Source organism: Burkholderia sp. NFPP32, assembly GCF_900119325.1.
GTDB lineage: Bacteria > Pseudomonadota > Gammaproteobacteria > Burkholderiales > Burkholderiaceae > Burkholderia > Burkholderia pyrrocinia_C.
Window position 1 is genome coordinate 1 of sequence record NZ_FPJP01000028.1, and the last position, 55,734, is coordinate 55,734.

The window sequence follows — 55,734 nt, forward strand, 5'->3', positions numbered from 1 at the left end:
CGACATTCACGGGGCGTTCCTCAAACTCGGTTGCTGCCTGATTTGCTGGAATACCCTCCGGCGCGCCGAACAGCCTTTATGAAACCGTCTCTAAGGCCGAAGCAGAACAACTGCGGCCACAGCAATGGAAAGGAGGGGCGTAATGAGATACATGATCGCTGTAATCAGTCTGGTCGCCCTGCTGCAAGGATGCACAGCACAGACTTCGCGTCGGTCGACCTTTGGGCTTGGAGATTTCATGAGCTCAGCGCTCAAGGAATTGCCGTATGACTCCCTAGCCCAAGTCATCTACCAGATTGATGACCACCGCTTTGTGACGTTGGAACGTTATCGAGACTGTTACCACGGGGAATCGTACTACAACGATACCCGTTCCGGTATCAGAAAGTATTTAGGACGTGGGCATTTTGAAAATTTCCAGGGCCGTATCATTAACGCCGATCCGACTGGAATGAATATCGTTTTGCCCCTGGCTTATCCACCGAGAGCATTTTGCGGTAACGGTGAAAAAGGTTGCGTAGTGCCATTTTGGTACTCGACGGACGGCGGAAAAACCTTTGATACTAAGGTTTACATGGAGCGCAGTTTTGATGCCTTCGAGGATTCGAGGGGCTATGTGGTGGCAGTCACAAGCGACAAGCTGTTTGTGGCAAAGAAATATCAATACAGATTGGATCGCCCGGAATACGATTTAAGCGTGCGGCAATATCCTCTTGTCCGTGCTGTTGATCCTAGCAAGCCTCACCCACCAATCTTTGAATCAGACAGTGGTTGGGCATCCCAAAAAAAGCTGATGCCGGACGGGCTGCGCACGCCCTCAGGCCAGGATCGCGTCACTTGCGATACGTCGATCAAGCCGACTAACCCGGATGCACCATTGGTGCCTCAGTGAAGCGCAGGCTCTGATGAAAAATGCCACTTCCATAATCGCACTGGTCACCCTGATGCAAGGGTGTGCGGCGCCAGAGCCGAAGCATTCGGTTTTCAGTCTTAGCAACTTTAGGAGTTCGGCGCTCAAGGAGTTGCCGTATGACTCGCCACCCCAAGTCATCTATCGAATTGACGACCGCCGCTTTGTAACGCTGGAACGTTACCGGGACTGTTATCACGGGGAATCGTATTACAACGACACCCGTGCCGGGATTCGAAAGTTCTTAGGGCGGGGCCTGTTTGAAAATTTCCAGGGGCGCATCATTAACGCCGACCCGACTGGAAAGAATATTGTTTTGCCGCTGGCCTATCCGGATGGATTGATTTGCGGCAACGGTGAAAAAGGTTGTGTGGTGCCATTTTGGTATTCGACAGATGGTGGAATAATCTTTGCCGCGAAGGTCTACATGGATCACAGTTTCAATGCGTTTGAGGATTCGAAGGACTATTCGGTTTTTGTAACAAAAGATCGACTCTATGTCGCAAATAGGTCTGCGGACGGTGACGCGTACGTTGTCGAATATCCGATGATTCCAGGCATTGACTTAAGCGGCCCCTATCCGCCTGGCGTCAAGGGCGGGAGCTTTGCAGCATCAAAGCGACCAAGTGTTTTTTCAAAGCTTCGCACGCCCTCCGGTCAGGACCGCATTACCTGCGACGCATCGATCAAGCCAACGAACCCGGACGCGCCACTGGTGCCATGAGGCGCGCGAAACTTACAACAAAGACCCATGATGAAATCCCTCGGTTGCCTGAATAAGTTATATAGCATTTTGCTACCTGTAGCCTTGCTGTTGTCAGGAAACGCATTTGCTCAATTCGATAATAAATTATTTGAAACGACGCTAGACCAGAAAGTTTGGAAATATGCGGGCCGAAGTTTCGGCGGTGACGATGTCTACGTTGATGCAAAGCGAGCCAGACGCGGGGCGCATAATTCGAATGTCGTTTTGGCCGCGGTTCTGGTAAATAGAATGAATTGCTCTGATCATGACGCGGCACAGACTCGCGAGGAGGCAAGGGGCCGATGTATGCAATCGTTCGGCTATGCGTCCACCATTGAAGGCAAGAGCTACTGGTGTGGAGATGGTTATAAAAAGAACGAGGTTGCTACGTTTTTTACTCTCCGGTTTGATGAATACGACGGGAAAGGGAATATGGTGAGTGACTCAGGCCAACGCAAAGACATGAAGCCGCTCTCTATTGATTTGATCGAGCCGGATACGCCGTCTGTGCGGGCGAGAGCGTGGCTTTGTCGGAACATGGATAACCTTCAGTCTAGTTCAGCAGTTTCAGGCGAGGGCCAGCCATGACCCAGCTCCGACGTGGCGCGCAGCACTCACTATTACGAGGACCTTCCCCATGAAAACACCCGTATGCCTGGGCGATGCGACGACACATGGCGGTGCCGTCAAGACCGCATCATCGACATTCGACCTCGACGGCCGCAAGGTAGCGCTGCTTCATGACGTCGTCTCGTGCCCGGAGCACGGCGACAACCCGATCGTCGAGTGCGCCGAGGGTTACAGCGAAGGCGGCCGCAAATGGGCGGTGCATATGTGCCGAACGCGGTGCGGCAGCCAGGTGATCGCCAGCAGCACAGGGATGAAAATCGCATGAAGCGCACGTGGACGGTCCCGAACGTCGGGGAATATCAGTACGGCAAGCCACCGTCGATCTGGTGGTGCGTACTTGCGATCGTCGTCATCCAGATCGCGGGCATGCTCATTGCGGTACTCACGTGGGAGCAGGGCAAGCCGGTGATATCCGAACTCTTCTTCGTGCGCGCGTTGCTGTTGCCGTTGCTGGTGTCGGGTGCCGTGTGCGGCGTGATCTATTGCAGCTACGAGGAGTGGATCGAGCGGGTCGACTGGTGGAATTTCCTGTGCCGCAGCGAGCGGGCGACGTGGCGGCGATGGGCGCAAGCTCACGTGGTGATCGTCGATAGCGTTGCGTTGACGCCGGAGCCCGAGTTGGCTGAACGTCTGCTGGGCCTGGAGGGCAGTGCGCCGATGAATCCCGGCAAGATCCTGGCGTTGCCGGCATCGAACGGTTCGGCAGGCGTATCGCGGCTCGAACGGGTGCTGGAGCAACTGCTGACGCCGTTCGCGGCCAGCCTTGCGCGTCATGCGCGGAGCCGTGTCGTCGATGTGATCCTGCAATCGGCCGGCAAGGAGGATCTGACCGAACTCCGGGCCGTCTGGAAGAGGCTGAACCTGCCCGACCTCGTGCAGTTCGGATGGGTGCCGTTCGGTGCGAAGCAGACGAGCATCCAGACGTGGTTCGACGAAGGCCGCAAATCCGATTTCCGGCTGTTGCTGGCCTGTCAAATGCATGCGGAGGGCGCGGAGCCGGCATGGTCGGAGGCCGCCGTGGCGATGTTGCTCACCTCGCCGCGCGTGATCGAGGACTTCAACGGAAAACTCCGGCCTCAGGCGCGTTTATTCCGCCCGATTGCGATGCCATTCGATTCCGTGGTGGACGCGCTGGAAACGCTGTTGGCATCGGAGCAGACGCCGCGCGTGCGCATCAGGCACGCGTGGCTGAGTGATCTGCCGCCCCCGGGTCGGCATGCGACGCTCGGCGCCATCAAGGATGCAGGACTGGAACTGCCGGTGCACGATGTCGACCGCGCGATCGGCAAGCCGGGGCCGGTGAATGAGCTATTGCTTCAAGTGCTCGCGGCGCAGATGGTGGCACATGGCCAGGGCGCACAACTGGTTGCTTCGCCGAACGCTCAACAGATGCGGCTGAATTTGGTCGGAGCGCAGAGCGCACCGGTGCCTCGCGTCGAGGCGGGCTATATGCGTCGGCTTAGCTTGTCGGTAAGCGTGGGCGGGAGTTGTTGCCTGATCCTGATCATGGTCGCGCTTAATGCTCTCAATGCATCCACAGGATGGTTCCGGGCCTGCCTGGCCGGATTCGTATTGCTGTTCCTCATCCAGCTTGGCGGTTCGTTCCTGAGGCGTCGCCTGCTGGAAGACGATTTTTACCGGCAACTGCGGCGCATGGGTGCTTGGATATGAGGCCGCGTGATGTGTGGCACGGCACCAAGCGCGCGACGATCGAATAAAAATTAGAGCAAACGCTCGAATCCGGACGCGCGAAGCAGGCGCGATCCGGCGACATCCGAGACCTTCGGCAAGCCCGCTGTCAGCCGATTGCGCCCGACGCGAAGCGCGTCGCATGCGTCAGCTGCGCGCCTCGACATCCACGAAATTCCTCCTTGACTCTCGCCGTTCAGCAGATATCCTTCAACCCATAACCAACGGGTTATGAATCAGGACATGCAGAACGCTCACGACATGCTTTTCCGTACGCTTGCCGATCCGACGCGCCGCGCGCTGTTCGAGCGGCTGTGCGAGGAGGGCGAGCTGACGGTTGCCGCGCTGACGGCCCATGCGGGCGTCTCGCAGCCGGCCGTGTCGAAGCATCTCGGCGTACTGAAGCAGGCCGGGCTCGTGAATGACCGTCACGAAGGCCGGCAGACGCACTACAGCGCACAGCCGCAAGCGCTGGCCCCGCTGATCGACTGGACGAGCCAGATGGCAGGCTTCTGGCAGAACCGGTTCGACGCCCTCGAAGATCTGCTCAAAAGGATGGATCAGTAATGAACCAAGCCACCACCGAAACGCGCTCCGTCGTCGTCGAACGGGAGCTGCCTCATCCGCCGGAGAAGATCTGGCGCGCGCTCACGCAACCGCACCTGATCGAGGCGTGGCTGATGAAGAGCGACTTCGAGCCCGTCGCGGGCCGCGCCTTCAGCTTTCGCGCGGACTGGGGCTCGGTCGCCTGCACGGTCCTGACGATCGAGCCGCAGCGCGCGCTGTCCTACACGTGGGCCGCTTACGGCCTCGAAAGCGTCGTCACGTGGACGCTCACGCCGACGCCGGCCGGCACGCACCTGCGCATGGAACAGGTCGGCTTCCGCGCGGATCAGGAGCAGGCGTACCGCGGGGCGCAGCACGGCTGGGTGCGGTTCTTCGAGTCGCTGGAACAGGTGCTGGCGCGCCCCGACGAAGGCACGGAGGCCCGCGCATGAGTACAACGAACCTTCAACCGTCGGAGCGCATCGACGCGCTGATCGCCGGCATCGCCGACTGGCGCGGCCCGCTCTTCGCCGACCTCCGCCAGACGATTCTCGCGGCCGACGACGGCATCGTTGAGGAATGGAAATGGATGGGCAGCCCCGTGTGGTCGTGCGACGGGATGATCGCGGTCGCGAATGCGCACAAGGGCAAGGTGAAGCTGACGTTCATGCACGGCGCGCATCTGCCCGATCCTGGCGGGCTGTTCAATGATGGCCTCGAAGGCAATGCGCGGCGCGCGATCGATTTCTTCGAAGGCGACCGGATCGACAAGCGGGCGCTGAAGACCCTCGTGCGCGCGGCGATCGAATACAACCGCACGCATCTGAAGAAGAACGCGCGAGGAGCGGGCGCGAAGGCGCGCGGCGACAAGGCGGCGTGACGCGCCGGACGACCGGCAACATCGCGTAACGCGCGATGAACCAAAAAAAGCCCGACACGAGGTCGGGCATCCAAATCGGCCGCAACCGCCGCGAGCGGCTGCGGCACCTGCAAAAGCAGGGCGCTTACGCTGCGAGCAGTGAGCGCAGCACGAACGGCAGGATACCGCCGTGCTTGTAGTAGTCGACTTCGATCGGCGTATCGATGCGCAGCAGCACCTGCACGCGCTGCGTTTCGCCGTTCTTGCGGTTGATCACGAGCGTAACGTCCTGCTGCGGCTTGAAGTCGTCGCCGAGGCCTTCGATGTCGTACGTCTCGTCGCCGGTGATGCCGAGCGATTGGACGCTGTCCGAGCCCTTGAATTGCAGCGGCAGCACGCCCATGCCGACCAGGTTCGAGCGGTGGATCCGCTCGAAGCTGCGTGCGATCACGGCCTTCACGCCGAGCAGTTGCGTGCCCTTCGCGGCCCAGTCGCGCGACGAGCCCGTGCCGTACTCTTCGCCCGCGAACACGACGGTCGGCGTATCGGCGGCGATGTACTGCATCGCTGCATCATAGATCGACTGCTGTTCGCCGCTCGGCTGGTGGATCGTCAGGCCGCCTTCGACGCGCGTGCCGTCTGCCTTCACCGGGATCATCAGGTTCTTGATCCGGACGTTCGCGAACGTGCCGCGCATCATCACGTCGTGGTTGCCGCGGCGCGAGCCATAGCTGTTGAAGTCGGCCTTCTGCACGCCGTTTTCCTTCAGCCACTTGCCGGCCGGGGAATCTTCCTTGATCGAGCCTGCCGGGCTGATGTGGTCGGTCGTGACCGAGTCGCCGAAGATGCCCAGTGCGCGCGCGCCCTTGACCGACGGGATCGAAGCGGCCGGTTCCATCGAGAAGTCGTTGCCGAAGAACGGCGGCTCCGCGATGTACGTCGACTTCGGCCAGTCGTAGACCTGGCCCGATTCGCCCTCGATCTTGCTCCAGAGGTCGCCCTTCTTGGTCAGCTTCGAGTAGTTGTCCTCGAACTTCTTCGGATCCAGCGCGAACTTGAGCAGCGCGTTGATTTCGTCGCTCGTCGGCCAGATGTCGCCGAGGTAGATGTCGCGGCCGCCCTTGCCCTTGCCGACCGGCTCGGTCATCAGGTCGCGCGTGATGTTGCCGGCGATCGCGTACGCGACGACGAGCGGCGGCGACGCGAGGAAGTTCGCGCGGATGTTCGGGTGGATACGCGCTTCGAAGTTACGGTTGCCCGACAGCACGGCTGCCGCGACGATGTCGTTCTTCGTGATCGCTTCGTTCAGTTCCGGCGTCAGGTCGCCCGCGTTGCCGATACAGGTCGTGCAGCCGTAGGCGGCGACTTCGAAGCCGAGCTTCGACAGGTAGGGCAGCAGGCCCGTCTTCGTCAGGTACTCGGTGACGATGCGCGATCCCGGCGCGAGCGACGTCTTGATGTGCGGCGCGACGGTCAGGCCGGCTTCGACGGCCTTCTTCGCGAGCAGGCCGGCGGCCAGCAGCACGCTCGGGTTCGACGTGTTCGTGCACGACGTGATCGCGGCGATCAGCACGTCGCCGTTCTTCACGTCGACGCCGTTGCTCGTCGTGTACTGCGTGTTCAGGTCATCCGCCTTCTTCGCGAAGCCGTTCTCCGCGACCGGCTTCGAGAACAGGTCGGTGAACGTCGACTTGACGTTGCCGATCTCGATGCGGTCCTGCGGGCGCTTCGGGCCGGCCAGCGACGGTGCGACCGTCGCGAGGTCGAGCGTGACCGTCTTCGTGTAGTCGATGTCGCCGGCCTTCGGGATGCCGAACAGCTTCTGCGCCTTGAAGTAGTTTTCGAACGCGGCGATTTCCGCCTTCGTGCGGCCCGTGCCTTCGAAGTAGTCGATCGTCTTTTCGTCGACCGGGAAGAAGCCCATCGTCGCACCGTATTCCGGCGCCATGTTGCCGATCGTTGCGCGGTCCGGCAGCGACAGCGACTTCGTGCCTTCGCCGAAGAATTCGACGAACTTGCCGACGACCTTCTCCTTGCGCAGCATTTCGGTGATCGTCAGCACGAGGTCGGTGGCCGTCACGCCTTCGCGCAGCTTGCCCTTCAGCTCGACGCCGACGACGTCCGGCGTCAGGAAGTACACCGGCTGGCCGAGCATGCCGGCTTCGGCTTCGATGCCGCCCACGCCCCAGCCGACCACGCCGATGCCGTTGATCATCGTCGTGTGGCTGTCCGTGCCGACGAGGGTATCCGGGTAGTACACGGTGTCGCCGCCGTCCGCCTTCTTGTGGACGCCGCGCGCGAGGTATTCGAGGTTCACCTGGTGGACGATGCCGACGCCCGGCGGCACGACCTTGAACGTGTCGAAGGCCTGCATGCCCCACTTCATGAACTGGTAGCGCTCGTTGTTGCGCTGGAATTCCAGTTTCATGTTCAGGTCGAGCGCGTCCTTCTGGCGGAAGTAGTCGATCTGGACCGAGTGGTCGACGACGAGATCGACCGGGACCAGCGGCTCGATCTTCTTCGGGTTCTTGCCGGTGCGCTCGGCGACGCCGCGCATGGCCGCGATGTCGGCGAGCAGCGGCACGCCCGTGAAGTCCTGCAGCACGACGCGCGACACCACGAACGGAATCTCGTCGACGCGCTTCGCGGTCGGCTTCCAGTTCGCGAGCTGCTCGATGTGCTCTTCGGTGATTTTCTTGCCGTCGTAGTTGCGCAGCACGGACTCGAGCACGATACGGATCGACACCGGCAGGCGCTCGATCTTCGTCTTCAGCTCCTTGCCGAGTTGCGGCAGCGAGTAGAACTTGCCTTTGCCGGAACCGCTGTCGAATTCCTTGAGGGTCTTGTGGAGATTGTGGGCCATGGTGATTTTCCTGGGTTTAAGGCTAGGAAACAACGTGTCCTGTAGATGACGGCTATATCACATACAAGTCGACGTACTCATCGACCGGCATCGCTTCGAGCTTTGCCTGGTCCAGCGACACGTCGAGAATCGCTTGTTGCTGCTTTGCCGGGAAGCGGCGGGCGAGGTTGGTCCTGAACTTCTCGACCAGCAGCGGGATGCCGTCCGCGCGGCGTCGCTTGTGGCCGAGCGGGTATTCGACCGCCACCTCGGCAAGCTTCGATCCGTCCTTGAATTCGATCGTCAGCGCATTCGCGATCGATCGCTTGTCCGGATCGTGGTAATCCTTCGTGAACTGCGGATCCTCGACGCACACGGTTTTCGCGCGCAGCGCGTCGATGCGCGGGTCCGCCGCGGCCGCATCCTCGTAGTCGGCCGCGGTCAGCCGGCCGAACAGCAACGGCACGGCGACCATGTACTGGATGCAGTGGTCGCGGTCGGCCGGATTGGCGAGCGGGCCCTGCTTGTCGATGATGCGGATCGCGGCCGCATGCGTGCGGATCGTGATCCGGCCGATGTCGTCGATCGTACGGCCCGCCGCGGCGAGCTGCGCGTGCAGCTGCAGTGCGGCCTCGGCGGCCGTCTGCGCATGGAATTCGGCGGGGAACGCGATCTTGAACAGCACGTTCTCCATCACGTACGTGCCGTACGGGCGCTGGAAGCGGAACGGCTGCCCGTCGAACAGCACGTCGTAGAAGCCCCAGGTTTTTGCGGTGAGCACCGACGGGTAGCCCATTTCGCCGGTTTTCGCGATCAGCGCGAGGCGCACCGCGCGGGACGTGGCATCGCCGGCCGCCCACGACTTGCGCGAGCCCGTGTTCGGTGCGTGGCGGTAGGTGCGCAGCGCGTGGCCGTCGACGAACGCGTTGGATACCGCGTTGATCAGCTCGTCGCGTGTGAGCCCGAGCAGCCGGCCGACGACGGCCGTCGACGCGACCTTCACGAGCAGCACGTGGTCGAGCCCGACCGCATTGAATGAATTCTCGAGTGCGAGGCAGCCCTGGATCTCGTGGGCCTGGATCATCGCGACCAGCACGTCGCGCATGAGCAGAGGCTTCCGGCCGGCCGCGACGGCCGTGCGGGAGAGCCAGTCGGCCGTCGCCAGGATTCCACCGAGATTGTCGGACGGATGGCCCCATTCGGCGGCGAGCCAGGTGTCGTTGAAGTCCAGCCAGCGGATCATCGCGCCGATGTCGAACGCGGCCTGGACGGGATCGAGCTGGAAGGACGTGCCGGGCACCTTCGCGCCGTTCGGCACGATCGTGCCGGGCACGACGGGGCCGAGCAGCTTGGTGCAGGCAGGGTAGGACAGCGCCTCGAGTCCGCATCCGAGCGTGTCGATCAGGCAATGACACGCCGTCTCCAGCGCGAGCGCGCTGTCGATGCCGGTGTCCAGCACGTAGTCGACGATATCGACGAGTACCGTATCCGGAGCAGGGCGGACGTTGGAGACCGGGGCGGACATCGAGGGGCCGGGGAGGAACGCGCTTAGTTCGTTGCCGGCTTCAGCTCGTTCGACTGCGTCGGTGCCGGCGTGCCTTGCGCCATTTCCGGCGTCACGCACTCGTCCGCGAGGCGCTCGCCGCCGTTCGCGTCGGAGAACAGCATCGCCTTGGACGGGATCACGACCAGCTTGAAGCCTGCTGCCGGATCGTAGAACGTGTCGGCGCCCGTCGTCGTGGCTTGACGCGGCAGCTTGTAGTTCTTCTTCGCCCAGTGAACCGTGACGACCTGGTCGCGCTTCATGTCGCCGGCGAGGTCGAACGACAGGCCATCCTTACAGGCCCACTTGACCGCGCCGTCCGGTACCGGATCGACCTTGGCAGCGGCGCGCGCCTGCGCCTTCTTGCTGCGCGGGATGATGCGCTTGGCCGGCGCCGGGCGCTTGGCCGCGGCCTTCTTCGCGGTCGTGGTGGCCGTACCCTGGGCAAACGCGCTCGGAGCCGAGACCAGCATCGTGGCGGACAAGGCGCCGATGGCGGTAGCGATCAGGAGTTTCTTCATGGAGTCAGAACCTTTCGATAATCAGTTGACAAGGGCCGGCAATCGAAGCTGCCGGCCGGTTTGAAACTGCACGCGCCCCGAAAGCGCGCAGCGGCCGCTATTTTCACCTATTTGGCCGCGCATATTTCAGGTTTTCGGGCTCCGTTACGTTTTTTGTCGTTTCGCAAACCTCTGTCCGGTTCGCTCCTCGGCGAATGCATGAAATTCGTGTATCGGCGCGGCGGCGCGCGCTCACTGCGCGTCGCCCGCGGCGGCCGGGCCGAACAGCGGCGCGGCCTCGGCCGGTACGGGCTGGCCGGTGGCCCGCGCGCGGCGCAGCACCGACCAGTAATAGCGATAGCTCGCGCGATCGTGCAGCGTATCACCGTGGCGCGTCGGGCCCCAGTCGGCGGCCTGCGCGGCGAGCAGGATCTCGGCGGCCAGCACGACCTCGTCGGTGCGCGGCGCGAATGCGTCGACGATCGGGCGGATCTGCGCGGGGTGGATGCTCCACATCCGCGTGAACGCGAATTCGTCGCGCGCGCGGCGCGCATCGGCGGCGACGACGCCCATGTCGCGCACCTCGGTCGTCACGTTGTGCGACGGCGTCTTGCCGTGCGCGTGGCAGGCCGCGGCGATTTCCAGCTTCGCGCGGCGCACGAGCGGGTGTTCGAACTGGCCGGGCGAGCGCATCGCGGCATCGGGAATCGCGCCGTGGTGCGCGGAGACGAAATCCATCAGCCCGAAGCTCAGCGTGCCGACCATCGGCAGCGCGGCGAGGGCGGCCGCCTGTGCGAGCGCGCCGTGCGTCTCGACCAGCACGTCGACCGGGATCGGCTGCGCGATGCCGAGCTCGCGGCACGCGCCTTCGATGAACGCGGCCATTTCGGCCGCGTCGGCGGCGTTCGCGATCTTCGGCAGCGTGATGTAGGCGGGCGCACGGGCGGCGCGCAGCACGATGCGGACATCGTCGCGCCAGTGCGGGTGGGAAAAGTCGTGGATCCGTACGCCGACGCGCCCGAAGCGGTTCTCGGCGCTGCCGAGCAGCTCGGCGACGAGTTCCGCGTGTGCGGCTTCCTGGCCGACGGCCGCGCCGTCCTCGCAGTCGAGCGTGATGTCGAATACGGGGCCCGTTTCGGCCTGCAGCGCGAGCGACTTGCGCATCAGCTTCTCGCTGCCCGCGTAGTGATCGCAGCATGGCAGGATCGCGGGCGGGGACGCCCCGTCGTACAGCACTTGTGCAGGAGTGAGCGCGGCCATCTCTTCTACGTCAGGGAAGCGGGTCAACGTGGAGAAAATCGGATTCGGGCGCGTTCTGGGCCGATGCGCGGGGCGCACGAGGCGGCAAAACGTGCCCGGATCGGATCGGGCGGCAGGGCCGGCGGCTTGCCGGCCCTGCGATGACGGGCTGCCCGGAGGCTGCCCGTCACGGTACTGAAATTAGTTCTTCAGCAGGTGGGCGACGCCATCGCGCTCTTCGAGCAGCTCGGCCAGCGTGCCGTCCATCTTCTCGCGCGAGAACGCGTCGATTTCCAGGCCTTCGACGCGCTTGTACTCGCCGTTTTCGCAAACGACCGGCACGCCGTAGATGATGTCTTCGGGGATGCCGTACGAGCCGTCCGACGGGATGCCCATCGTGACCCACTTGCCGTTCGTGCCGAGCACCCAGTCACGGACGTGGTCGATCGCCGCGTTGGCTGCCGATGCGGCCGACGACAGGCCGCGCGCTTCGATGATCGCCGCGCCGCGCTTGCCGACGGTCGGGATGAACGTGTCGCGGTTCCACACGTCGTCGTTGATCAGCTTCAGCATCGATTCGCCTTCGGCGGTCGCGAAGCGGAAGTCCGGGTACATCGTCGGCGAGTGGTTGCCCCACACGGCGAGCTTCTCGATCGATGCGACCGGCTTGCCCGACTTGGCGGCGAGCTGCGACAGCGCGCGGTTGTGGTCGAGGCGCAGCATGGCCGTGAAGTTCTTCTTCGGCAGGTCCGGTGCCGACTTCATCGCGATGTACGCGTTCGTGTTCGCCGGGTTGCCGACGACCAGCACCTTCACGTCGCGGCTCGCGACTTCGTTCAGCGCGGCGCCCTGAACCGTGAAGATCTCGGCGTTCGCCGACAGCAGGTCCTTGCGCTCCATGCCCTTCGAGCGCGGACGCGCACCGACCAGCAGCGCGACGTCGGCGTCCTTGAATGCAACCTTCGGATCGTCGGTGATCACGACGCCCGCGAGCAGCGGGAACGCGCAATCGTCGAGTTCCATCACGACGCCTTTGACGGCGGCTTGGGCTTGCGGGAGGTCGAGCAGTTGCAGGATGACCGGCTGGTCCTTGCCGAGCAGGTCGCCGTTCGCGATGCGGAACAGCAGGGAGTAAGCGATTTGACCTGCGGCGCCGGTGACGGCAACGCGCTTTGCGGGCTTAGCCATTGAAAATCTCCAGGACGGGTGAAGCGTTGGACGCTAGCGAAAACGCCATTCTATGCGCGTTGTGCGTAACGTTGCATTGAAGCAGGGCGGAGGACTCGCGATGGCAGACGCGGTGAACCTGGAGACGGCCGTGGCACGTAGCCTGGGACGCGCTTTTGCACCCGCGAACCCTTGCTCGACCGGGAGTGTAGGAGCCGTCACGCGCAAAGTCAAACGGTATCATATGTCTTATATAAGACAGATGTTTTGCCGAAATTGAGTGGACGAAAAAGTGCGGTTTGTGATGAAATGCGCGCCATGACATCGAACCAGGCGAATACCGCGAATCAGACCGGCGCAGGCGGCCCAGGGCAGCCGGGCGCGGGCGATTCCGCGCCTTCGCCCGCGGTATCCGCGTCACCGACGTTCAGCCCTTTATACCAGCAGATCAAGTCATTGATCACGCAAAGTCTCGAAACCGGCGAATGGAAGCCGGGCGAGATCATTCCGAGCGAAGTGGAGCTCGCGGCCCGTTACAAGGTCAGCCAGGGCACCGTTCGCAAGGCGATCGACGAACTGGCCGCCGAAAACCTCGTGGTCCGGCGGCAGGGCAAGGGTACTTTTGTTGCAACGCACAACGAGGATCGCGCGCAATTCCGCTTCCTGCGTCTGCTTGCCGACGACGGTGCCGAGCACCCGCACGTGAGCCGCCTGCTCGAATGCCGGCGCCTGCGTGCGCCGGCCGAGATCGCGCGGCAGCTCGACCTGAAGCCGGCCGATCCCGTCGTGCAGGTGCGCCGCCTGCTGGAGTTCGACAGCGAGGTGACGGTGCTCGACGAGATCTGGCTGCCGGGCGCGATGTTTCGCGGGCTCACGTTCGAGCGGCTGAGCGAGTACAAGGGGCCGCTCTACGCGATGTTCGAGACGGAGTTCGGCACGCGGATGATCCGCGCGACGGAGAAGATCCGCGCGGTCGCGGCGGATCCGGCGGTGGCCGACCTGCTGCATGTGCCCGCGGGTTTTCCGTTGCTGTCGGTCGAGCGCGTGTCCTATACGTACGGGGATCGGCCGGTGGAAGTGCGGCGCGGCTGGTATGTCACAACCGGGTACTACTATCAGAATGACTTGAGCTGACGACGGTTCGGCTCAAGCCGAGTGCATTCGCGATTCCCACGCTCGCGAAGCACGTTTCGGGCCGCCTTTGTTCTCGTTCGCGCAACTATCCAGAGCAGACTTTCGCTGCAGCGCGATATAAAAAGGCGCTAAAATCGCGGATTAGTGTGACAACATAGTAGGGGTCTAGCATGACTGACGCAGTAAGAAAACCGAGGCCGGAATACCGGAACATCGGATTCGGCGATATCACGATGAAATATCGCATGCCGCTGGCAGCGACTTTGTCGATCCTCCATCGAATCAGCGGTGCGCTGCTGTTCTTGTTCCTGCCGTTCCTGCTGTTCCTCTTCGACCAGAGCCTGACGTCCGAGCTCAGCTTCGAAGTCTTCAAGGCCTTCCTCTCCAACATCGTCGTCAAGCTGATCGTCCTCGCGTTGTCCTGGGCCTTCTTCCACCATTTCTGCGCCGGCATTCGCCACCTGCTGATGGACGTCAACCACGACGCCGTCACGAAGGAAAGCGGCAAGCGGACGGCAGTCGTCGTCTTTGTCGTCTCGATCGCGCTGACGATCGCCATGGCACTCAAACTGTTCGGAGCATTCTAAGAAAATGGCAGCCAATAACCGAATCGGCTCGAAGCGCCTCGTCGTCGGCGCGCACTACGGCCTGCGCGACTGGCTCGCGCAGCGTATCACCGCCACGATCATGGCGGTCTACACGGTCATCCTGCTCGTCCTGTTCTTCGGCGCGCACGATTTCTCGTACGAAGGCTGGGCGTCGATCTTCTCCGCGCAATGGATGAAGCTCGCGACCTTCGTGATGCTGCTTTCCCTCTTCTACCACGCATGGGTCGGCGTGCGCGACATCTGGATGGATTACGTGAAGCCCGTCGGTGTGCGCCTGCTGCTGCAATCGCTGACCATCGTCTGGCTGCTCGCATGTGCGGGCTACGCCGCGCAGATTCTCTGGAGAGTGTAAAGAATGGCTGCAATCAAAACTTCCCTCCCGCGTCGCAAGTTCGACGTAGTGATCGTCGGCGCGGGCGGCTCCGGCTTGCGCGCGGCGCTGCAACTGTCGCGCGCGGGCCTGTCGGTCGGCGTGCTGTCGAAGGTGTTCCCGACGCGTTCGCACACGGTGGCCGCGCAGGGCGGCATCGGCGCATCGCTCGGCAACATGAGCGAAGACAACTGGCACTTCCACTTCTACGACACGATCAAGGGCTCCGACTGGCTCGGCGACCAGGACGCGATCGAATTCATGTGCCGTGAAGCGCCGAACGTCGTGTACGAACTCGAGCACTTCGGCATGCCGTTCGACCGCAACGCGGACGGCACGATCTATCAGCGCCCGTTCGGCGGCCACACCGCGAACTACGGCGAGAAGCCGGTCCAGCGCGCATGCGCGGCCGCCGACCGTACCGGTCACGCGCTGCTGCACACGCTGTACCAGCAGAACGTCGAGGCGAAGACGCAGTTCTTCGTCGAATGGATGGCGCTCGACCTGATCCGCGACGCGGACGGCGACGTGCTCGGCGTGACGGCCCTCGAGATGGAGACTGGCGACGTCTACATCATGGAAGGCAAGACGACGCTGTTCGCGACGGGCGGCGCAGGCCGGATCTTCGCGGCATCGACCAACGCGTTCATCAACACCGGCGACGGCCTCGGCATGGCCGCGCGTTCGGGCATCGCGCTGCAGGACATGGAGTTCTGGCAGTTCCACCCGACCGGCGTGGCCGGCGCGGGCGTGCTGATCACCGAAGGCGTGCGCGGCGAAGGCGGCATCCTGCGCAACGCGAACGGCGAGCGCTTCATGGAGCGCTATGCGCCGACGCTGAAGGATCTGGCGCCGCGTGACTTCGTGTCGCGCTCGATGGACCAGGAAATCAAGGAAGGCCGCGGCGTGGGTCCGAACAAGGATCACGTGCTGCTCGACCTGTCGCACATCGGCGCCGAGACGATCATGAAGCGTCTGCCGTCGATCCGCGAAATCGCGCTGAAGTTCGCGAACGTCGATGCGATCAAGGAACCGATCCCGGTCGTCCCGACGATCCACTACCAGATGGGCGGCATCCCGACCAACATCCACGGTCAGGTCGTCGGCACGTCGCGCGATCACAAGGAACCGGTCAATGGCTTCTACGCAGTGGGCGAGTGCTCGTGCGTGTCCGTGCACGGCGCGAACCGCCTCGGCACGAACTCGCTGCTGGACCTCGTGGTGTTCGGCCGTGCGGCCGGCAACCACATCGTCGAGCACGTGAAGAACCAGAAGGAACACAAGCCGCTGCCGGCCGATGCAGGCGAATTCTCGCTGGCGCGCCTGAACAAGCTCGACAAGTCGACGTCGGGCGAATACACGCAGGACGTCGCGAACGACATCCGCGCGACGATGCAGAAGCATGCAGGCGTGTTCCGCACGTCGGCGCTGCTGAAGGAAGGCGTCGACCAGATGGCCGGCCTGGCGGCGCGCGTGGAAAGCATCCACCTGAAGGACAAGTCGAAGGTATTCAACACCGCGCGCGTCGAAGCGCTCGAGCTGGAGAACCTGATCGAAGTCGCCCGCGCGACGATGGTGTCGGCGGAAGCGCGCAAGGAAAGCCGTGGCGCGCACGCCCACAGCGACTACGAACACCGCGACGACGAGAACTGGCTGCGCCACACGCTGTGGTACAGCGAAGGCGATCGCCTCGACTACAAGCCGGTTCAAATGAAGCCGCTGACGGTCGAATCCGTGCCGCCGAAGCCGCGCACGTTCTAAGCCGAGTCAAAGGAATCCGAAATGGCAAAACGCATTTTTGAAGTCTACCGCTACGATCCGGACAAGGACGCAGCGCCGCGCATGCAGACGTACGAGCTCGAGATCCAGCACGAGCGCATGCTGCTCGACGCACTGGTCAAGCTGAAGGCAGTGGACGAGACGCTGTCGTTCCGCCGTTCGTGCCGTGAAGGCGTGTGCGGTTCGGACGCGATGAACATCAACGGCAAGAACGGTCTCGCGTGCCTGACGAACCTGAACGACCTGCCGCAGAAGATCGTGCTGCGTCCGCTGCCGGGCCTGCCCGTCGTGCGCGACCTGATCGTCGACATGACGCACTTCTTCAACCAGTATCACTCGATCAAGCCGTACCTGATCAACGACGCGCCGCCGCCGGAGAAGGAACGCCTCCAGTCGCCGGAAGAGCGCGACGAGCTCGACGGCGTGTACGAGTGCATTCTGTGCGCGAGCTGCTCGACGTCGTGCCCGAGCTTCTGGTGGAACCCGGACAAGTTCGTCGGCCCGGCCGGCCTGCTGCAGGCTTACCGCTTCATCGCGGACAGCCGCGACACGGCCACCGGCGAGCGTCTCGACAACCTGGAAGACCCGTACCGTCTGTTCCGTTGCCACACGATCATGAACTGCGTCGACGTTTGCCCGAAGGGCCTGAACCCGACGAAGGCGATCGGCAAGATCAAGGAACTGATGGTTCGCCGCGCGGTTTAAGGCCGGAGCAATGAGCGACGATTCGCATCAATCCGACCCGCACCGCCGCGCGCGCCTTCGCTGGCGCGCGCGGCGGGGTCTGCTGGAAAACGACATCATCTTCGAGCGTTTCTTCGGCAGATACGAGCATGACCTCACCGATGCAGACGTAGGCGCGTTGTCGCGCCTGCTCGATCTGAGCGACAACGACCTGATGGACTTGCTCCTCGCGCGCAAGGAACCAGAGGGCGACCTAGACAGCCCGGATATTCACCGGCTGTTGGAGATGCTGCGCAACGTGTAACGCGTTACGCCCGTTATCGAATCCCGTTTCTTTATTTCGATTGAGGATGTGCCATGACTCCGTCTGATGTTAAAGCCACGCTATCGTTCAGCGACAACTCGCCGAGCGTCGAACTGCCGATCTACAAGGGCACGATGGGCCCGGACGTAATCGACATCCGCAAGCTGTACGGCCAGACCGGCAAGTTCACGTACGACCCGGGCTTCATGTCGACGGCAGCTTGTAATTCGGCGATCACGTACATCGACGGCGACAAGGGCGAACTGCTGTACCGCGGCTACCCGATCGACAACCTCGCGCAAAACGCGGACTTCCTCGAAAGCTGCTACCTGCTGCTGAAGGGCGAACTGCCGAACGCAGCGCAGAAGAAGGAATTCGTCGACACCGTCACGAAGCACACGATGGTGCACGAGCAGATGCACTTCTTCTTCCGTGGCTTCCGCCGCGACGCGCACCCGATGGCGATCCTGGTCGCCGCGGTCGGCGCGCTGTCCGCGTTCTACCACGACTCGCTCGACATCAACGACCCGCGTCATCGTGAAGTATCGGCGATCCGCATGATCGCGAAGCTGCCGACGCTCGTCGCGATGGCGTACAAGTACAGCATCGGCCAGCCGTTCGTGTATCCGAAGAACTCGCTGTCGTACAGCGCGAACTTCATGCACATGATGTTCTCGAACCCGTGCGAAGAGTACAAGGTCAACGACGTGCTCGTCCGCGCACTCGACCGCATCCTGATCCTGCACGCCGACCACGAGCAGAACGCATCGACGTCGACGGTCCGCCTGGCCGGTTCGTCGGGCGCGAACCCGTTCGCGTGTATCGCGGCCGGTATCGCCTGTCTGTGGGGCCCGGCGCACGGCGGCGCGAACGAAGCCGCGCTGAACATGCTCGAGCAGATCGGTTCGCCGGACAACATCCCCGAATTCATCAAGCAGGTGAAGGACAAGAATTCGGGCGTGAAGCTGATGGGCTTCGGCCACCGCGTGTACAAGAACTACGACCCGCGCGCGAAGCTGATGCGCGAGACGTGCTACGAAGTGCTGAACGAACTGGGCCTGCACGACGACCCGCTGTTCAAGCTCGCGATGCAGCTCGAGAAGATCGCGCTGGAAGACGAATACTTCGTGTCGCGCAAGCTGTACCCGAACGTCGACTTCTACTCGGGCATCGTCCAGCGCGCGCTGGGCATCCCGACGTCGATGTTCACGTGTATCTTCGCGATGGCACGTACGGTTGGCTGGATCGCGCAGTGGAACGAAATGATTGCGGATCCGGAGCAGAAGATCGGCCGTCCGCGCCAGCTGTTCATCGGCGATACGCCGCGCGAAGCGAAGCCGATCAACGCACGTTAAGTCGTGTGCGGCGCGACGGCCGGCAGGCCGCTCGCGTCGGGCAATCGCAACGCCACGACACCCCGACGGGTCAGCCCGTCGGGGTGTTTTCATTTGCGCGCCGGATCGGCGCGGCGCTCCAGCGACGGCGGCCGCGTATCGAGCGCCGGCGCGTCTTCGTCGGGCGCGTGGCCGTGCTGCAGGAAGAACTGCCGGTACGCTCCAGGCGTCATCCCGCGCGCGGCGAGGAACTGGCGGTTGAAGTTCGCGGCATTCGGAATGCCGCAGCGCGCGGCGACCGTCGCGATCGGCCAGTCGGTGCCGACGAGATGGCGGCATGCGTGCGCGAGCCGCAGCCGCTGCACGTAGCGACCGACGCTTTCGCCGAGATGCCGGACAAACAGGCGCTGCAGCGTGCGCTCGGACATGTGCGCGGCAGCCGCGAGTGCGTCGATACGCAGCGGTTCGTGGAAGTGCCGGTCGATCGCGTCGAGCACGCGATCGAGGCGCTCGGCTTCGGGCGCGGCCGCATCGGCGCGCGGTGTCGTGCCGTCGGGCCCGCCGTACGCATGCGCGGTGGCGAGCGGCTCGCCGCCGGCTTCCGCGAGATCGGCGAGCGTGTCGAGCGCGGCCGCGAGTCTTACGCGCGGAGCAGGATCGAGCAGCTGCGGCAGCCGGGCGCGCATCGCGCGGGCCGTGTCGGTGTCGAAGCGCAGGCCCGGCGCCGCGCGCCGCAACAGCGAGCGCAGTGGTGCGTATTCGGGGCAGCAGTCGGCAAGCCGCCGCACCCAGTCGCCGTCGAACCAGACGACGAGCGCGACTTCGGGCGCATCGCGATCGATGCGCGCGTTCGACGACCAGGTGTGCGGCAGGTTGGGCGGCACGAGCACCAGATCGTCGTCCGTGTAGCGCGCGACGTTATCGCCGATGAAGCGCTGGCCGCGGCTGTTGAGCGTCAGCGTCAGCTCGTATTCGGGATGGCGGTGCCATTCGAACGGAATGCGCGCGAGCTGGCGGTGGTATACGCGGATCGAACAGCCGGGAGCGAACGTCACGTGCTCGTACTGCGGTTTCATCGCGGCCTCCGGGTGGCGCGGGCTGCGCGCCGTGGCATGATCGTGAGCGATCGTCACCACGGAGCGATGCCATGTTTTCACATGTTTGCGTGGGCGTCGGCGATACGACGCGCGCCTACGATTTCTATGCGCCGCTGTTCGCGGAACTCGGGTTGCGCCTGAAGTTCCGCGAGCCGGACGGCTGGTCGGGCTGGATGCCGGCCGACGCCGACCGGCCGCTGTTTTTCTTCGGCCATCCGCTCGACGGCCGCGCACCCGAGCCGGGCAATGGCCACACGATCGCGTTCGACGCGCCGACGCGCGCGCATGTCGATCGCTGCCACGCGCTCGCGCTGCGGCGCGGCGGCACCTGCGAAGGGCCGCCGGGCCTGCGGCCGCATTACCACCGCGACTACTACGGCGCATATTTCCGCGACCCGGACGGCAACAAGCTCTGCGTGGTCTGCCATCGTCCCGAGTAATGCACGGTTGTCAGGATTGTATCGATAGTTGACCGGATAGCGGTGATGGCGGTCGTACGCCGGCCGTACGCTGGCAGGACATCACGACACGCTTCAGCGAGGAGACACGATGCAACTGACGATTGACGATCTGCCCGCCGCGATCCGCGCGGCGAAACAGGCGCTGCGCGCCGACCTGCCCGGTTACGCGGCCACGTTCCGCGAGCTGGAAGGCGACATCGCGCGGCAGGTCGACGCGATCCGCCGCGCGCATGCGCATGGCCGCGACGTGATTCCGGTGGTGCCGTTCGCGGATATCGCGGGCGGTACCGTCGATCCGCACGCGATTGCCGCGATCCGCACGCATGGCGCGGTCGTGATTCGCGGCGTGTTCGACGCACGGCAGGCGCGCGACTGGAACGACGAGATCGGCGCGTATCTGGATGCGAACCGCTTCGCCGACCGGCTGAATGCGCGTGCGGAGGACCGCTATTTCGGCAATCTCGCGTCGGGCAAGCCGCAGATCTACGGCGTCTACTGGTCGAAGCCGCAGGTGGCCGCGCGCCAGTCGCCGGCGCTCACGCAGGCGCGCGTGTTCCTGAACCGTTTGTGGCGGCATGCGGACGGCGCGCGCACGCATTTCGATCCCGATCAGGTGCCCGCCTATGCGGACCGGATTCGCCGCCGGCCGCCGGGTTCGACGTCGCTCGGGCTGTCGCCGCATGTCGACGGCGGTTCCGTCGAACGCTGGCTCGGCGCGAACTTCCGCCAGGTCTATCGCCACGTGCTGGCCGGCCGCTGGCGCGATTACGACCCGTTCGACGCCGCATTCCGTCCCGATGTCGAGGAGATTCCGTCGCCGGCCGTGTGTTCGATGTTCCGCACGTTCCAGGGCTGGACCGCGCTGACGCCGCAGGGGCCCGGCGACGGCACGCTGCAACTGATCCCGGTCGCGAATGCGATGGCCTATGTCGTGCTGCGCGCGCTGCAGGACGATGTCGCCGACGACGACCTGTGCGGCGCGCGTCCCGGCCGCGCGCTGTCGATCCGGCCCGAATGGCACGCGCTGCTGCTCGACGGGCTGGTGCCGATCCCGCACATGGAGCCGGGCGACGCGGTGTTCTGGCACGGCGACGTCGTGCATGCGGTCGAGGATGCGCACCGCGGCAGCGGCGACAGCAACGTGATGTACATCGCGGCCGCGCCCGGCTGCGCGAAGAACGACGCGTACCTGCGGCGCCAGTTGCCCGCGTTCGTGCGCGGCGAGAGCCCGCCCGATTTCCCGGCCGATCATTTCGAGGTCGAATTCGACGGGCGCGGCGGGGAGGGTGATCTCACGACGCTCGGTCGCTCGCAGATGGGGTTCGGGCCCGGCGTGTAACGGGCGCGCCCGCCGTATGCGAAAGCGGCCGTTCGCGACACGGCGAACGGCCGTCTGCCGAATCCGCTGCGTGCCGCGCGCAATTCGACGTAATCGGCTGTCGATGCAGCCGAAATCGACGCGAATTGCGCAATTTGGCTTCCGATAATGGTCCGGACACAACGCCGCTACCCCGTGCGCCGCACGGGTGTGGCGATGACCAAGGAGGAGTCGATGCAATTCACGCAAGCGATCGTTCGCCGTCCCGCACCGTCCTGTGGCGCGGGCCTGACCACCGCCGAACTCGGCGCGCCCGACTACGACAAGACGCTCACGCAGTTCCACGCGTATTGCGACGCGCTGCGCACGCTTGGCGTCGAGCTGATCGAGCTGCCGCCGCTGGACGCATTCCCCGATTCGCATTTCGTCGAAGACGTCGCCGTCGTGACGCCGGAGTTCGCGGTGATCACGCGTCCCGGCGCGCCCGCGCGGCGCGGCGAGACGGCGCATATCGAAGCGGCGCTCGCCGCGCATCGCGACCTGCTGCCGATGCAGGACGGCCGTCTCGACGGCGGCGACGTGATGCTGGTCGGCAAGCGCTTCTATATCGGCCTGACGGGCCGCACCGACGCCGAAGGCATTGCCGCGTTCGAATCGCTCGTGTCGCGCTACGGTTATTCGGTCGTCGCGGTGCCGGTCGGCGCCGGCCTGCACCTGAAGTCGGTCGTCAACGCGCTCGGCGACGACACGCTGCTCGTGACCGAAGCGCTGGCCGCGCACCCGGCGTTCGCCGACTACCTCCGGATCGCGATCTCGGCCGCGGACGAATACGCGGGCAACACGCTGCGCGTGAACGGCACGCTGATCACGCCGGCCGGCTATCCGCGCGTGCACGACGCGATCGCGTCGCTCGGGCTGCCGCTGCACGTGATCGACACGAGCGAGTTCCGCAAGATGGACGGCGGCCTGACCTGCCTGTCGCTGCGGTTCTAGCCGATTGGCGCGCGGCCGCTTCGGCCGGATAATGTGGCCCCCGCGCGGACAAGGAGATGTATCGCGCACCAGCCACGACCCGACCGGAGCGAACGCGGATGACCGACAAGAAGATGCAGCTCGACAAGATCGATCTCCGGATCCTCGACATCCTGCGCACCGACGGGCGGATTTCCTACCGGAAGCTGTCGGAGCTCGTGAACCTCACGCCGCGGCCCTGCCAGGCGCGCGTGGAGCGGCTCGAGGCGCTCGGCGTGATCGAAGGCTACCGCGCGGTGATCAACGCGCCGCGCGCGACCAAGCCGATCGTCGTGATCGCGCAGATCGTGCTGGCCGATCACGGGCGTTCGCAGGCGCCGTTCGAGGATGAAATGCGGGCCAATCCGGCCGTGCTCGATTGCTGGCTCGTCAGCGGCACATTCGATTTTCTCGTGCGGCTCGCATGCGAGGATCTCGACGAGTACCGGCGGATCGCGAACGCGTGGCTGGAAAGCCCGCGGTACCGGATCGAGAAGATCGTGACGACGGCCGAACTGCAGGCGATCAAGCGCAGCGTCGTGTGACGCGCCGGGAAGGTCCGGTTTCGATGCGAAAGACCAGGCCAATCGATTTGTATTCCGAATCAAATTGGTCGACCCGAATCCAATCAGGGTGAACACTATGGATGCTTTGCAAGCGGCAGCGCAGACGGCCGCGCCGTCGGGGACGACGCTGAAGCGCCGTCTGCAGGGCCGCCACATCGCGATGATCGCGATCGGCGGCTCGATCGGCACGGGGCTGTTCGTCACGTCGGGCGCGTCGGTCGCGCAGGCGGGGCCGGGCGGTGCGATCGCCGCGTATCTCGCGATCGGGATCATGGTCTACTTCGTCGTCACGGGGCTCGGCGAGATGGCGGCGCTGATGCCCGTGTCGGGCTCGTTCGCGATCTACGGCGAGAAGTACGTCGACGAAGGCTTCGGCGTCGCGCTCGGCTGGACCTACTGGTATAGCTGGGCCGTGACGATCGCGATCGAGCTGGTCGCCGCGCAGATCGTGATGCGCTACTGGTTTCCGGCCGTACCGGGCGTGTGGTGGGGCGCGGCCTTCCTCGTGCTGATCTTCCTGCTGAATACGCTGTCGGTGCGCGGCTTCGGCGAATCGGAATACTGGTTCTCGCTGATCAAGGTCGTCACCGTGATCGCGTTCATCGTGTCGGGGCTGCTGATTGCGGCCGGCGTGCTCGGCAGCGGGCATACCGGCAGCGGGCATACCGGCACCGGGTATCCGGTCGGCTGGCGCAACTTCACGACGGGCGACGCGCCGTTCGTCGGCGGCGTGCACGCGATGATGAGCGTCGCGCTGATCGCGGGCTTCTCGTTTCTCGGCACCGAACTGGTCGGGATCACGGCCGGCGAATCGGAAAACCCGCGCAAGACGATCCCGCGCGCGGTGAAGCAGATCTTCTGGCGGATCATGCTGTTCTACGTGCTCGCGATCTTCGTGATCGGCCTGCTCGTGCCGTACACGGATCCGAACCTGCTGAAGAGCGACGTGACCGACATCGGCGTGAGCCCGTTCACGCTGGTGTTCAGCCATGCGGGCTTCCCGCTCGCTGCCGGCGCGATGAATCTCGTGATCCTGACGGCCGTGCTGTCGGCCGGCAATTCCGGCACCTACGCGGCGACGCGGATGCTGTACAACCTCGCATCGGAAGGGCGGGCGCCGGCGATGTTCGCGACGCTGTCGCCGGGCGGCGTGCCGCGCAACGCGCTGTACGCGACGATGGCCGTCGGCGGGCTGTGTTTCCTCACGTCGCTGACCAACAACCAGCGCATCTATCTGTGGCTGCTGAATACGGTGGGCATCACGGGTTTCATCGCGTGGCTCGGTATCGCGGTCTGCCATTACCGGTTCCGCAAGGGCTTCCTGAAGCAGGGCTACCGGCTCGATCAGTTGCCGTATCGCGCGAAATGGTTTCCGTTCGGGCCGCTGTTCGCGATCGCGATCTGCATCGTGATCTCGCTCGGGCAGGATTACCAGGCGTTCTTCGCGGCCCGCATCGACTGGATGGAAGTGCTGTCGATCTATGTGTGGATTCCGCTGTTCGTCGCGATCTGGTTCGCGTATCGCCGTGCACGCAAGAGCCGGCTCGTGCGCTACGAGGAGATGGACATCGGGCCGTGGCTGACGCGCTCGGTCGAGGCCGTCGACGCGGCGGCGGACCCGCGCGAGCGAGCGCGCGGCGCGTAGTGCGCTGCGTGCGGCCGGCCGTCACGCGGCCGGCCGTACGCCGGGATACCATCGCGGTTCGCGCGGCGTGTCGCTCAGGGCCTGCGGCACGCCGCGCATTTCCCGATCGATTTCGCGTCCAGCACACAACATGACAACACAGCCGAACCGCGTTTCTTCCCAGTCACTTGCTTCCGGCGCCAGCGTGCGCGAGATAGCCGATGCGGTGCGCACGGCCGGACGGCGTGCCGCCGATGTCGCCGGCGACGCGCTCGCGCGTCTCGCGGCGATCGCGCCGCTCAATGCGATGGTGCACGTCGATGCCGATCTCGCGCGCCGCACGGCCGAGCGTGTCGATGCGCGCGTTGCGCAAGGCGACGCGCTGCCGCTTGCCGGTGTGCCGTTCGTGATCAAGGACAACCTCGATACCGTCGCGATGCCGACGCTCGGCGCGAGCCCGGCGGTGAGCGGCTATCGTGCGGCGGAAGACGCGCTCACGGTGCGGCGCCTGCTCGACGCCGGCGCGGTGCCGCTGGGCAAGGCGAACATGCACGAACTCGCATTCGGCATCACGAGCGGCAACCGGCATTTCGGCGCGGTCGGCAATCCGCATGATTCGCGGCGCATCGCCGGCGGGTCGAGCGGCGGCACGGCGGCGGCCGTCGCGGCCGGCATTCCGTTCGGTCTCGGCACCGACACAGGCGGCTCGGTGCGGATTCCGGCGGCATTCTGCGGCGTGTACGGGCTGCGGCCGTCCGCGCAGCGCTATTCGCCGCACGGCGTGCTGTCGCTGTCGCCCACGCGCGATACGGTCGGACCGATCGGCCAGGGCATCGACGACCTGCTGCTGCTCGACGCCGTGCTGACGCGCGACGACAGCACGGCCGTCGCGCCGGAATGGCGCCGCCTGCGCATCGGCGTGCCCGGTGCGCCTTACTTCGACGCGCTCGACCCGGGCGTCGCGGCCTGCATCGAGCATGCGCTCGCGTCGTTCGCGGCGGCCGGTGCGACGCTCGTGCCGCTGCCGGCGATGCCGCTGCACGAGGTGAGCGACGCATGCGGCTTTCCGATCGCGGCGTTCGAGGCGAACCGGTACTGGCGCCGTTTCGCGGCGGAACGGCTCGGCATCCCGTTCGAGATGTTCGTCGAACGGATCGCGAGCGACGACGTGCGCGACATCTTCCGGTCGTTCGTGTCCGCGCCGATCGATGCCGTCGCCTATGCGGAAGCGATCGCGTGCCGTCGGCATCTCGTGCACTGGTACGACGACGCATTCGGCACGCCGGTCGACTGCATCGCGATGCCGACGGTGCCGGGCGAGCCGCCGTCGCTCGACGACGTGGCCGCGATGACGGCCGGGCAGGGCGCGGCGCTGTTCGCGCGCGTCGTGCGCCAGACGTCGCCGGCGACGCTCGCTGGCGTGCCGTCCGTGTCGATCCCGGCCGGGCGTTCCGCGCAAACGGGCCTGCCGGTCGGACTGATGCTCGAAGGGCCGTGGGGCGGCGATCGCCGCCTGCTGGCGATCGCGCGCCGGATCGACGAGCGGCTGCGGGAGGACGCGACGGCCGCCTGAGCCGCCGCGTTCAGGCCAGGTAGGCCTTCATGAAGTCGACCCACGCGCGCACCTTCTGCGGCACGTGCGGGGTCGACGGGTACAGCGCGTAGACGGCCTGCGGCGGAAACCGGTAGTCGGGGAGCGCGTCGACCAGTGCACCGCTCGCGAGGTCGTCGCGCACGAGCCATTCGGGCAGCAGCGCGACGCCGCTGCCTTGTCGCGCGAGCACGCGCAGCACCGACGCGTTGTCGACGACCACGCGCGGCTTGGCGCCCGGTTGAAAGGCGTGCGGGTTGCCGTCGCGATCCGCGAGCGTCCAGGTGGCGATCCGCTCGAGCCGCGTATGGCCGAGCTGCGGCAGGTTCGCCAGCACGTCGGGCGAATCGATGCGCGACAGGCCGGCAGCGGCGAGCAGCGACGGGGCGATCACGGGCCGCACTTCATAGGTCGCAAGGCACGCGCCACGGTACGGCAGGTCCTGGAACTGTTCGAGGCGCCCGAGCCGGATCGCGACGTCGACGCGCTCGCGCACCAGATCGACCTGCGACGCATGCGTCTCGAGCCGCACGCGCAGCGCGGGATGGCGCTGCATGAATTCGTGCAGCGCCGGCGCGACGACCATCGTCCCGTACTCGACGGTCGACGTCACGCGCAGCACGCCGTGCATCCCGCCATGCTCGCTGCGGGCATCGTCGATCGCGCTCTCGGCCTCCTCAAGCACGCGCAGGCAGCGCGCATAAAAGCGCTCGCCCGCGTCGGTCAGCTCGACGCGCCGCGTCGTGCGCGTGAGCAGCGTGACGCCGAGCTCGGTTTCCAGCTGCTTGATGTTGAAGCTGACCGCGGCCCGGGCCTGATTCAACTGGGCGGCGGCGGCCGTAAACGACCCCGATTCCACGACGGCGCGGAAGACGGCGAAACGATCGAGACTCACCATGGCATGTCGGCTACTCTGCAGAAAACCGACATGTTGCCCTGATTGTCAAAATTTTTCGACCAGTCTTGCCGGCCGGGCGGTCTTATCGACGCGTGCCGCGAACCTTACACTGCGGCGTTTCGTTCGTCTCCCGCCGTCATGACCGATCGCTCGAAAATTGCCGCTGTCTACCTGCTCGGGTTCGCGATCGATCTCGCCAACATGTTCGTCATCAACGCCGCGTATCCGACGATCCAGCGCGAGCTGCACGCATCGGTCGCCCAACTGGCGTGGATCGGCAACATGTACGTGCTCGGGCTGACCGTCGTGATCCCGCTCGGCACGTGGCTCGCGCGGCGTTTCGGCGAGCGCCGGCTGCTGATCGCGTCGCTGCTGCTGTTCGCGCTCGGCAGCCTCGGGGTCGGGCTGTCGGCGTCGATCGGCGCGCTGCTGGCGTGGCGGCTGATCCAGGGGCTCGGCGGCGGGCTGCTGATTCCGGTCGGGCAGACGATGGCTTATCGTGCGTATCCGCCCGATGCGCGCGCGCACCTGACGTCGATCGTGATGATGGTTGCGCTGCTCGTGCCGGCGCTGTCGCCGGCGCTCGGCGGCGTGATCGTCGATCGCGCGTCGTGGCGCGCGATCTTCTTCGGCATGCTGCCGCTGGCCGCGGCCACCAGCGTGCTCGCGTTCGCGTGGCTGCCGCCCGACGACGCGAGCGAACGCCCGGCGGCGCTCGATGTGCGCGGCCTCGCGTTGAGCGCCGTGGCGCTCGTCGCGCTGCTGCTCGGCCTGACGTTCGCGGGGCAACCGGGGGCGGCACGCCAAGCGATCGCGCCGCTTGCGATCGCGCTCGTCGCCGGCGGCGCATACGTCGCGCATGCGCGACGCGCGGCCGCGCCGCTGCTCGACCTGCGCCTGGTCGCGCAGCCGCAGCTGCGGATCGGCCTGATCGTTTATCTGTGCGTGCCGGGCGTGTTCACCGGTGTGAACCTGGTCGCGGCGCTGTATCTGCAGAACACGCTGGGGCTCAGCGCGACGCATACGGGCGCGCTGATGGTGCCGTGGGCGATCGCGTCGTTCGTCGCGATCGCGACGACGCGCCGCTGTTTCCCGAAGTGGGGCGCGAGGCCGCTGTTCATGTGCGGGATCGTGATCGACGGGATCGGCATCGCGCTGCTCGCGACCCCGCTCGCCGGTTTCGAGGCCGGGCGCGTGCTGGCTTTCGTCGCGATGGGGCTCGGCGCCAGCATGTGCACGAGCACGTCTCAAAGCGCGGCGTTCCTCGACGTGCCTGCCGCGCGGATGGGCGACGCGAGCGCGCTCTGGAACATCAACCGGCAGTTGAGCTTCTGCCTCGGCGTCGCGGTGCTGGGCAGCGCGCTGAATTTCCTGCTGTCGGTGCACGGCGACGACGCGCGGCTGCCGTACCAGCAGTGCTTCGGCCTGGCCGCGTTGCTGACGCTGCTGCCGCTGCCGTTCGTCGCGCGCCTCGCGGGGCGCCGCGCGCCTGCCGGGCAGCCGGTTTCCCAACGTTCGTGAGTGTCGAGATGAATTCGTCAAACCCGTTTTTCCAGGAAGTCGTCGACGCGCATGTCGACATCGAGCAATGGCTGTCCGGCCGCGCCGCCCGCGAGGGCCTCGCGCCGCTGCTCGCGCGTTTTTCGCGGCGTTTCTCGATGATTTCGCTGCAGGGGCATGCGCTGGACTTCGCGGATATCGACGTCCTGTTCTCGCGCGGCTTCGGCGCGCGTCCCGGCCTGCGGATCGCGATCGACGAACTGCACGACGTGAGCGCCTGGCAGGGCGGCGCGGTGATCGCCTATCGCGAGACGCAAGTCGACGGAGAGGGGCGGCGCAGCGTCCGCCGTTCGACCGTCGTGTTCGAGCGTGACGCGAGCGGGCGCATCGGCTGGCTGCGCCTGCACGAGACACCCGTGACGGGCTGACCGTCACCCGCCACGCCTGCCGCCGGGTGCCCGGCGGCAGGCAGCACGCTGCCCGAGCGGCCCCCAAGACTGGAAACCTGAGAGATGACCATAAAAGCAATCGAATCCGCGCGCCGCGAGGGCGCGCGGCGGCAGCGCGTCCGCGGCCGGAGGTGTGCATGACGGCGCAACCGTTCACCGATGCGGTGGCGGCGCTAGTGCGCGAGACCGAGGTGCACAAGGATCTCTACCTGTCGCCGCGGATCTTCGAGCTGGAGATACGTCACCTGTTCGCGAACACGTGGGTCTATGTCGGCCACGTCAGCCAGATTCCGGATACCGGCGACTACGTGACGACGACGATCGGCGCCGAGCCGGTCGTGATGGTGCGCCACGTCGACGGATCGGTGCGCGTGCTGCACAACCGCTGTTCGCACAAGGGCACGCAGCTCGTGACCGATGCATGCGGCAACACGGGCAGGTTCTTCCGTTGTCCGTACCACGCATGGTCGTACCGGACCGACGGCAGCCTCTATGCGATTCCGCTGCGGCGCGGCTACGAGAACACCGGCTTCGAATCGTGCGAGGCGAGCAAGGGCATGCAGGCGGTCGGCGCGACCCATGACCATCGCGGCTTCGTGTTCTGCCGCCTGAATCCGTCGGGTGTCGATTTCCACGACTATTTCGGCGATGCGCTGTCGTCGCTCGACAACCTGGTCGACCGCTCGCCGGAAGGGCGTGTCGAGGTCGCGGGCGGCGTGTTTCGGTACGTGCACGCGTGCAACTGGAAGATGCTGGTCGAGAACCAGACCGATACCTGCCATCCGATGGTCGCGCACGAGTCGTCGGCCGGCACGGCCGTGCGCGTGTGGGAGCGCGACGGCGCGGAAGGTGCGAAGCCGATGGCGGTCGAACTGCTGGAGCCGTTCATCCAGCCGCATGCGTTCTTCGAGCAGATGGGGCTGCGCGTGTGGCCCAACGGGCACGGCCACACCGGCACGGCCGATTCGATCCATGCGCGCTATACGCCGATCCCCGGGTATCACGAGAAGATGGTGGCGGCCTACGGCGAAGCGCGTGCGGCGCGTATTCTCGGCGAGGTCCGTCACAACACGGTGCTGTTTCCGAACGCGATGGTGAAGGGGCCGATCCAGATCCTGCGCGTGTTCAAGCCGCTTGCGGCCGACCGCACGCTGGTGGAGTCGTGGTCGTTCCGTCTTGTCGGCGCGCCCGATTCGCTGTTCGAGCGCACACTTGCGTACAACCGGCTGATCAACGCGCCGACGTCGATCGTCGCGCACGACGATCTCGAAATGTACGAACGCGCGCAACGCGGCCTCGCGACGCAGTCGCGCGACTGGGTGCACGTGGGGCGGTTGTTCGATCCGCGGGAGTTCGCGCAGCCGACGTCGGAAACGAACGGCACCAGCGAGCAGCAGATCCGCAACCAGTTCCGCGCGTGGCTGCGCTATATCGCGCCCGCATCGACGAAGGAGGCGGCCTATGCGCACCTTTGCACACGATGAACTCGCCGCGTTCGTGTACCACGAGGCGCGCCTGCTCGACGAGCGGTGCTACGACGACTGGCTCGCGCTCTACGCGGACGACGCGCGCTACTGGATGCCGCTGTCGCCGGACCAGCCCGACACGGGGCTGCACGGCGCGCTGATGGACGAGGACCGGCTGCTGCTGCGCATCCGCATCGAACGCCTGGCCGGCCGCCGCACGTTTTCGCAACAGCCGGCGAGCCGCGGCCACCATCTGCTCCAGCAGCCGCATGTCGAGCGTGCCGACCGCACGCGCGGCGTGTACGTACTGCGCACGCCGTTCCATTACGTCGAAGCGCGGCGCGACGAGCAGACCCTGTTCGCCGGCTGGTACACGCATGAACTCGCGGTGCGCGACGACGCGTTGCGCATCCGCGTGAAGCGCGTCGACCTCGTCAACGCCGACGCACCGCTCGGCAGCATTCACCTGCCCGTATGAACGCGGGCTCGCGCATCCGGCTTCCACCTTTGATCCCGACTCCATGAACGCCCCTGAACGCCTGCCGCACACGCTACCGTACATCGACACGCTGTACGACTATGGCGCTTTCCTGTCCCGTACCGGCGGCCGTCTCGGCACGCTGCCGGCCGAAGGCGCGCACGATGCGCGGATCGCGATCGTCGGCGCGGGCGTCGGCGGCCTCGTCGCGGCGTGCGAACTGCTGCGCGCGGGTGCCCGGCAGGTCGTCGTGTTCGAGGCGAACCGGGCGCGCGTCGGCGGCCGCCTGCTGACCCAGTCGATCAATCCCGATCATCCGCATCTGCTTGCCGAAATGGGTGCGATGCGCTTTCCGCCGTCGCAGGCCGCGCTCTATCACTACCTCGACCGGTTCGGTGTCGACAGCGCATCGGCGTTTCCCGACCCGGGCATCGTCGATACCGAGATCCACTACCAGGGCCACGCGTACCGCTGGCCGGCCGGCGATGCGCCGCCCGCACTATTCGAGCGCGTCGACCGCGGCTGGCGCGCGTTCATCCGCGACGGCGTGCGGCTCGACGACGGCACGCTGCTGCCCGCGCCGGCCGAACTGACGGCACTCCTGCGCGCGCATCGCTACGACGACGCGCGGCGCGGCTGGCAGCAGTACATCGACCGGTTCGGCGACGAGTCGTTCTATTCGGCGATCGTGAAGATCTTCACGGGCGCAACGCCGCCCGGCGGCGTGCGCTGGCGCAAGGGCGAGGACCTGCGCCTGTTCGGCACGCTCGGCATCGGATCGGGCGGCTTCCAGCCGGTCTATCGCGCGTCGTTCCTCGAAATCCTGCGGATCGTCGTCAACGAGCTCGAGGTCGACCAGCGGCTGATCCCGGCCGGCATCTTCGCGCTCGCGCAGGGGCTGATGGATGACGGCGTCGACGGCGCGCACGTGCGCGACTGCATCGTTTACGCGGCCGTGCGCGGCGTGACGACGCAGCCCGACGGCACGTTTGTGCTCGCGCTCGACGACGGATCGACGTGCGTGTTCGACCGCGTGATCGTCGCGACCACGACGCGCGCGATGCAGGTCGGCATGGGCATGACGGGCATCGCGAACCTGTTCGCGCCGGACGTCGTCCGTGCGATCAACGAGACGCACATGGTCAGTTCGTCTAAGCTCTTCGTGCTGACCCGAGACAAGTTCTGGCTCAAGCACGGGCTGCCGCACAACATCCAGACCGATACGCTCGCACGCGGCATCTACTGCCTCGACTACGCACCCGACGATCCCGACGCACATGGCGTCGTGCTGATCAGCTACACGTGGGAGGACGATTCGCACAAGATTCTGTCGCTCACCGACAAGATCGAGCGGTTCAAGCGGCTCGTTGCCGAGATCGGCGTCGTGTCGCCGGCGTTCGCCGCGCACCTGCGCCCGCTCGACGACGACTACGCGCGCAACGTCACGAGCCACGACTGGCTGTCGGACCGCTACGCGCTGGGCGCGTTCAAGCTGAACTATCCGGGCGAGGACATCCATTCGCAGGCGCTGTTCTACCAGTTCCAGACGGCGGCCGAGCCGTCGACCGACCGCGGGATCTACCTGGCCGGCTGCTGCTGTTCGTTCACGGGCGGCTGGATCGAGGGCGCGGTGCAGACCGCGATCAACGCGGCGAGCGCGGTGATCCGCAGCCTCGGCGGCACGCTCGCCGACGGCAATCCGCTCGATGCGATGCGCAGCCGCTATCGGTACGGTGACTGATGCGGCACGCCGCTATTTGTCCAGCTCCGGATAGTGCCGGAAGATCCCCATGTCGTTGAACGGGATGCGGCGCTCCGAGTCGAGATAACGCGCGACGGGACGATGTTGCGCGACGCGGTCGTGCAAGCCGACGAGCCCCGCGACTTTCCGCTCCGCGCGCTTCATCGCCTTCGGAAACGCATAGCGCAAGCCCTCGATGAGCTGGAACATCGAAAGGTCCGCATAACTGAGCGCGCTGCCCGCGATATGGCCGCTCTTGTGCGGATTCTGTTCGAGCACGCGATCGAAATAGCCGAGGAATTTAGGCAGCCGATTCTCGAGGAAATCGGCCGCGCGCTCGGCCGCTTCCGCCTTCTGGTCCTCGTAGTACAGGCAACTTGCAATCGGATGATGCGTGTCGTGAATCTCGGTGACGAAATCGGCGACGGTCAGCTGGATCTGGTGCACCCACAGCCGGCCGGCTTCGTCGTCGGGCGCGAGTCCGAGCCGCGCGCCGAGGAACAGCAGGATGTTCGCGGTCTGCCCGACGACCACATCGCCGGCTTTCAGGAACGGCGGCGCGAACGGCACGCATTCCGCCTTCGTGCTGTCCATCATGCGCATCATCGCCGGCACGCCCATGCCGCGGCCCGATTCGCGCGCGACGTCGACATAGTCGGCTTCGGCCGCCTCGAGCGCGAGCCGCACGTATTCGCCGCGGCCCTGGATCTCGGGCCAGTAATAGAGTTCGTATCGCATGCTGTTCTCCTGTCCAGTTGAACCGGATGCTTGAGCTATCGTGATGACCGGGCGGCCGTGCGCGGTCCGCCGCGAATAGACAGTCTAGGCAATCGCAAGAAAAGTGCTGCGCGCATCGCGTCATGCGCCGCGTTCGCCGCCTTCGGGGCCGTAGAAGAACACCCAGGTCGAGAAGTCGCCGGAGAAACCGACGAAGCGATGCTCCGCGTGAGCGGGGACGAACAGCACGTCGCCGGCCGAGACGTCGGATTCGCGCCCGTCGACGATGAAGCGCGACGTGCCGGTGGCGATCACGTAAACCTCGTCGCGCGCATGCGGCTTCTGCTTGTCCTCGATGTGCGGCCGGTACAGCTCGACGTCGAGCGTGCCGTGCCGAAACAGCGTCGTGAACAGCGTGCCTTCTTCGTCGAGGCGAGCTAGCGATTCGTTCAGGCCGAGCTTCATCGTGGTGGGCTCCGGATCCGATCGTGGGAACGTGCGTTGTGCCATCGTAACGCGAAATCCGGAGATGGCCGTGCAGTACGCGACGATGCACGCGAATCGCATCCTCGCCACCGGTGAAACGGTGGCCGTGGTCGCTCGCCACGGATGAAACGCATTCGTCCATCGATGAAACGGCATGACGATCGCCTGCATTCGATCGACAGGTTCACCGCAATTTAATAAACGCCCGCTACGATCCTGCATCGTCGATCGACTGGGTGCAGCGATCCGATCCGCGCGTCGATCCTGTCGCCCGTCTCCCAACCGCGTGACATGCCCGGTTGTCACTTTCCCTGAACCCGCTATTGCAACGCCGCGACCTGCTGCCGGCGTTGTTTGCATCGCTTCGTATCTCTCATGAATCTGAATCCGTCGGCTTCTTCACGCAGAAAATTTCTTGCTGCCGCCCCCGCCGTTGCGGCAGCACCGCTGCTGAGCGCATGCGGCGGCGACGACGTCACATCGGCGCCCGTCACCGACAGCGCACTTGCCGCGCAGATGTCCGCGAAGCTGAACGCGCAGCTCGGCGATGCGGCGACGGTCAATGCGATCGTGCCGGCGCTGACCGATGTCGGCTTCACCTGGGGCCTGCCGACGGTGCCGGCCGCGCAGGTCGGCGCGATCGTCGCATACAGCTTCGGCAACCGTCCGAACGCGGCGAGCGGCAACACGTCGAGCACGGGCGGCAACCAGTCCGCGCTGCCCGATCCGGGGCCGGTCAACGAAGCGCTCGCGGACGCCGTGTACCGCATCCGCCAGTTGAAGCCCGTCAAGGTCTACGCGCAGTGGGAAATCGCGCGCTTTCTCGTGTCGAAATACGGAATGGGCGCCGACGTGCTGTCGTCGATCGAACCGGTGATCGCGAGCGACGGCTCGATCGTGTACCTGAGCACGGCAGGCGTCGCCGCCGTGGCCGTGTCGCGCGCGGGCGGCGCGGCCGCGATGGGCACCGTCGCGGTGGTCGGCCATCGCGATCACGCGAAGCGCTGCATCCAGACCTCGCAGCAGGCGGGCATGAAGGCGGCTGCCGTTGCCGAGGTGCCGCTCCCGACGCTCTACGACCCGCAATCGGGCCAGCCGTGGACGCGCAACCGCAGCCTGTATCTCGTGCACGACATGTATGCGCAAATGCTCGGCCGCGCGATGGCCGCCACGACGCAGGCCTTCCCGAAAGGCTGACGATTCCCGCTTTCCACACGATCCCGATGACCATGAAGACCCGCCGCCATTTCCTGGCTTCCACTTCCGCACTCGCCGCATCGTGCGCGGCCTCCGCGCCCGTGTTCGCAAGCGACGCACCGGCGTCCGATGCCGAACTGCAGCGCCAGATGCTCGGCAAGCTGACGAACGAACTGAACGATCGCGCGACCGCCGCCGACGAGACGGGTTACCTGTTCGACACGTTTTTCTCGTGGGCGCCACCCACCGTCGCGGCGGCCGGCATCAATACGATCGTCGCGTTCAGCTTCGGCAGTCGCGCCGCGGCATCCGGTGCCGTGCCGGTGCCGGGCCCGGTGAACGAGGCGATTGCCGACGCCGTGTTCGCGCTCCGGCAGAAGGTCGCCGTGCCGGTCTGCGCGCAGCAGGAAGTCGCGAGCGTGCTCGCGTCGAAATACGGGCTGACAGCGGGCGTGACGACGATCGCGACGCCGGCCCTGAGCGCCGGCAGCCCGATACCGACGCCCGACGGCGTCGCCGCCGCGATCGTCAAACAGGCCGGCTCGGCCGCGGCGCTCGGCAAGGTCGCGATCGTCACGCACGCGGATCAGGCGTCGATCGCCGTGCGCGTGTCGAATGCGGCGGGGATGCAGGCGGCGGTGCCGGCCGGGCTGGTGCTGCCGGTCGCCTACGACACGTCCGCGCAGCAGCCGGCGATGCGCCGCCGCGATCTCTACCTGATGAGCAACGCCGGCATGCAGCTGGCGATGCTGCGGCTCGACCTGATCAAGCGCGAATATCCGAACGGCTGAGGCCGCCGGTTCCGGCCCGTCGCGCCGGGTCCGGGCGACGCGATCCGCGATCGAGGTCATCCGGACCCGGCGTGCCCCATTTGCCGGGTAATGCCGATACAGGTATTGGCACTACCAGCCAAACCACTGTTTTTAATGGGTTTTTTCGCGCCCGGCCTGCGCCGCGACGCGTTCTGCGTGGCATAATCGACCGCATCCGCAAGGCTTGTAGTCACAACGACCCCGCATACCCATGGCACAGACTCTCTACGACAAACTGTGGAATACCCACGTCGTCCACACCGAGGATGACGGCACGGCATTGCTGTACATCGACCGTCAGCTGCTGCATGAAGTCACGAGCCCGCAGGCGTTCGAAGGGCTGAAGATCGCGCAGCGTCCGGTGTGGCGCATCAGCGCGAACCTGGCCGTGTCGGATCACAACGTGCCGACGACGGACCGCAGCCACGGCATCGCCGATCCCGTCTCGAAGCTGCAGGTCGACACGCTCGACGCGAACTGCGATGCGTTCGGCATCACGCAGTTCAAGATGAACGACATGCGCCAGGGCATCGTCCACATCATCGGGCCGGAGCAGGGCGCGACGCTGCCGGGCATGACGATCGTGTGCGGCGATTCGCATACGTCGACGCACGGCGCGTTCGGCGCGCTCGCGCACGGCATCGGCACGTCGGAAGTCGAGCACGTGCTCGCGACGCAAACGCTGCTGCAGAAGAAGAGCAAGAACATGCTCGTGAAGGTCGAGGGCGCACTGCCGCGCGGCTGTACCGCGAAGGACATCGTGCTCGCGATCATCGGCAAGATCGGCACGGCCGGCGGCACGGGCTACGCGATCGAATTCGGCGGCTCGACCATTCGCGCGCTGACGATGGAAGGCCGCATGACGGTCTGCAACATGGCGATCGAGGCCGGCGCGCGCGCGGGCATGGTCGCCGTCGACGATACGACGATCGATTACCTGAAGGGCCGTCCGTTCGTGCCGACCGGCGCGGAATGGGATCAGGCCGTCGAATACTGGCGCCAGTTCAAGTCGGACGAAGGCGCGCAGTTCGACCGCGTCGTCGAGTTGAACGCGGCCGAGATCGTCCCCCAGGTCACGTGGGGCACGTCGCCGGAAATGGTCACGTCGATCGACGGTCGCGTGCCCGATCCCGAGCGCGAGAAGGATCCGGTCAAGCGCGACGCGATGGAGCGCGCGCTGGCCTACATGGCGCTCGAGCCGAACACGCCGATCGAATCGATCAAGGTCGACAAGATCTTCATCGGCTCGTGCACGAACGCGCGGATCGAGGACATCCGTGCGGCCGCGTATGTCGTGAAGAAGCTGAACCGTCGCATCGCGTCGAACGTGCGGCTCGCGATGGTCGTGCCGGGCTCGGGCCTCGTGAAGGCGCAGGCCGAACGCGAAGGGCTCGACAAGGTGTTCACCGACGCCGGTTTCGAATGGCGCGAGCCGGGCTGCTCGATGTGCCTCGCGATGAACGCCGACCGGCTCGATCCGGGCGAGCGCTGCGCGTCGACGTCGAACCGCAACTTCGAAGGCCGGCAGGGCGCGGGCGGTCGCACGCACCTCGTGAGCCCCGCGATGGCCGCGGCCGCGGCGATCGAAGGCCACTTCGTCGACATTCGCAAGCTGGGGTGACGCGTGACGGCATCGAAGATCATTGCGCGGCTGGTTGCCGCGCTGGCGCTGGCGGGGTTGGGCTTCGGCCTCGCGGGCTGCAATACCGTCCAGGGCTTCGGGCAGGACGTCAACGCCGCCGGCAACGCGCTGAAGCGCGCCGCGGAGTGACGACTCCCGCCGAGAATTTGTCGATGTGCGCCGGCTGAAGGCCGGCCCTCCAACCGGATAGACGGATCATGGAAAAATTCACAGTACATACCGGCGTCGTGGCGCCGCTCGATCGCGAGAACGTCGACACCGACGCGATCATCCCGAAGCAGTTCCTGAAGTCGATCAAGCGCACGGGCTTCGGTCCGAACGCGTTCGACGAATGGCGCTACCTCGATCACGGCGAGCCGGGCCAGGACAACTCGAAGCGTCCGCTGAATCCCGACTTCGTGCTGAACCAGCCGCGCTACCAGGGCGCATCGGTGCTGGTCGCGCGCAAGAACTTCGGCTGCGGCAGCTCGCGCGAGCACGCGCCGTGGGCGCTGCAGCAGTACGGCTTCCGCGCGATCATCGCGCCGAGCTTCGCGGACATCTTCTTCAACAACTGCTACAAGAACGGTCTGCTGCCGATCGTGCTGACCGAGCAGCAGGTCGATCACGTGTTCAACGACACGTACGCGTTCAACGGCTACCAGCTGACGATCGACCTCGACGCGCAGGTCGTGCGCACGGGCGACGGCCGCGAGTATCCGTTCGAGATCGCCGCGTTCCGCAAGTACTGCCTGCTGAACGGCTTCGACGACATCGGCCTCACGCTGCGCCATGCGGACAAGATTCGCCAGTTCGAAGCCGAGCGGCTCGTGAAGCAGCCGTGGCTCAACACCAAGCTGGTCGGCTGATATATCGCCTTCGAGGCGGGCGCGCTATCCGCGCGTTCGCCGGCCTGCTCCATAACCTACCCAGTCAGGAATAACGCATGAAGATTGCAGTGCTGCCCGGCGACGGCATCGGTCCGGAAATCGTCAGCGAAGCGGTGAAGGTGCTGAACGCACTCGACGAGAAGTTCGAACTCGAACAGGCGCCGGTCGGCGGCGCGGGCTACGAGGCGAGCGGCCATCCGTTGCCCGACGCGACGCTGAAGCTCGCGAAGGAAGCCGACGCGATCCTGTTCGGCGCGGTCGGCGACTGGAAGTACGACTCGCTCGAGCGCGCGCTGCGCCCCGAGCAGGCGATCCTCGGCCTGCGCAAGCATCTGGAGCTGTTCGCGAACTTCCGCCCGGCGATCTGCTATCCGCAGCTCGTCGATGCGTCGCCGCTTAAGGCCGAACTCGTCGCGGGCCTCGACATCCTGATCGTGCGCGAACTGAACGGCGACATCTACTTCGGCCAGCCGCGCGGCGTGCGCGCCGCACCGGACGGCCCGTTTGCCGGCGAGCGCGAAGGCTTCGACACGATGCGTTACTCGGAACCGGAAGTGCGCCGCATCGCGCACGTCGCGTTCCAGGCGGCACGCAAGCGCGCGAAGAAGCTGCTGTCGGTCGACAAGTCGAACGTGCTCGAAACGTCGCAGTTCTGGCGCGACATCATGATCGACGTGTCGAAGGAGTACGCGGACGTCGAGCTGTCGCACATGTACGTCGACAACGCGGCGATGCAGCTCGCGAAGGCGCCGAAGCAGTTCGACGTGATCGTCACGGGCAACATGTTCGGCGACATCCTGTCGGATGAAGCGTCGATGCTGACGGGCTCGATCGGCATGCTGCCGTCGGCGTCGCTCGACAAGAACAACAAGGGCCTGTACGAACCGTCGCACGGTTCGGCACCGGACATCGCGGGCAAGGGCATCGCGAACCCGCTCGCGACGATCCTGTCGGCCGCGATGCTGCTGCGCTACTCGCTGAATCGCGCGGAGCAGGCCGATCGCATCGAGCGCGCGGTGAAAACGGTGCTCGAACAGGGCTACCGCACGGGCGACATTGCGACGCCGGGCTGCCAGCAGGTCGGTACGGCGGCAATGGGCGACGCGGTGGTCGCGGCGCTGTAAGCAGGCAGTAAAGGGTGCGAACGCGGCCGGTAAAAACGGCGCGTTCGCACCGGGTTGGCCGTTGTGCGGCCGAATAGGTTTGTGTAGACTCGAACGATGGCGCTGATTTCCCTGATCTCCCCGGTCCTGAAACTCCACGGCAACACTGCCCGTGCGGGTGCGCGCGCCATCGTCATCACGAAAACCATTACCACGAAAACGATCATTAAACGCTGATCGTCCGTCGTGCCCGCCTGTTTCCCCGCGCGGTCACGCTGGGGACGGAAATGGCGGGGAAGCTCCATTCAAAGGGTTAGTCATGAACGTAGGTCTCGTAGGTTGGCGCGGCATGGTCGGCAGCGTCCTGATGCAGCGCATGCAGGAAGAGGGCGATTTCGACCTGATCGAACCGGTGTTTTTCAGCACCAGCAACACGGGTGGCAAGGCGCCGTCGTTCGCGAAAAACGAGACTACGCTCAAGGACGCGACCAACGTCGACGAGCTGAAGAAGTGCGACGTGATCATCACGTGCCAGGGCGGCGACTACACGAACGACGTGTTCCCGAAGCTGCGCGCGGCCGGCTGGAACGGCTACTGGATCGATGCGGCATCGTCGCTGCGGATGAACGACGACGCCGTCATCATCCTCGATCCGGTCAACCTCGACGTGATCAAGGACGCGCTCGTCAAGGGCACGAAGAACTTCGTCGGCGGCAACTGTACGGTCAGCCTGATGCTGATGGCGCTCGGCGGCCTGTTCCGCGAGAACCTCGTCGACTGGATGACGGCGATGACCTACCAGGCCGCATCGGGCGCGGGCGCGCAGAACATGCGCGAGTTGCTGTCGCAGATGGGCACGCTGAACGGCGCGGTGCAGGAACAGCTCGCCGATCCGGCTTCCGCGATTCTCGACATCGACCGCCGCGTGCTGGCCGCGATGAACAGCGACGCGATGCCGACCAGCAACTTCGGCGTGCCGCTCGCCGGCTCGCTGATCCCGTGGATCGACAAGGATCTCGGCAACGGGATGTCGAAGGAAGAGTGGAAGGGCGGCGCGGAAACCAACAAGATTCTCGGCAAGCCGGCGATGGGCGAGCCGGGTTCGATCCCGGTCGACGGCCTGTGCGTGCGGATCGGCGCAATGCGCTGCCACTCGCAGGCGCTGACGATCAAGCTGAACAAGGATGTGCCGCTCGACGAGATCAACGGCATCCTCGCCTCGGCGAACGACTGGGTGAAGGTCGTGCCGAACGAGCGTGAAGCGTCGATGCGCGACCTGTCGCCGGCGAAGATCACCGGCACGCTGACGGTGCCGGTCGGCCGCCTGCGCAAGCTCGCGATGGGCGGCGAATACCTGTCGGCATTCACGGTCGGCGATCAGCTGCTGTGGGGCGCGGCCGAGCCGCTGCGCCGCATGCTGCGCATCCTGCTCGACAAGTAAGCCTGCTTGCCGGTCCGGCCTGCGGGCCGGGCTGCACAAGATGATGCGCCGCGTCGGCCTTGATGATGTCAAGGCTGGCGCGGCGCGTTTTTCATGCGTGGATCAGCGCAGGTTCAGCAGCGTCTGGTCGACCGTCTGCTGGGTCTTGATCGTCTGCGCGTTGGCCTGGTAATTGCGCTGCGCGGTGATCAGGTTCACGAGCTCGGTCGTCAGGTTGACGTTCGAGTTTTCCAGCGCGCTGCCCTGCAGCGTGCCGTGGTTCGTGCTGCCCGGCGCGGAGATCTGCGGCACGCCCGACGCGGCGGTCTCCGCATACTGGTTGCCGCCGATGTTCACGAGCCCGTTCGGGTTGTTGAAGTTCGCGAGCGCGATCAGGCCGAGCACCGCGCTCTGGCCGTTCGAGTAGTTGCCGGTCAGCTTGCCGTCGGTGCCGATCGAGAACGTCGTCAGCGTGCCGCTCGCGAAGCCGTCCTGCGCGAGGTTGTTTACGCCGTTCTTCCCGCCGTACTGCGTCGTGCCGCTCAGGTCGAGCGTCAGGTTCTGCGGGTTGGCGCCGCCCGTCGTGTTGGGGATCGAGAACGCGAACTGACCGAGGCTCGGCGTCGGCTGGCCGGTGGCGGCCGATGTCGTCGAGCTGATCCGGCCCGATGCATCGAACGTGACGGTGCCGAGATTCGTCGGCGTCTGGCCCTGTACGCCCGCATAGGCCTGCCAGGTGCCGGCCGCGCTTTTCGCGAAATACATCGTGACCTGCTGCGAGCCGCCGAGCGTGTCGTAGACCTGGATCGACGAATTGTAGTTGTACGTCGTGTTGTCGCTCGCGTTGAACGGCGTCTTGGCCGGCACCTTGTCCTGCGAGTTCAGGTTGAACTGGCCGGCGATCTTGCTCGTCGCCTGCGGCGCGATGTTGTTGGTCGGCGCCTGCAGTGGCACGGTCTGCGCGGTGTTGATCACGCCGCCCGCGCCTGCCGCATAGCCCATCAGGTTGCGGCCTTGCGAGTCGACGATGGCGCCGGTCTTGTCGCGGTGGAACGTGCCGTCGCGCGAGTACGTCGTCGCGCCGTTGCTCGACATCTGGAAGAAGCCGTTGCCGTTGATCGCGATGTCCAGCGACGAGTGGGTCGAATTGATCGTGCCCTGGCCGAATTGCTGCTGCACCGACGCGAGCCTCGTGCCGATGCCGATCTGCGTATTGACCGACGTCGCGACCGAATTTGCATACATGTCGGAGAAGTTCGCGCGGCCCTGCTTGAAGCCGGTCGTGTTTGCGTTCGCGATATTGTTGCCGATCACGTCGAGATTGCTCGACGCGCCGGCCAACCCGCTCAAACCCTGCTGATAGCCCATGTTCGATCCCCGTAACGAGCTGGTGAGTGAATGCAGTCTTGCAACTGCGCGATGACCCTCTGGCGTCTCACGGCGTCAACCCGGCCGATCGCGGTCCCGCCTTTCCGGCATGTGCGAGCGCAATGGCCGGATTGCGCCGATTCCTGTTTGAAGTCGATCGTAGCGACAGCAATTATTTGATCTGTGTAATTTTGTGTAATGTGATTGAATTACTGTCGAAATGATCGCTTTTGTATGGGTAATTGGCCGTGCTGTCAGGTCTGAAAGCCTTGCGGGGCGGGGATTTGGCGGGATGAATTTTCAATTGGACGATAAGAGGTGAGAATTGACTTCTTATCGTTCAATTGAAATTGATTTGAATGAGATCGGCGGGGCGGCGGGGGTATTTGAAAATGGCGGCTGTTAATCAATTAACGGCAGGTGACGCGAATTGTTGAGCGAATGCGCTCGATTACCCCGGCCGTGGTTCGGCGCCGGAACCGGCCGGCGGAAACGTGGAAGCGCCGAACCGCTTGCGCGGCCGTTCCTGCATCGCATCGTTTGGCGCGAGGAAGGGCGGCGGCGCGGCGTAAAGCCTTGCCATTCGTTCCGGATGAGATGTTGTCGAAAGGATTTCATTCGTTGATACCTGTCCTTTCGGTCGATCCGGCGCGCCGGCTGCAGTGCGCGACCCGTGCGGCAGCCCGACGCGATCGCTGCGTGCGCCGCGACGTGCGAGCGCGGCCGGTTGCACCCGCAGCCGATGAATTCGGCCCGAACGCGAGCACGTGAAGTAAACTACGCGGTTACGACGCACAGACCAGCCGAAAGCGTCGCGTTCCGCGCGACGCTTTTGCATTTCTGCGGCAACTTTATTGACGCTTCCAACCGCGAATCCGAGCCGCGCCCGCGCGCGGAGATAGAGCCTACGATGTCCCGAATTTCCTTGTTTCCGCGTCAGTCCCGTCTGTCGCGCGCCGTGCGTGGCGCGCTGGCGATTCTGGCGCTCGGCGCAGCCGCGTCGGCCTGGGCGACCAGCACAGGCGAACTGCCGGCGTCTGCTGCCGGCGCCGCCGCGCCGCTTACCGTGACGGTCCAGCCGGGCCAGTCGTTGAACGACATCGCGAAAGCGGCGACGCAATCGCATGATCCGGGCGTGCTCGCGCGCGCCGGCCGCGCGCTGTTCGACGCCAATCCGCAGGCGTTCATGAGGCGCGACGCGAGCCGCCTGAAAGTCGGCGCGACGCTGACCGTGCCCGCGCTCGACGCAACGGGCGCGGCGCTTGCGCCGGCCAGTGCGCTTGGCGCATCCGGTGCGGCGGCTGCCTCCGCGCCCGCTGCCGCGTCGGGCGGTGCGGCGCTCGCGCAGCCCGGTGCGTCCGCGCCGCATTCGGGGTCGGCCGTGCAATCCGCGCCGGTGGCGCCGGCCGTGCATGCGGCACCGGTGAGCGGTGCGAGCGTCGCGACGGCAGCGGGGGCGTCTGCTTCGGCAGGCGCTTCGGCTGCACACGGCGCGTCGGCTGTCGAAAACACGCAGCCGGCGGCGCCTGCTGCCGGCGCCAGCGGCCCGCATGTGTGGAGCGGCGCGATCCAGTCGGCGCCGTCGTCCGCGAGCGAGGCCGCTGCCCAGCCTGCGCCGGGCAGCCAGGTTTCGGGCGCGAACGAACCGGCCCGTGCGGCACCCGCCACGGGTGCATCGCAGCCGCGGCCGTCGAGCCTGCAGCAACTGCTGGCATTGAAGAATCGCGTGCTGATGGAGTTGCAGAAGCACGGCATCGGCAAGCCGGCCGCGACGAACAACGTCGCGCCGGCACCGGCGCCTGCCGCGCCGCGTCCGACCGCGAACGATGCGGGCGCGTCGTCTGCCGCATCGCCGGCAGCCGAAGCGGCGTCCGGCGTGGCCGGCAGCGCTGCGCAGCCGGCATCGGCGCCCGCGCAGCCGGTCGCACCCGTGACGGCGCCTGCGCGCGCTGCGGAGCAGATGGACTGGCGTCCGGTCGCAGCGGCCGGCGCGGCCGTGATCGTCCTCGCGGCCGGGTTCGCGTGGCGCAAGCGCCGGAAGGGCCGGCACACGGACGATGCGGGCACGACGGCTGCAGCCGCTGCCGAAGCAGAAGCAGCGCCGTCCATCGAACGCGAACTGCCGATCCGGCCAGAGATGCCGGTCGCCCGCGACGCGGCCGCCGACATGAACCTCGCCGCGGCGACTGCCGCAGCGGCGGAGACGGTCGAGCCGCCTGAGGCGGATGCATCGCCGACGCTCGAAGTAACGAAGCCGCATGACGACCAGCCTGAATTGCCGCCTGCGCCTGCCCACGCCGCAGTACCGCCGGAGAACGACGTGGCTTCGGCTCCGGCCACGGCCCCGCACGATGCAGAACCGGTAGAACAGGCGGCCGCCGACAAGCCCGCCGAGACCCCCGCCGAGCCTTCGGCGACCGAAACGCAGCACGCGGCGCTGATGCAGAACGCGATCAGCGCGCTCGGCAGCCTCGACATGCCGCTGCCGCCGCGCATGCAGGACGATCCGTCGCTGGCCGCGGACGAGCCGGTTGCACGAGCAGGGCAGTCCGACGCCGACAAAATCGCAACTAACGGTCAATCCGCGTTGCGCCCGCCAAATGGCTCAAACGATCCGGCCCCGGAGCATCCGGCCGACCAGGACGACGAGTTCGAATGGGATCCGGACGCGACGACACCGGCTGCCCACGTGGGCAGCCCGTCCTCGACGTTGTTGCTGCCACCGCTCGGCGGCGCGCAGTTCGGCGCGCTGAAGCTCGATTTCGACCTCGACTTGCCGTCCGCGCCGGGCGCCGCGCTGCCCGCGCTCACGCCGGACGAACTCGCGCGTATCGCGCGCAACAAGCTCGACCTCGCGGCCGAGTACGTCGAACTGGGCGACCTGTCCGGCGCGCGGACGCTGCTGCAGGAAGTGGTCGACGCGAACGACGCCGCGACGCGCGACGATGCACGCGCGCTGCTCGCGAAACTCGCGGACGAGGCGTGATGCGGATCGCGCTGGGCATTCAGTACGACGGCGCGGCATTCTGCGGCTGGCAGGCGCAGCCGCACGGCAAGACCGTGCAAAACGCACTCGAGCATGCGCTGGCCGAGTTCGCGCGGGTGCCGCTGCATACGACGGTGGCCGGGCGGACCGACACCGGCGTGCACGGGCTCGGGCAGGTCGTGCACTTCGATACGGATCTCGACCGCGAGGCATTCTCGTGGGTGCGCGGTACCAACGCGTTCCTGCCGTCGACCGTATCGGTGCAATGGGCGAAGCCGATGCCGGAGACGTTCCACGCGCGTTTCTCGGCGTTCGAGCGCACCTATTACTACGTGCTGTACGTGCACCCCGTGCGCTCGCCGATGCTGGCCGGGCGCGCGGGCTGGATCCATACGCCGCTCGACGACGACGCGATGCGCGCCGCCGCTGCGCACCTGATCGGCGAGCACGATTTCTCGTCATTCCGGTCGTCGGAATGCCAGTCGAAGACGCCGGTCAAACACCTGTACCGGATCGACGTGCGGCGCGCGGGCCATTTCATCCATTTCCGCTTCCGCGCCAACGCGTTCCTGCACCACATGGTGCGCAACCTGATGGGCTGCCTCGTCGCGGTCGGCCGCGGCCGCTATCCGGCCGACTGGGTCGCCGACGTGCTGGCAGGGTGCGACCGCAACCTCGCGGCGCCCACGTTCATGGCCGACGGGCTGTATCTCGCCCACGTCGGCTACCCGGCGGAATTCGCCGTCCCGCCCGCGCAGCTCGGCAGCGTGCCGTGGAGCAGCGTCTGGGCCGATCTGGACCCGCAATCATGACGGATCACGCCGTGTCTCCCTCGACTTCCTCCGCGGCCGGCCTGCCGCCGCGCACGCGCATCAAGCTGTGCGGGCTGTCGCGTCCCGAGGACGTGCTGCACGCGGCGGCGCTCGGCGCCGATGCGATCGGCCTCGTGTTCTACCCGAAGAGCCCGCGCGCGGTGACGATCGCGCAGGCGGCCGAGCTCGCGCGCCTCGCGCCGCCGTTCGTGTCGGTGGTCGGGCTGTTCGTGAATGCGACCCCAGCCGAGATCGAAGCCGTCGTGCGCGACGTGCCGCTCACGCTGCTGCAGTTCCATGGCGACGAGACGCCGGAGCAATGCGACGCGCTCGGCCGCGTGGCACACCTGCCGTGGTTGCGCGCAGTGCGCGTCGGCCCCTCGACGCAGCCGTCCGATTTGGTAGAATCGGCTCTTCATTATTCGAAAGCGCGCGGCCTCCTGTTCGACACCCTGGTGCCGGACTACGGCGGTAGCGGCAAGGTCTTCGATTGGTCTCTTATTCCCGCAGAGCTCGCGCATCGGGCCGTTTTGAGTGGTGGCTTGAGCGCGCAAAACGTCGGTGATGCGATCCGCCAGTTGCGCCCGTTTGCTGTCGATGTCTCGAGTGGCATCGAAGTGGAGGGCGCGAAGGGCGTGAAGGATCACGCCCGGATGGCGGCGTTCGTACGCGCGGTGCGCGCAGCGGACGCCGGGTGATGCAAGCCGGTGCGGCCCCGAAAGCGGGCGCATCGACCGATCGAGAGAGACACCATGTACAACCTTCCTGATGCTCGCGGCCACTTCGGCCCGTATGGCGGCACGTTCGTCGCCGAGACGCTGATTCACGCACTGGACGAACTGCGCGCGGCGTATGAAAAATTCCAGCACGATCCCGACTTCGTCGCCGAATTCGAGCGCGAGCTGAAGCATTTCGTCGGCCGTCCGTCGCCGATCTACCACGCGCAGCGCTGGAGCGAGACGCTCGGCGGCGCGCAGATCTACCTGAAGCGCGAGGACCTGAACCACACGGGCGCGCACAAGATCAACAACGTGATCGGCCAGGCGCTGCTCGCGAAGCGCATGGGCAAGAAGCGCGTGATCGCCGAGACGGGCGCCGGCCAGCACGGCGTCGCGACCGCGACGATCTGCGCGCGCTTCGGGATGGAGTGCGTCGTCTACATGGGTTCCGAGGATGTGCGCCGGCAGGCCGCGAACGTCTATCGGATGAAGCTGCTCGGTGCGACGGTCGTGCCGGTCGAGTCGGGTTCGCGCACGCTGAAGGACGCGCTGAACGAAGCGATGCGCGACTGGGTCACGAACATCGAGAGCACGTTCTACATCATCGGCACGGTTGCGGGCCCGCACCCGTATCCGATGATGGTGCGCGACTTCCAGCGCGTGATCGGCGACGAGTGCAAGGTGCAAATGCCCGAGCTCGCGGGCCGGCAGCCGGACGCGGTGATCGCCTGCGTCGGCGGCGGCTCGAACGCGATGGGCATCTTCTATCCGTATATCGACGATGCGTCGGTGCAGCTGATCGGCGTCGAAGCGGCCGGTGACGGGCTCGACACCGGCCATCACGCGGCATCGCTGATCGCCGGCAGCCCGGGCGTGCTGCACGGCAACCGCACGTACCTGCTGCAGGACGACAACGGCCAGATCATCGAGACGCACTCGGTGTCGGCGGGCCTCGATTATCCGGGTGTCGGCCCCGAGCACGCATGGTTGAAGGACAGCGGCCGCGCGCAGTACGTCGGGATCACCGACGAGGAAGCGCTGAAGGCGTTCCACGACTGCTGCCGGATCGAGGGGATCATTCCCGCGCTCGAGTCGAGCCACGCGATCGCGTATGGCGTGAAGCTCGCGCCGACGTTACCAAAGGACAAGATTCTGCTCGTCAACCTGTCGGGCCGCGGCGACAAGGACATGCACACGGTCGCCGAGCGATCGGGCATCGAGCTCTGACCCCGACCGATGCGCGACCTGATCGAAGAGCCGGGCGGCGGTGCCGCGAGCGAGGCGGAGGCGGTTCAGCCGGCCGTCGTCGTGCCGCGCGCGCTGCCGTCCGGTATCGAACTGCATAACCGCGATTTCCTGACCGATGCCGCGAACCTGCCGGATGCGTCGATCGACCTGATCGTCGCCGATCCGCCGTACGGGCTCGGCAAGGACTACGGCAACGACTCGGACAAGCGTTCGGGCGACGTGTTTCTCGCGTGGACGCGCGAGTGGCTCGAGCTCGCGATTCCGAAGCTCAAGCCGAGCGGGTCGATGTACATCTTCTGCACATGGCAGTACGCGCCGGAAATCTTCAGTTTCCTGAAGACGAAGCTCACGATGGTCAACGAGATCATCTGGGACCGGCGCGTGCCGAGCATGGGCGGCACGACGCGCCGTTTCACGTCGGTGCATGACAACATCGGTTTTTTCGCGGTTTCCAAGGCGTATTACTTCGATCTCGATCCGGTCCGCATCCCGTACGACGCCGACACGAAGAAGGCCCGCTCGCGCAAGCTGTTCGAAGGCAGCAAGTGGCTGGAGATGGGCTACAACCCGAAGGACGTCTGGTCGGTTTCGCGCCTGCACCGGCAGCACGCGGAGCGCGTCGATCATCCGACCCAGAAGCCGCTGGAAATCGTCGAGCGGATGGTGCTCGCGAGCTGCCCGCCGGGCGGCCGCGTGCTCGATCCGTTCATGGGCAGCGGCACGACCGCGGTGGCCTGCGCACGGCAGGGGCGCGACTTCGTCGGCTACGAGATCAACGAAAGTTATTGTGCGATCGCGCACGAGCGCGTGAGCGCGCTCGCCGCACCGGCATGCGCGTGAATCGCGCCGCCGCATCGCCGAACGAATCCTAGGAAAATTGCCATGTCCCGTATTCAGCAGACCTTTGCCGCGCTCGCCGAACAAGGCCGAAAGGGCCTGATCCCGTTCATCACGGCCGGCGACCCCGATCCCGCGAAGACCGTCGAATTCATGCACGCGCTCGCCGAAGGCGGCGCGGACGTGATCGAACTCGGCGTGCCGTTCTCGGACCCGATGGCCGACGGCCCCGTGATCCAGCGCTCGTCGGAACGCGCGCTCGCGCGCGGCGTCACGCTGAAGAGCGTGCTCGCCGACGTGAAGCGCTTCCGCGAAACCGATGCGAAAACCCCGGTCGTGCTGATGGGCTATGCGAACCCGATCGAGCGGATGGGCGTCGACGCGTTCGCGGCCGAAGCGCAGGCGGCCGGCGTCGACGGCGTGCTCGTCGTCGACTATCCGCCGGAAGAGGCGGGCGTATTCGCCGAAAAAATGCGCGCCGCGCAGATCGATCCGATCTTCCTGCTCGCGCCTACGTCGACCGACGAACGCATCGCCGACGTCGGCAAGATCGCGAGCGGCTACGTGTATTACGTGTCGCTCAAGGGTGTGACCGGCGCGGGAAATCTGGATGTTTCGAGCATTGCGGGTAAAATCCCGGCCATCAAGTCGCGCGTGCCGGTTCCGGTGGGCGTCGGCTTCGGCATCCGCGACGCCGAAACGGCGCGCGCGGTGGCCGAGGTGTCGGACGCCGTCGTGATCGGCAGCCGCCTCGTGCAACTGCTCGAAAGCGCTGCGCCGGAAGGCGCCGCCGCCGCGCTGAAGGCGTTCATCGCCGACCTGCGTGCCGCGCTGGACGGCGCGGGCAAGGCGGCGCGATAAACACAACACAGGGAGCGGGCGGGCCATGCGGCCCGGCCCGCCACGGAACAGGAAACCATACGATGAGCTGGCTCGACAAACTGTTGCCGCCGAAGATCAAGCAGACCGACCCGAAAAGCCGCAAGGGCATTCCGGAAGGCCTGTGGGTCAAGTGCCCGTCCTGCGAGGCCGTGCTGTACCGCAACGACGTGGACGCGAACCTGCACGTGTGCCCGAAGTGCGATCACCACATGCGCATCGGTGCGCGTGAGCGCCTCGACGGGCTGCTCGATCCGGAAGGCCGCTACGAAATCGGCCAGGAAATCGTGCCGGTCGACTCGCTGAAGTTCAAGGACAGCCGCAAGTACCCCGATCGTCTGAAGGAAGCGATGGACGAGACGGGCGAGACCGACGCGATGGTCGTGATGGGCGGTGCGATCCACACGCTGCCCGTCGTCGCGGCCTGCTTCGAGTTCTCGTTCATGGGCGGCTCGATGGGCTCGGTCGTCGGCGAGCGCTTCGCGCGCGGCGCGCAGAACGCGCTGGAACAGCACGTGCCGTTCATCTGCTTCACGGCGTCGGGTGGCGCACGGATGCAGGAAAGCCTGCTGTCGCTGATGCAGATGGCGAAAACCACTGCGATGCTGACCAAGCTGGCCGAAGCGAAGCTGCCGTTCATCTCGGTGCTGACCGATCCGACGATGGGCGGCGTGTCGGCGAGCTTCGCGTTCCTCGGCGACGTCGTGATCGCCGAACCGAAGGCGCTGATCGGCTTCGCCGGCCCGCGCGTGATCGAGCAGACGGTCCGCGAGAAGCTGCCGGAAGGCTTCCAGCGCGCCGAATTCCTGCTGAAGACGGGCGCGATCGACATGATCGTCGACCGCCGCAAGATGCGCGACGAGATCGCGCAGCTGCTCGCGCTGCTGCAGCGACAGCCGGCCGACGCGCTGGCCTGACCGGCGCGAGGTGGTGAACTCTGCGCGTCGCCTGGCTTCAGCGTCAGGCGGCGCGCTTCGTTTTTTTGCGTAGTGGCGATACCGATCCAGATTTGATCCGATGAGCACTTTTCCCACTCTCGACGCGTGGCTTTCGCACCTCGAACGCGCGCACCCGGTCGGCATCGACATGGGCCTGACCCGCATCGGGCAGGTCAAGGCGGCGCTGCAGCTCGAATTCGCGTGCCCCGTCATCACCGTCGGCGGCACGAACGGCAAGGGCTCGACCTGCGCGTTCCTCGAGACGATACTGCTGCGCGCGGGCTACAAGATCGGCTGCCACACGTCGCCGCACCTGCTCGAATTCAACGAGCGCGCGCGCGTGAACGGGCAGAACGTCACCGACGACGAACTACTGCCGCACTTCGAGGCCGTCGAAGCCGCACGCACGTCGCTGCCGGAACCGGTGTCGCTCACGTACTTCGAATTCACGACGCTCGCGATCCTGCATCTGTTCGCATCGCGTGGGCTCGACGCGGTAATCCTCGAAGTCGGCCTCGGCGGCCGGCTCGATGCGGTCAACATCATCGATGCCGATTGCGCGATCGTCACGAGCATCGACATCGACCACACCGAATACCTCGGCGACACGCGCGAGAAGATCGCGTTCGAGAAGGCCGGGATCTTCCGCGCGGGCAAGCCGGCGATCTGCGGCGATCCGGCCGCGCCGCAGACGCTTGTCGACCACGCCGAAGCGATCGGCGCCGACCTGTGGCTCGTCGGCCGCGATTTCCGCTACGAGGCGCAGGCGGGCGCGGAGCGCCAGCAGTGGAGCTACCTCGGCCGCGAGAAGCGCTATCCGGCGCTCGCGTATCCGGCGCTGCGCGGCGCGAATCAACTGATCAATGCATCGGCCGCGCTCGCCGCGCTCGAAGCGCTGCGCCCGGTGCTGCCGGTATCCGCGCAGGACATCCGGCTCGGGCTCGCGAACGTCGAGCTGCCGGGGCGCTTCCAGGTGCTGCCCGGCAAGCCGGCGATCGTGCTCGACGTCGCGCACAACCCGCACGCGGCGGCCGTGCTCGAGCAGAATCTCGGCAACATGGGCTTTTTCCCGTACACGTACGCGGTGTTCGGCGCGATGCACGACAAGGACATCGACGGCGTGTTGCGGCACCTGAAGGGCGAGATCGACCACTGGTGCGTGACCGACCTGCCGCTGCCGCGCGCGGCCTCCTCGGAGCAGCTCGAAGCCGCGCTGCGCAAGGCCGGCGTGGAGGAGGGGCCCGATTCGAGCGTGACGCGTTACGCGTCGCCCGCCGAAGCGTTTCGCGATGCGCTAAAAAGAGCATCCGAGAATGATAGAATCGTGATTTTCGGCAGTTTCCATACGGTTGCCGGCGTGCTGGCCTACCGTAAATCGCAGCAACACTGACTGACGGGCAGTTTCGGACTCAGCCATTCATGGGAATTTTCTCGTTCGGCAAAAAAGACGACGACGCGCCCACGCGGCGCGGCGGTCGCACCGGGACCTCCCGGAACGTGCGCACGGAGCGCACTGAACGCGTCGAGCGGCGCCCGCGCCGCACCGAGCGTCCGGAGTCGGACGCGCTGCTCCTCGATCCGACCCTTCCAGAAAAGCAACGCGCGCGCCGTCGCCTCGTCGGCGCGATCGCGCTCGTCGTGGCCGCCGTGATCGTGCTGCCGATGGTGCTCGATTCGCACCCGAAGCCGGTGACGGACGACATCGCGATCGACATCCCGAACCGGCCCGCGCACCAGGCAGTCGCGCCGCGTGACGACGACGCGTCCGACGTGCAGGCAGGCGTCGCGCACGACGAGCCGCCGGCATCCGACACCGCCGTCGCGGCGGTCCCGGCGCCTGCGCCGAAGGATGCCGCCAAGCCGGCCGCGAAACCCGATACGACGACCACGGCGAGCGTGACGCCGCCGAAGCCCGCGCCGAAGCCGGCTGCTCCCGCGGCGAAACCGGCCGCGCCGAAGCCGGCGCCCGCGACCGTCGCGAATGCCGACGCCGCGAGCCCGGACAGCGGCGATGCATCGTCGCCGTCGTCGCCGGCCGGTGCGCGCTTCGCGGTGCAGCTCGGTTCGTTCAAGGATGACGCGACGGCCCGTTCGTGGGCGACCAAGTTGAAATCGGCGGGTGTGCCCGCATATGTCGAGCATCGCAAGCAGGCAGACGGTGGCACGGCTACACTGTTGCGTGCCGGCCCGTTCGCGGATCGAGCGGCGGCGTCCGCCGCGATCGCGAAGGTGCGCGAAGCCGGCCTGACGCAGTAACGCACGATGCTGACCGCTTTCGACTACGCTGTATTGGCGGTGATCGTGTTGTCGGCGCTGCGCGGTGCGTGGCGCGGCTTCGTGTCGGAGATTTTCGGGCTGATCGGCTGGATCGCGGCGATCGTGATCGCCGGTCGCTACGTCGGGCTGGTCGTGCCGTACATTCCGGCGAACTGGCCGGGCGGCGCGCTGACGCAGTGGGTGATCGCCTTCGCGTTGGTCGTGATCGGTGTGGTACTGGTCGCCGGCGTCGCGAACGCGCTGCTGTCGCGGATCGCGCAGGCGAGCGGCCTGGGCGGCGTCGACCGCTCGCTGGGCATGATGTTCGGGCTCGTCCGCGGCTGTGTGCTGGTGGTGCTGCTGGTCGCGGCGGCCGGGCTGACCGAACTGCCCAAACAGGATTTCTGGCGCAATGCGCTATTGCGTCCTTTCGCCGAACAGGGCGTGCACGAGCTGAAGCAGCTCCTGCCCGACGGCATGGCCCAGTACGTACGCGTGTGACGACGCGGCCGGGCAGGACGTAACCGATTTTGTCATTCTGAAGGACATGCCATGTGCGGCATCGTAGGCGTTATCTCCCAATCTCCGGTCAACCAGCTGATCTATGACAGCTTGCTGCTGCTGCAGCATCGCGGTCAGGACGCAGCGGGCATCGCGACGGCGGACGGCAGCAATTTCCACATGTACAAGGCGAACGGCATGGTGCGCGACGTGTTTCGCACGCGCAACATGCGCAGCCTGCCCGGCACCTACGGCATCGGCCAGGTGCGCTACCCGACGGCCGGTTCGGCGTCGAGCGAGGCCGAGGCGCAGCCGTTCTACGTGAACGCGCCGTTCGGGATCATCCTCGCGCACAACGGCAACCTGACGAACTGGCAGCAACTGAAGGACGAGATGTTCCGGATCGACCGCCGGCACATCAACACCAATTCCGACAGCGAAGTGCTGCTCAACGTGTTCGCGCACGAGCTGCAACTGTCGACCACGGGCCTCGAGCTCGATCCGGCCTCGGTGTTCAAGGCGGTCTCGGGCGTCCATCGCCGCCTGCAGGGCTCGTATGCGATCGTGTCGCTGATCGCCGGCTACGGCCTGCTCGCGTTCCGCGATCCGTTCGGCATCCGCCCGCTCTGCATCGGCAAGCTCGAAACCGAGCACGGCACCGAGTGGATGGTCGCGTCGGAGTCGGTCGCGGTCGAAGGCATCGGTTTCGAATTCGTGCGCGACGTGCAGCCGGGCGAGGCGATCTTCATCGACCCGGCCGGCAACTTCCACAGCCAGCAATGCGCGGAGCAGCCGACGCTGAATCCGTGCATGTTCGAATACGTGTACCTCGCGCGTCCGGATTCGTGCCTCGACGGTGTGCCCGTCTACAACGTGCGCCTGCGCATGGGCGACTATCTCGCGGAGAAGATCAAGCGCGAGCTGCCGAACGTGCCGATCGACGTCGTGATGCCGATTCCCGATTCGTCGCGCCCGGCCGCGATGCAGGTCGCAGCGAAGCTCGGCGTCGAGTATCGCGAAGGCTTCTTCAAGAACCGCTACGTCGGCCGTACGTTCATCATGCCGGGGCAGGCCGTGCGCAAGAAGTCGGTGCGCCAGAAGCTCAACGCGATGAGCATCGAGTTCAAGGACAAGCACGTGCTGATCGTCGACGATTCGATCGTGCGCGGCACGACCTCGCATGAGATCGTGCAGATGGCGCGCGATGCGGGCGCGAAGTCGGTGATCTTCGCGTCGGCGGCGCCGCCCGTGAAGTTCCCGAACGTGTACGGCATCGACATGCCGACGCGCGGCGAGCTCGTCGCGCACGGCCGTACCGACGACGAAGTCGCGAAGATCATCGGCGCGGATCACCTGATCTACCAGGACGTCGACGACCTGCGCCGCGCGGTGCGCGACATCAATCCGAAGCTCGAGGGCTTCGAGGCGTCGTGCTTCGACGGCAACTACATCACCGGTGACGTGACGCCCGAGTATCTCGACGCGATCGAGCGCGCGCGCCTCACGCCGGCGTCGCAGGCCGATCGCGACACGGCCGGCGACACCGGGCGCTCGCAGATGAACCTGCAGCTGTCGGTCGAGTGACACCGGCGTACGCTTTTGCCGAAGCGTGATAGGATGTGGCCTTGCGTCGATTTGATATCAGCTTGCGGACGCGGGGCGACTTCCCAAAACAGCTAAAGCGAAGGCCGGCGGCAGTCGTCGGCCCGAGTCGATCGCTGTCGTACCGCCCGAAGCCCGCTGATGCCGATGCATAGCGGGCTTTTTGTTTTGGCCTGGTTTTGACTTGGCCGGCGCGACACGCGCGGCCATCGAATACGGAAAACGGAACATGGACGACTCCCTCAACTTCGACACGCTT

Annotated in this window: 57 protein-coding genes (1 of these 57 only partly in view); 47 read left to right on the forward strand and 10 right to left on the reverse strand. The window is 65.9% G+C overall.

The genetic code is table 11. From position 1 onward, the window contains the following. Positions 1-142: 142 nt before the first annotated feature. From BT264_RS32250 to BT264_RS32280, 8 genes are all read left to right on the forward strand, one after another. Complete coding sequence (locus BT264_RS32250) at positions 143-892, forward strand: T6SS immunity protein Tli3 family protein (RefSeq protein WP_256260750.1); 750 nt, start codon at positions 143-145, stop codon at positions 890-892. Positions 893-905: 13 nt separating this feature from the next. Then, the gene (locus tag BT264_RS32255; protein WP_072444170.1) at positions 906-1,634 is read left to right on the forward strand and encodes a T6SS immunity protein Tli3 family protein; all 729 of its coding nucleotides are present in this window, start codon (positions 906-908) and stop codon (positions 1,632-1,634) included. 27 nt (positions 1,635-1,661) lie between these two features. Beyond that, the gene (locus tag BT264_RS38710) at positions 1,662-2,243 is read left to right on the forward strand and encodes a hypothetical protein (RefSeq protein WP_143155792.1); all 582 of its coding nucleotides are present in this window, start codon (positions 1,662-1,664) and stop codon (positions 2,241-2,243) included. Between the two features lie 49 nt (positions 2,244-2,292). After that, positions 2,293-2,550 carry a PAAR domain-containing protein gene (locus BT264_RS32260; protein WP_072444162.1) on the forward strand — a complete coding sequence of 86 codons (258 nt, stop codon included), beginning with the start codon at positions 2,293-2,295 and terminating at the stop codon, positions 2,548-2,550. Further along, on the forward strand, positions 2,547-3,956 hold the full coding sequence (locus tag BT264_RS32265; protein WP_072444160.1) for a hypothetical protein: 1,410 nt from the start codon (positions 2,547-2,549) through the stop codon (positions 3,954-3,956). Before BT264_RS32260 ends, BT264_RS32265 begins: the two co-directional genes overlap by 4 nt. A 261-nt stretch (positions 3,957-4,217) precedes the next feature. After that, the gene (locus BT264_RS32270; protein ID WP_034180131.1) at positions 4,218-4,541 is read left to right on the forward strand and encodes an ArsR/SmtB family transcription factor; all 324 of its coding nucleotides are present in this window, start codon (positions 4,218-4,220) and stop codon (positions 4,539-4,541) included. Then, positions 4,541-4,972, forward strand: coding sequence for an SRPBCC family protein (locus BT264_RS32275; protein ID WP_072444158.1), 432 nt, complete (start codon positions 4,541-4,543; stop codon positions 4,970-4,972). The genes BT264_RS32270 and BT264_RS32275 overlap by 1 nt, the downstream gene beginning before the upstream one ends. Further along, the gene (locus tag BT264_RS32280) at positions 4,969-5,400 is read left to right on the forward strand and encodes a DUF1801 domain-containing protein (protein WP_072444156.1); all 432 of its coding nucleotides are present in this window, start codon (positions 4,969-4,971) and stop codon (positions 5,398-5,400) included. Before BT264_RS32275 ends, BT264_RS32280 begins: the two co-directional genes overlap by 4 nt. Before the next feature lie 124 nt (positions 5,401-5,524). On the opposite strand, the gene acnA is transcribed toward BT264_RS32280, so the two are convergent. The 5 genes from acnA to BT264_RS32305 form a co-directional block, all read right to left on the reverse strand. After that, positions 5,525-8,242 (reverse strand): aconitate hydratase AcnA, encoded by a 2,718-nt coding sequence (acnA, locus tag BT264_RS32285; RefSeq protein WP_072444154.1) that lies wholly within the window; start codon positions 8,240-8,242, stop codon positions 5,525-5,527. Positions 8,243-8,294: 52 nt separating this feature from the next. Then, positions 8,295-9,746 (reverse strand): bifunctional 2-methylcitrate dehydratase/aconitate hydratase, encoded by a 1,452-nt coding sequence (locus BT264_RS32290; RefSeq protein ID WP_072444152.1) that lies wholly within the window; start codon positions 9,744-9,746, stop codon positions 8,295-8,297. Between the two features lie 23 nt (positions 9,747-9,769). Then, the gene (locus BT264_RS32295; RefSeq protein ID WP_034180019.1) at positions 9,770-10,285 is read right to left on the reverse strand and encodes a hypothetical protein; all 516 of its coding nucleotides are present in this window, start codon (positions 10,283-10,285) and stop codon (positions 9,770-9,772) included. A gap of 231 nt (positions 10,286-10,516) precedes the next feature. Then, positions 10,517-11,524: an HpcH/HpaI aldolase/citrate lyase family protein gene (locus BT264_RS32300; protein ID WP_072444150.1), complete on the reverse strand. Its 1,008-nt coding sequence runs from the start codon at positions 11,522-11,524 to the stop codon at positions 10,517-10,519. Positions 11,525-11,704: 180 nt separating this feature from the next. Next, positions 11,705-12,691 carry a malate dehydrogenase gene (locus tag BT264_RS32305; protein ID WP_034180017.1) on the reverse strand — a complete coding sequence of 329 codons (987 nt, stop codon included), beginning with the start codon at positions 12,689-12,691 and terminating at the stop codon, positions 11,705-11,707. A gap of 288 nt (positions 12,692-12,979) precedes the next feature. Between BT264_RS32305 and BT264_RS32310 the strand changes: the two genes are divergently transcribed. From BT264_RS32310 to gltA, 7 genes are all read left to right on the forward strand, one after another. Beyond that, positions 12,980-13,804: a GntR family transcriptional regulator gene (locus BT264_RS32310; protein WP_072444148.1), complete on the forward strand. Its 825-nt coding sequence runs from the start codon at positions 12,980-12,982 to the stop codon at positions 13,802-13,804. A gap of 170 nt (positions 13,805-13,974) precedes the next feature. Further along, positions 13,975-14,391, forward strand: coding sequence for a succinate dehydrogenase, cytochrome b556 subunit (gene sdhC / locus BT264_RS32315; protein WP_072444146.1), 417 nt, complete (start codon positions 13,975-13,977; stop codon positions 14,389-14,391). Between the two features lie 4 nt (positions 14,392-14,395). After that, entirely contained in the window at positions 14,396-14,764 is a 369-nt protein-coding gene (sdhD, locus tag BT264_RS32320; RefSeq protein WP_034180015.1) for a succinate dehydrogenase, hydrophobic membrane anchor protein, read from the forward strand. A gap of 3 nt (positions 14,765-14,767) precedes the next feature. Continuing rightward, positions 14,768-16,543 (forward strand): succinate dehydrogenase flavoprotein subunit, encoded by a 1,776-nt coding sequence (gene sdhA, locus BT264_RS32325; protein ID WP_034180014.1) that lies wholly within the window; start codon positions 14,768-14,770, stop codon positions 16,541-16,543. 21 nt (positions 16,544-16,564) lie between these two features. Continuing rightward, on the forward strand, positions 16,565-17,266 hold the full coding sequence (locus BT264_RS32330) for a succinate dehydrogenase iron-sulfur subunit (protein WP_011658352.1): 702 nt from the start codon (positions 16,565-16,567) through the stop codon (positions 17,264-17,266). Between the two features lie 10 nt (positions 17,267-17,276). Further along, complete coding sequence (locus tag BT264_RS32335; RefSeq protein WP_031400668.1) at positions 17,277-17,549, forward strand: FAD assembly factor SdhE; 273 nt, start codon at positions 17,277-17,279, stop codon at positions 17,547-17,549. 53 nt (positions 17,550-17,602) lie between these two features. Then, positions 17,603-18,904, forward strand: coding sequence for a citrate synthase (gene gltA, locus BT264_RS32340; RefSeq protein ID WP_014899964.1), 1,302 nt, complete (start codon positions 17,603-17,605; stop codon positions 18,902-18,904). Between the two features lie 89 nt (positions 18,905-18,993). Here the strand turns inward: gltA and BT264_RS32345 are convergent, their stop codons facing one another. Beyond that, on the reverse strand, positions 18,994-19,959 hold the full coding sequence (locus tag BT264_RS32345) for a helix-turn-helix domain-containing protein (RefSeq protein ID WP_072444168.1): 966 nt from the start codon (positions 19,957-19,959) through the stop codon (positions 18,994-18,996). 71 nt (positions 19,960-20,030) lie between these two features. Here BT264_RS32345 and BT264_RS32350 point away from each other — a divergent pair, with 71 nt between their 5' ends. From BT264_RS32350 to iaaH, 6 genes are all read left to right on the forward strand, one after another. Continuing rightward, positions 20,031-20,420: a VOC family protein gene (locus BT264_RS32350; RefSeq protein WP_072444143.1), complete on the forward strand. Its 390-nt coding sequence runs from the start codon at positions 20,031-20,033 to the stop codon at positions 20,418-20,420. Positions 20,421-20,529: 109 nt separating this feature from the next. Beyond that, complete coding sequence (locus BT264_RS32355) at positions 20,530-21,780, forward strand: DUF1479 domain-containing protein (RefSeq protein WP_072444141.1); 1,251 nt, start codon at positions 20,530-20,532, stop codon at positions 21,778-21,780. A 213-nt stretch (positions 21,781-21,993) separates the two neighbouring features. After that, entirely contained in the window at positions 21,994-22,752 is a 759-nt protein-coding gene (locus BT264_RS32360) for a dimethylarginine dimethylaminohydrolase family protein (protein ID WP_072444166.1), read from the forward strand. A gap of 98 nt (positions 22,753-22,850) precedes the next feature. Beyond that, entirely contained in the window at positions 22,851-23,315 is a 465-nt protein-coding gene (locus tag BT264_RS32365; RefSeq protein ID WP_034180011.1) for an Lrp/AsnC family transcriptional regulator, read from the forward strand. A 97-nt stretch (positions 23,316-23,412) separates the two neighbouring features. Continuing rightward, complete coding sequence (locus BT264_RS32370) at positions 23,413-24,981, forward strand: amino acid permease (protein WP_072444139.1); 1,569 nt, start codon at positions 23,413-23,415, stop codon at positions 24,979-24,981. Between the two features lie 130 nt (positions 24,982-25,111). After that, positions 25,112-26,533: an indoleacetamide hydrolase gene (iaaH, locus tag BT264_RS32375; protein WP_072444137.1), complete on the forward strand. Its 1,422-nt coding sequence runs from the start codon at positions 25,112-25,114 to the stop codon at positions 26,531-26,533. Between the two features lie 10 nt (positions 26,534-26,543). Here the strand turns inward: iaaH and BT264_RS32380 are convergent, their stop codons facing one another. Then, positions 26,544-27,449: a LysR family transcriptional regulator gene (locus BT264_RS32380; protein WP_072444135.1), complete on the reverse strand. Its 906-nt coding sequence runs from the start codon at positions 27,447-27,449 to the stop codon at positions 26,544-26,546. 138 nt (positions 27,450-27,587) lie between these two features. Here BT264_RS32380 and BT264_RS32385 point away from each other — a divergent pair, with 138 nt between their 5' ends. The 5 genes from BT264_RS32385 (at position 27,588) to BT264_RS32405 (ending at position 33,083) form a co-directional block, all read left to right on the forward strand. Further along, positions 27,588-28,970, forward strand: coding sequence for an MFS transporter (locus tag BT264_RS32385; protein WP_072444134.1), 1,383 nt, complete (start codon positions 27,588-27,590; stop codon positions 28,968-28,970). 8 nt (positions 28,971-28,978) lie between these two features. Then, a complete protein-coding gene (locus tag BT264_RS32390) occupies positions 28,979-29,377 on the forward strand; it encodes a DUF4440 domain-containing protein (RefSeq protein WP_072444132.1) in 399 nt (132 codons plus the stop codon). A gap of 158 nt (positions 29,378-29,535) precedes the next feature. Next, positions 29,536-30,882, forward strand: a complete 1,347-nt coding sequence (locus BT264_RS32395; RefSeq protein ID WP_072444130.1) for an aromatic ring-hydroxylating dioxygenase subunit alpha — start codon at positions 29,536-29,538, stop codon at positions 30,880-30,882. Beyond that, positions 30,860-31,342, forward strand: a complete 483-nt coding sequence (locus BT264_RS32400) for an aromatic-ring-hydroxylating dioxygenase subunit beta (protein ID WP_072444128.1) — start codon at positions 30,860-30,862, stop codon at positions 31,340-31,342. The genes BT264_RS32395 and BT264_RS32400 overlap by 23 nt, the downstream gene beginning before the upstream one ends. Positions 31,343-31,385: 43 nt before the next feature. Further along, positions 31,386-33,083, forward strand: a complete 1,698-nt coding sequence (locus tag BT264_RS32405; protein ID WP_072444126.1) for a flavin monoamine oxidase family protein — start codon at positions 31,386-31,388, stop codon at positions 33,081-33,083. A 12-nt stretch (positions 33,084-33,095) separates the two neighbouring features. On the opposite strand, the gene BT264_RS32410 is transcribed toward BT264_RS32405, so the two are convergent. Together BT264_RS32410 and BT264_RS32415 are read right to left on the reverse strand one after the other, a co-directional pair. After that, on the reverse strand, positions 33,096-33,821 hold the full coding sequence (locus BT264_RS32410) for a glutathione S-transferase (protein WP_072444125.1): 726 nt from the start codon (positions 33,819-33,821) through the stop codon (positions 33,096-33,098). 120 nt (positions 33,822-33,941) lie between these two features. Further along, positions 33,942-34,265 (reverse strand): cupin domain-containing protein, encoded by a 324-nt coding sequence (locus tag BT264_RS32415; protein ID WP_072444123.1) that lies wholly within the window; start codon positions 34,263-34,265, stop codon positions 33,942-33,944. A 396-nt stretch (positions 34,266-34,661) separates the two neighbouring features. On the opposite strand from BT264_RS32415, the gene BT264_RS32420 reads away from it, so the two are divergent. The 8 genes from BT264_RS32420 (at position 34,662) to asd (ending at position 41,350) form a co-directional block, all read left to right on the forward strand. After that, on the forward strand, positions 34,662-35,483 hold the full coding sequence (locus BT264_RS32420; RefSeq protein WP_072444121.1) for a hypothetical protein: 822 nt from the start codon (positions 34,662-34,664) through the stop codon (positions 35,481-35,483). Between the two features lie 32 nt (positions 35,484-35,515). Then, positions 35,516-36,274: a Tat pathway signal protein gene (locus BT264_RS32425; RefSeq protein ID WP_072444119.1), complete on the forward strand. Its 759-nt coding sequence runs from the start codon at positions 35,516-35,518 to the stop codon at positions 36,272-36,274. 232 nt (positions 36,275-36,506) lie between these two features. After that, a complete protein-coding gene (gene leuC / locus BT264_RS32430; protein ID WP_072444117.1) occupies positions 36,507-37,916 on the forward strand; it encodes a 3-isopropylmalate dehydratase large subunit in 1,410 nt (469 codons plus the stop codon). A 3-nt stretch (positions 37,917-37,919) separates the two neighbouring features. After that, positions 37,920-38,066 carry an entericidin A/B family lipoprotein gene (locus tag BT264_RS32435; RefSeq protein ID WP_034179997.1) on the forward strand — a complete coding sequence of 49 codons (147 nt, stop codon included), beginning with the start codon at positions 37,920-37,922 and terminating at the stop codon, positions 38,064-38,066. A gap of 68 nt (positions 38,067-38,134) precedes the next feature. Then, positions 38,135-38,785, forward strand: coding sequence for a 3-isopropylmalate dehydratase small subunit (gene leuD, locus BT264_RS32440; protein WP_034179996.1), 651 nt, complete (start codon positions 38,135-38,137; stop codon positions 38,783-38,785). A 77-nt stretch (positions 38,786-38,862) separates the two neighbouring features. Next, a complete protein-coding gene (gene leuB / locus BT264_RS32445) occupies positions 38,863-39,930 on the forward strand; it encodes a 3-isopropylmalate dehydrogenase (RefSeq protein ID WP_072444115.1) in 1,068 nt (355 codons plus the stop codon). A gap of 96 nt (positions 39,931-40,026) precedes the next feature. Next, a complete protein-coding gene (locus tag BT264_RS40220; protein WP_006756675.1) occupies positions 40,027-40,146 on the forward strand; it encodes a hypothetical protein in 120 nt (39 codons plus the stop codon). Between the two features lie 82 nt (positions 40,147-40,228). Beyond that, positions 40,229-41,350: an aspartate-semialdehyde dehydrogenase gene (gene asd, locus BT264_RS32455; RefSeq protein ID WP_034179994.1), complete on the forward strand. Its 1,122-nt coding sequence runs from the start codon at positions 40,229-40,231 to the stop codon at positions 41,348-41,350. Positions 41,351-41,452: 102 nt separating this feature from the next. Here asd and flgE read toward each other — a convergent pair whose 3' ends face one another. After that, on the reverse strand, positions 41,453-42,697 hold the full coding sequence (flgE, locus tag BT264_RS32460; RefSeq protein ID WP_072444113.1) for a flagellar hook protein FlgE: 1,245 nt from the start codon (positions 42,695-42,697) through the stop codon (positions 41,453-41,455). Between the two features lie 26 nt (positions 42,698-42,723). Here flgE and BT264_RS38715 point away from each other — a divergent pair, with 26 nt between their 5' ends. From BT264_RS38715 to BT264_RS32520, 13 genes are all read left to right on the forward strand, one after another. Further along, positions 42,724-42,921 carry a hypothetical protein gene (locus BT264_RS38715; protein ID WP_143155791.1) on the forward strand — a complete coding sequence of 66 codons (198 nt, stop codon included), beginning with the start codon at positions 42,724-42,726 and terminating at the stop codon, positions 42,919-42,921. A gap of 686 nt (positions 42,922-43,607) precedes the next feature. Beyond that, positions 43,608-45,683: a FimV/HubP family polar landmark protein gene (locus tag BT264_RS32465; RefSeq protein ID WP_072444111.1), complete on the forward strand. Its 2,076-nt coding sequence runs from the start codon at positions 43,608-43,610 to the stop codon at positions 45,681-45,683. After that, positions 45,683-46,495, forward strand: a complete 813-nt coding sequence (truA, locus tag BT264_RS32470) for a tRNA pseudouridine(38-40) synthase TruA (protein WP_072444109.1) — start codon at positions 45,683-45,685, stop codon at positions 46,493-46,495. Before BT264_RS32465 ends, truA begins: the two co-directional genes overlap by 1 nt. Further along, complete coding sequence (locus BT264_RS32475) at positions 46,492-47,193, forward strand: phosphoribosylanthranilate isomerase (RefSeq protein WP_072444107.1); 702 nt, start codon at positions 46,492-46,494, stop codon at positions 47,191-47,193. Before truA ends, BT264_RS32475 begins: the two co-directional genes overlap by 4 nt. Positions 47,194-47,247: 54 nt before the next feature. Further along, positions 47,248-48,441 carry a tryptophan synthase subunit beta gene (gene trpB, locus BT264_RS32480; RefSeq protein ID WP_034179990.1) on the forward strand — a complete coding sequence of 398 codons (1,194 nt, stop codon included), beginning with the start codon at positions 47,248-47,250 and terminating at the stop codon, positions 48,439-48,441. A 9-nt stretch (positions 48,442-48,450) separates the two neighbouring features. Continuing rightward, positions 48,451-49,302 (forward strand): DNA-methyltransferase, encoded by an 852-nt coding sequence (locus BT264_RS32485; protein WP_072444105.1) that lies wholly within the window; start codon positions 48,451-48,453, stop codon positions 49,300-49,302. A gap of 42 nt (positions 49,303-49,344) precedes the next feature. Next, positions 49,345-50,160: a tryptophan synthase subunit alpha gene (trpA, locus tag BT264_RS32490; protein ID WP_072444103.1), complete on the forward strand. Its 816-nt coding sequence runs from the start codon at positions 49,345-49,347 to the stop codon at positions 50,158-50,160. A gap of 62 nt (positions 50,161-50,222) precedes the next feature. Beyond that, positions 50,223-51,095 (forward strand): acetyl-CoA carboxylase, carboxyltransferase subunit beta, encoded by an 873-nt coding sequence (gene accD / locus BT264_RS32495; RefSeq protein WP_009691548.1) that lies wholly within the window; start codon positions 50,223-50,225, stop codon positions 51,093-51,095. A 100-nt stretch (positions 51,096-51,195) separates the two neighbouring features. Beyond that, the gene (gene folC / locus BT264_RS32500) at positions 51,196-52,506 is read left to right on the forward strand and encodes a bifunctional tetrahydrofolate synthase/dihydrofolate synthase (RefSeq protein WP_072444101.1); all 1,311 of its coding nucleotides are present in this window, start codon (positions 51,196-51,198) and stop codon (positions 52,504-52,506) included. Between the two features lie 29 nt (positions 52,507-52,535). Next, complete coding sequence (locus BT264_RS32505; protein WP_072444099.1) at positions 52,536-53,372, forward strand: SPOR domain-containing protein; 837 nt, start codon at positions 52,536-52,538, stop codon at positions 53,370-53,372. 6 nt (positions 53,373-53,378) lie between these two features. Next, entirely contained in the window at positions 53,379-53,873 is a 495-nt protein-coding gene (locus tag BT264_RS32510; RefSeq protein WP_006491262.1) for a CvpA family protein, read from the forward strand. Positions 53,874-53,924: 51 nt separating this feature from the next. Continuing rightward, positions 53,925-55,457, forward strand: a complete 1,533-nt coding sequence (gene purF / locus BT264_RS32515) for an amidophosphoribosyltransferase (protein WP_072444097.1) — start codon at positions 53,925-53,927, stop codon at positions 55,455-55,457. A gap of 247 nt (positions 55,458-55,704) precedes the next feature. Then, positions 55,705-55,734: the start of an O-succinylhomoserine sulfhydrylase gene (locus BT264_RS32520; RefSeq protein WP_072444095.1), read on the forward strand. 1,161 nt of this gene lie beyond the right edge of the window; the window shows 30 of its 1,191 coding nt (coding positions 1-30); it begins with the start codon at positions 55,705-55,707; the stop codon falls past the right edge of the window.

What these genes read in the sequence shown, in the direction of transcription:
- BT264_RS32250 (WP_256260750.1), top strand. Translation starts at nt 143, where the DNA reads ATGAGATACATGATCGCTGTAATCAGTCTGGTCGCCCTGCTGCAAGGA.
- BT264_RS32255 (WP_072444170.1), top strand. Translation starts at nt 906, where the DNA reads ATGAAAAATGCCACTTCCATAATCGCACTGGTCACCCTGATGCAAGGG.
- BT264_RS38710 (WP_143155792.1), top strand. Translation starts at nt 1,662, where the DNA reads ATGATGAAATCCCTCGGTTGCCTGAATAAGTTATATAGCATTTTGCTA.
- BT264_RS32260 (WP_072444162.1), top strand. Translation starts at nt 2,293, where the DNA reads ATGAAAACACCCGTATGCCTGGGCGATGCGACGACACATGGCGGTGCC.
- BT264_RS32265 (WP_072444160.1), top strand. Translation starts at nt 2,547, where the DNA reads ATGAAGCGCACGTGGACGGTCCCGAACGTCGGGGAATATCAGTACGGC.
- BT264_RS32270 (WP_034180131.1), top strand. Translation starts at nt 4,218, where the DNA reads ATGCAGAACGCTCACGACATGCTTTTCCGTACGCTTGCCGATCCGACG.
- BT264_RS32275 (WP_072444158.1), top strand. Translation starts at nt 4,541, where the DNA reads ATGAACCAAGCCACCACCGAAACGCGCTCCGTCGTCGTCGAACGGGAG.
- BT264_RS32280 (WP_072444156.1), top strand. Translation starts at nt 4,969, where the DNA reads ATGAGTACAACGAACCTTCAACCGTCGGAGCGCATCGACGCGCTGATC.
- acnA (WP_072444154.1), bottom strand. Translation starts at nt 8,242, where the DNA reads ATGGCCCACAATCTCCACAAGACCCTCAAGGAATTCGACAGCGGTTCC.
- BT264_RS32290 (WP_072444152.1), bottom strand. Translation starts at nt 9,746, where the DNA reads ATGTCCGCCCCGGTCTCCAACGTCCGCCCTGCTCCGGATACGGTACTC.
- BT264_RS32295 (WP_034180019.1), bottom strand. Translation starts at nt 10,285, where the DNA reads ATGAAGAAACTCCTGATCGCTACCGCCATCGGCGCCTTGTCCGCCACG.
- BT264_RS32300 (WP_072444150.1), bottom strand. Translation starts at nt 11,524, where the DNA reads ATGGCCGCGCTCACTCCTGCACAAGTGCTGTACGACGGGGCGTCCCCG.
- BT264_RS32305 (WP_034180017.1), bottom strand. Translation starts at nt 12,691, where the DNA reads ATGGCTAAGCCCGCAAAGCGCGTTGCCGTCACCGGCGCCGCAGGTCAA.
- BT264_RS32310 (WP_072444148.1), top strand. Translation starts at nt 12,980, where the DNA reads ATGCGCGCCATGACATCGAACCAGGCGAATACCGCGAATCAGACCGGC.
- sdhC (WP_072444146.1), top strand. Translation starts at nt 13,975, where the DNA reads ATGACTGACGCAGTAAGAAAACCGAGGCCGGAATACCGGAACATCGGA.
- sdhD (WP_034180015.1), top strand. Translation starts at nt 14,396, where the DNA reads ATGGCAGCCAATAACCGAATCGGCTCGAAGCGCCTCGTCGTCGGCGCG.
- sdhA (WP_034180014.1), top strand. Translation starts at nt 14,768, where the DNA reads ATGGCTGCAATCAAAACTTCCCTCCCGCGTCGCAAGTTCGACGTAGTG.
- BT264_RS32330 (WP_011658352.1), top strand. Translation starts at nt 16,565, where the DNA reads ATGGCAAAACGCATTTTTGAAGTCTACCGCTACGATCCGGACAAGGAC.
- BT264_RS32335 (WP_031400668.1), top strand. Translation starts at nt 17,277, where the DNA reads ATGAGCGACGATTCGCATCAATCCGACCCGCACCGCCGCGCGCGCCTT.
- gltA (WP_014899964.1), top strand. Translation starts at nt 17,603, where the DNA reads ATGACTCCGTCTGATGTTAAAGCCACGCTATCGTTCAGCGACAACTCG.
- BT264_RS32345 (WP_072444168.1), bottom strand. Translation starts at nt 19,959, where the DNA reads ATGAAACCGCAGTACGAGCACGTGACGTTCGCTCCCGGCTGTTCGATC.
- BT264_RS32350 (WP_072444143.1), top strand. Translation starts at nt 20,031, where the DNA reads ATGTTTTCACATGTTTGCGTGGGCGTCGGCGATACGACGCGCGCCTAC.
- BT264_RS32355 (WP_072444141.1), top strand. Translation starts at nt 20,530, where the DNA reads ATGCAACTGACGATTGACGATCTGCCCGCCGCGATCCGCGCGGCGAAA.
- BT264_RS32360 (WP_072444166.1), top strand. Translation starts at nt 21,994, where the DNA reads ATGCAATTCACGCAAGCGATCGTTCGCCGTCCCGCACCGTCCTGTGGC.
- BT264_RS32365 (WP_034180011.1), top strand. Translation starts at nt 22,851, where the DNA reads ATGACCGACAAGAAGATGCAGCTCGACAAGATCGATCTCCGGATCCTC.
- BT264_RS32370 (WP_072444139.1), top strand. Translation starts at nt 23,413, where the DNA reads ATGGATGCTTTGCAAGCGGCAGCGCAGACGGCCGCGCCGTCGGGGACG.
- iaaH (WP_072444137.1), top strand. Translation starts at nt 25,112, where the DNA reads ATGACAACACAGCCGAACCGCGTTTCTTCCCAGTCACTTGCTTCCGGC.
- BT264_RS32380 (WP_072444135.1), bottom strand. Translation starts at nt 27,449, where the DNA reads ATGGTGAGTCTCGATCGTTTCGCCGTCTTCCGCGCCGTCGTGGAATCG.
- BT264_RS32385 (WP_072444134.1), top strand. Translation starts at nt 27,588, where the DNA reads ATGACCGATCGCTCGAAAATTGCCGCTGTCTACCTGCTCGGGTTCGCG.
- BT264_RS32390 (WP_072444132.1), top strand. Translation starts at nt 28,979, where the DNA reads ATGAATTCGTCAAACCCGTTTTTCCAGGAAGTCGTCGACGCGCATGTC.
- BT264_RS32395 (WP_072444130.1), top strand. Translation starts at nt 29,536, where the DNA reads ATGACGGCGCAACCGTTCACCGATGCGGTGGCGGCGCTAGTGCGCGAG.
- BT264_RS32400 (WP_072444128.1), top strand. Translation starts at nt 30,860, where the DNA reads ATGCGCACCTTTGCACACGATGAACTCGCCGCGTTCGTGTACCACGAG.
- BT264_RS32405 (WP_072444126.1), top strand. Translation starts at nt 31,386, where the DNA reads ATGAACGCCCCTGAACGCCTGCCGCACACGCTACCGTACATCGACACG.
- BT264_RS32410 (WP_072444125.1), bottom strand. Translation starts at nt 33,821, where the DNA reads ATGCGATACGAACTCTATTACTGGCCCGAGATCCAGGGCCGCGGCGAA.
- BT264_RS32415 (WP_072444123.1), bottom strand. Translation starts at nt 34,265, where the DNA reads ATGAAGCTCGGCCTGAACGAATCGCTAGCTCGCCTCGACGAAGAAGGC.
- BT264_RS32420 (WP_072444121.1), top strand. Translation starts at nt 34,662, where the DNA reads ATGAATCTGAATCCGTCGGCTTCTTCACGCAGAAAATTTCTTGCTGCC.
- BT264_RS32425 (WP_072444119.1), top strand. Translation starts at nt 35,516, where the DNA reads ATGAAGACCCGCCGCCATTTCCTGGCTTCCACTTCCGCACTCGCCGCA.
- leuC (WP_072444117.1), top strand. Translation starts at nt 36,507, where the DNA reads ATGGCACAGACTCTCTACGACAAACTGTGGAATACCCACGTCGTCCAC.
- leuD (WP_034179996.1), top strand. Translation starts at nt 38,135, where the DNA reads ATGGAAAAATTCACAGTACATACCGGCGTCGTGGCGCCGCTCGATCGC.
- leuB (WP_072444115.1), top strand. Translation starts at nt 38,863, where the DNA reads ATGAAGATTGCAGTGCTGCCCGGCGACGGCATCGGTCCGGAAATCGTC.
- BT264_RS40220 (WP_006756675.1), top strand. Translation starts at nt 40,027, where the DNA reads ATGGCGCTGATTTCCCTGATCTCCCCGGTCCTGAAACTCCACGGCAAC.
- asd (WP_034179994.1), top strand. Translation starts at nt 40,229, where the DNA reads ATGAACGTAGGTCTCGTAGGTTGGCGCGGCATGGTCGGCAGCGTCCTG.
- flgE (WP_072444113.1), bottom strand. Translation starts at nt 42,697, where the DNA reads ATGGGCTATCAGCAGGGTTTGAGCGGGTTGGCCGGCGCGTCGAGCAAT.
- BT264_RS32465 (WP_072444111.1), top strand. Translation starts at nt 43,608, where the DNA reads ATGTCCCGAATTTCCTTGTTTCCGCGTCAGTCCCGTCTGTCGCGCGCC.
- truA (WP_072444109.1), top strand. Translation starts at nt 45,683, where the DNA reads ATGCGGATCGCGCTGGGCATTCAGTACGACGGCGCGGCATTCTGCGGC.
- BT264_RS32475 (WP_072444107.1), top strand. Translation starts at nt 46,492, where the DNA reads ATGACGGATCACGCCGTGTCTCCCTCGACTTCCTCCGCGGCCGGCCTG.
- trpB (WP_034179990.1), top strand. Translation starts at nt 47,248, where the DNA reads ATGTACAACCTTCCTGATGCTCGCGGCCACTTCGGCCCGTATGGCGGC.
- BT264_RS32485 (WP_072444105.1), top strand. Translation starts at nt 48,451, where the DNA reads ATGCGCGACCTGATCGAAGAGCCGGGCGGCGGTGCCGCGAGCGAGGCG.
- trpA (WP_072444103.1), top strand. Translation starts at nt 49,345, where the DNA reads ATGTCCCGTATTCAGCAGACCTTTGCCGCGCTCGCCGAACAAGGCCGA.
- accD (WP_009691548.1), top strand. Translation starts at nt 50,223, where the DNA reads ATGAGCTGGCTCGACAAACTGTTGCCGCCGAAGATCAAGCAGACCGAC.
- folC (WP_072444101.1), top strand. Translation starts at nt 51,196, where the DNA reads ATGAGCACTTTTCCCACTCTCGACGCGTGGCTTTCGCACCTCGAACGC.
- BT264_RS32505 (WP_072444099.1), top strand. Translation starts at nt 52,536, where the DNA reads ATGGGAATTTTCTCGTTCGGCAAAAAAGACGACGACGCGCCCACGCGG.
- BT264_RS32510 (WP_006491262.1), top strand. Translation starts at nt 53,379, where the DNA reads ATGCTGACCGCTTTCGACTACGCTGTATTGGCGGTGATCGTGTTGTCG.
- purF (WP_072444097.1), top strand. Translation starts at nt 53,925, where the DNA reads ATGTGCGGCATCGTAGGCGTTATCTCCCAATCTCCGGTCAACCAGCTG.